The sequence below is a fragment of the Burkholderia sp. lig30 genome (assembly GCF_000687455.2).
Taxonomy (GTDB): domain Bacteria; phylum Pseudomonadota; class Gammaproteobacteria; order Burkholderiales; family Burkholderiaceae; genus Burkholderia.
In genome coordinates this window covers 1-47313 of record NZ_JGVW01000129.1, presented here as the reverse complement: position 1 = coordinate 47313, position 47313 = coordinate 1, and the positions used below count along the sequence as shown (strand labels likewise).

General features: G+C 67.6%; 38 protein-coding genes and 1 pseudogene. 16 read left to right on the top strand and 23 right to left on the bottom strand.

Annotated elements, in window-relative coordinates:
- Window positions 1-160: 160 nt before the first annotated feature.
- Genes LIG30_RS23355 through LIG30_RS23345 form a run of 3 tightly spaced genes read left to right on the top strand, consistent with a single transcriptional unit; the run spans window position 161 to window position 3561 of the window.
- Window positions 161-1210, top strand: a complete 1050-nt coding sequence (locus LIG30_RS23355) for a Fe(3+) ABC transporter substrate-binding protein (RefSeq protein WP_038715933.1) — start codon at window positions 161-163, stop codon at window positions 1208-1210.
- Window positions 1131-2783, top strand: a complete 1653-nt coding sequence (locus tag LIG30_RS23350) for an ABC transporter permease (protein ID WP_038715931.1) — start codon at window positions 1131-1133, stop codon at window positions 2781-2783. Before LIG30_RS23355 ends, LIG30_RS23350 begins: the two co-directional genes overlap by 80 nt.
- A gap of 4 nt (window positions 2784-2787) precedes the next feature.
- Window positions 2788-3561, top strand: coding sequence for an ABC transporter ATP-binding protein (locus LIG30_RS23345; protein ID WP_038715929.1), 774 nt, complete (start codon window positions 2788-2790; stop codon window positions 3559-3561).
- Window positions 3562-3623: 62 nt separating this feature from the next.
- Here the strand turns inward: LIG30_RS23345 and LIG30_RS23340 are convergent, their stop codons facing one another.
- Window positions 3624-4094 (bottom strand): Lrp/AsnC family transcriptional regulator, encoded by a 471-nt coding sequence (locus LIG30_RS23340; RefSeq protein WP_038715928.1) that lies wholly within the window; start codon window positions 4092-4094, stop codon window positions 3624-3626.
- 158 nt (window positions 4095-4252) lie between these two features.
- Here LIG30_RS23340 and LIG30_RS23335 point away from each other — a divergent pair, with 158 nt between their 5' ends.
- Window positions 4253-4912 carry a cysteine dioxygenase family protein gene (locus LIG30_RS23335; RefSeq protein ID WP_152986213.1) on the top strand — a complete coding sequence of 220 codons (660 nt, stop codon included), beginning with the start codon at window positions 4253-4255 and terminating at the stop codon, window positions 4910-4912.
- A 125-nt stretch (window positions 4913-5037) separates the two neighbouring features.
- Here LIG30_RS23335 and LIG30_RS23330 read toward each other — a convergent pair whose 3' ends face one another.
- From LIG30_RS23330 to LIG30_RS23315, 4 genes are all read right to left on the bottom strand, one after another.
- A complete protein-coding gene (locus tag LIG30_RS23330) occupies window positions 5038-7356 on the bottom strand; it encodes a mechanosensitive ion channel family protein (RefSeq protein WP_442856881.1) in 2319 nt (772 codons plus the stop codon).
- Window positions 7357-7571: 215 nt separating this feature from the next.
- Entirely contained in the window at window positions 7572-8213 is a 642-nt protein-coding gene (locus tag LIG30_RS23325; protein WP_038715927.1) for an NAD(P)-dependent oxidoreductase, read from the bottom strand.
- A gap of 129 nt (window positions 8214-8342) precedes the next feature.
- Window positions 8343-8798: an Rrf2 family transcriptional regulator gene (locus tag LIG30_RS23320; protein ID WP_038715926.1), complete on the bottom strand. Its 456-nt coding sequence runs from the start codon at window positions 8796-8798 to the stop codon at window positions 8343-8345.
- Between the two features lie 93 nt (window positions 8799-8891).
- Window positions 8892-9326, bottom strand: a complete 435-nt coding sequence (locus LIG30_RS23315; protein WP_038715937.1) for a hypothetical protein — start codon at window positions 9324-9326, stop codon at window positions 8892-8894.
- 79 nt (window positions 9327-9405) lie between these two features.
- Here LIG30_RS23315 and LIG30_RS23310 point away from each other — a divergent pair, with 79 nt between their 5' ends.
- The 6 genes from LIG30_RS23310 (at window position 9406) to LIG30_RS23285 (ending at window position 20999) form a co-directional block, all read left to right on the top strand.
- Window positions 9406-9885 carry a hypothetical protein gene (locus LIG30_RS23310; protein WP_235510379.1) on the top strand — a complete coding sequence of 160 codons (480 nt, stop codon included), beginning with the start codon at window positions 9406-9408 and terminating at the stop codon, window positions 9883-9885.
- A gap of 240 nt (window positions 9886-10125) precedes the next feature.
- The gene (locus tag LIG30_RS23305; RefSeq protein WP_038715922.1) at window positions 10126-11319 is read left to right on the top strand and encodes an ammonium transporter; all 1194 of its coding nucleotides are present in this window, start codon (window positions 10126-10128) and stop codon (window positions 11317-11319) included.
- An 834-nt stretch (window positions 11320-12153) separates the two neighbouring features.
- The gene (locus LIG30_RS23300; RefSeq protein ID WP_038715921.1) at window positions 12154-12978 is read left to right on the top strand and encodes an IclR family transcriptional regulator; all 825 of its coding nucleotides are present in this window, start codon (window positions 12154-12156) and stop codon (window positions 12976-12978) included.
- A gap of 224 nt (window positions 12979-13202) precedes the next feature.
- Window positions 13203-14573, top strand: coding sequence for an MdtA/MuxA family multidrug efflux RND transporter periplasmic adaptor subunit (locus LIG30_RS23295; protein ID WP_038715919.1), 1371 nt, complete (start codon window positions 13203-13205; stop codon window positions 14571-14573).
- A gap of 15 nt (window positions 14574-14588) precedes the next feature.
- Window positions 14589-17702: an MdtB/MuxB family multidrug efflux RND transporter permease subunit gene (locus LIG30_RS23290; protein ID WP_038715916.1), complete on the top strand. Its 3114-nt coding sequence runs from the start codon at window positions 14589-14591 to the stop codon at window positions 17700-17702.
- Window positions 17703-20999 carry an efflux RND transporter permease subunit gene (locus LIG30_RS23285; RefSeq protein ID WP_038715914.1) on the top strand — a complete coding sequence of 1099 codons (3297 nt, stop codon included), beginning with the start codon at window positions 17703-17705 and terminating at the stop codon, window positions 20997-20999.
- A 168-nt stretch (window positions 21000-21167) separates the two neighbouring features.
- Here LIG30_RS23285 and LIG30_RS23280 read toward each other — a convergent pair whose 3' ends face one another.
- On the bottom strand, window positions 21168-22475 hold the full coding sequence (locus LIG30_RS23280) for an NYN domain-containing protein (protein WP_083494156.1): 1308 nt from the start codon (window positions 22473-22475) through the stop codon (window positions 21168-21170).
- 178 nt (window positions 22476-22653) lie between these two features.
- Between LIG30_RS23280 and LIG30_RS23275 the strand changes: the two genes are divergently transcribed.
- The gene (locus tag LIG30_RS23275) at window positions 22654-23283 is read left to right on the top strand and encodes an SDR family oxidoreductase (RefSeq protein ID WP_038715911.1); all 630 of its coding nucleotides are present in this window, start codon (window positions 22654-22656) and stop codon (window positions 23281-23283) included.
- Window positions 23284-23315: 32 nt separating this feature from the next.
- Here the strand turns inward: LIG30_RS23275 and LIG30_RS23270 are convergent, their stop codons facing one another.
- On the bottom strand, window positions 23316-23861 hold the full coding sequence (locus LIG30_RS23270; RefSeq protein ID WP_038715910.1) for a peroxiredoxin: 546 nt from the start codon (window positions 23859-23861) through the stop codon (window positions 23316-23318).
- A 170-nt stretch (window positions 23862-24031) separates the two neighbouring features.
- Between LIG30_RS23270 and cdpA the strand changes: the two genes are divergently transcribed.
- Both cdpA and LIG30_RS23260 read left to right on the top strand, forming a co-directional pair.
- On the top strand, window positions 24032-25870 hold the full coding sequence (cdpA, locus tag LIG30_RS23265; protein WP_038715909.1) for a cyclic di-GMP phosphodiesterase CdpA: 1839 nt from the start codon (window positions 24032-24034) through the stop codon (window positions 25868-25870).
- A 32-nt stretch (window positions 25871-25902) separates the two neighbouring features.
- Window positions 25903-27399, top strand: coding sequence for an HDOD domain-containing protein (locus LIG30_RS23260; RefSeq protein ID WP_038715907.1), 1497 nt, complete (start codon window positions 25903-25905; stop codon window positions 27397-27399).
- Window positions 27400-27553: 154 nt separating this feature from the next.
- On the opposite strand, the gene LIG30_RS23255 is transcribed toward LIG30_RS23260, so the two are convergent.
- The 7 genes from LIG30_RS23255 to LIG30_RS23225 form a co-directional block, all read right to left on the bottom strand.
- A complete protein-coding gene (locus tag LIG30_RS23255) occupies window positions 27554-28348 on the bottom strand; it encodes an ABC transporter substrate-binding protein (protein ID WP_038715905.1) in 795 nt (264 codons plus the stop codon).
- Window positions 28349-28546: 198 nt separating this feature from the next.
- Window positions 28547-29575, bottom strand: a complete 1029-nt coding sequence (astE, locus tag LIG30_RS23250; protein WP_200929733.1) for a succinylglutamate desuccinylase — start codon at window positions 29573-29575, stop codon at window positions 28547-28549.
- A gap of 7 nt (window positions 29576-29582) precedes the next feature.
- Window positions 29583-30923: an N-succinylarginine dihydrolase gene (gene astB, locus LIG30_RS23245; RefSeq protein ID WP_038715899.1), complete on the bottom strand. Its 1341-nt coding sequence runs from the start codon at window positions 30921-30923 to the stop codon at window positions 29583-29585.
- Window positions 30924-30938: 15 nt separating this feature from the next.
- A complete protein-coding gene (astD, locus tag LIG30_RS23240) occupies window positions 30939-32402 on the bottom strand; it encodes a succinylglutamate-semialdehyde dehydrogenase (RefSeq protein WP_038715897.1) in 1464 nt (487 codons plus the stop codon).
- A 6-nt stretch (window positions 32403-32408) separates the two neighbouring features.
- The gene (astA, locus tag LIG30_RS23235) at window positions 32409-33455 is read right to left on the bottom strand and encodes an arginine N-succinyltransferase (RefSeq protein ID WP_038715896.1); all 1047 of its coding nucleotides are present in this window, start codon (window positions 33453-33455) and stop codon (window positions 32409-32411) included.
- Window positions 33452-34504: an arginine/ornithine succinyltransferase subunit alpha gene (aruF, locus tag LIG30_RS23230; protein WP_038715894.1), complete on the bottom strand. Its 1053-nt coding sequence runs from the start codon at window positions 34502-34504 to the stop codon at window positions 33452-33454. Before aruF ends, astA begins: the two co-directional genes overlap by 4 nt.
- Before the next feature lie 30 nt (window positions 34505-34534).
- Window positions 34535-35767 carry an aspartate aminotransferase family protein gene (locus tag LIG30_RS23225; RefSeq protein ID WP_038715892.1) on the bottom strand — a complete coding sequence of 411 codons (1233 nt, stop codon included), beginning with the start codon at window positions 35765-35767 and terminating at the stop codon, window positions 34535-34537.
- Window positions 35768-36893: 1126 nt separating this feature from the next.
- Between LIG30_RS23225 and LIG30_RS23220 the strand changes: the two genes are divergently transcribed.
- Complete coding sequence (locus LIG30_RS23220) at window positions 36894-38096, top strand: DUF6402 family protein (protein WP_152986211.1); 1203 nt, start codon at window positions 36894-36896, stop codon at window positions 38094-38096.
- 609 nt (window positions 38097-38705) lie between these two features.
- Here LIG30_RS23220 and LIG30_RS23215 read toward each other — a convergent pair.
- From LIG30_RS23215 to LIG30_RS23200, 4 genes are read right to left on the bottom strand one after another with little or no spacing between them, the layout of a single operon-like run.
- A complete protein-coding gene (locus LIG30_RS23215) occupies window positions 38706-39746 on the bottom strand; it encodes a GlxA family transcriptional regulator (protein ID WP_038715890.1) in 1041 nt (346 codons plus the stop codon).
- Window positions 39747-39765: 19 nt separating this feature from the next.
- Window positions 39766-40560: an ABC transporter ATP-binding protein gene (locus LIG30_RS23210; protein ID WP_038715889.1), complete on the bottom strand. Its 795-nt coding sequence runs from the start codon at window positions 40558-40560 to the stop codon at window positions 39766-39768.
- A gap of 21 nt (window positions 40561-40581) precedes the next feature.
- Complete coding sequence (locus LIG30_RS23205; protein ID WP_038715887.1) at window positions 40582-41295, bottom strand: ABC transporter permease; 714 nt, start codon at window positions 41293-41295, stop codon at window positions 40582-40584.
- Window positions 41292-41981, bottom strand: a complete 690-nt coding sequence (locus LIG30_RS23200) for an ABC transporter permease (protein ID WP_038715885.1) — start codon at window positions 41979-41981, stop codon at window positions 41292-41294. Before LIG30_RS23200 ends, LIG30_RS23205 begins: the two co-directional genes overlap by 4 nt.
- 320 nt (window positions 41982-42301) lie before the next feature.
- On the opposite strand from LIG30_RS23200, the gene LIG30_RS23195 reads away from it, so the two are divergent.
- Both LIG30_RS23195 and LIG30_RS23190 read left to right on the top strand, forming a co-directional pair.
- Window positions 42302-42682 carry a BrnT family toxin gene (locus tag LIG30_RS23195; RefSeq protein WP_235510378.1) on the top strand — a complete coding sequence of 127 codons (381 nt, stop codon included), beginning with the start codon at window positions 42302-42304 and terminating at the stop codon, window positions 42680-42682.
- Window positions 42666-42962 (top strand): BrnA antitoxin family protein, encoded by a 297-nt coding sequence (locus LIG30_RS23190; protein WP_038715883.1) that lies wholly within the window; start codon window positions 42666-42668, stop codon window positions 42960-42962. Before LIG30_RS23195 ends, LIG30_RS23190 begins: the two co-directional genes overlap by 17 nt.
- A gap of 15 nt (window positions 42963-42977) precedes the next feature.
- Here the strand turns inward: LIG30_RS23190 and bamE are convergent, their stop codons facing one another.
- The 5 genes and pseudogenes from bamE to LIG30_RS23165 form a co-directional block, all read right to left on the bottom strand.
- Entirely contained in the window at window positions 42978-43535 is a 558-nt protein-coding gene (gene bamE, locus LIG30_RS23185; RefSeq protein ID WP_038715881.1) for an outer membrane protein assembly factor BamE domain-containing protein, read from the bottom strand.
- 89 nt (window positions 43536-43624) lie between these two features.
- The gene (locus LIG30_RS23180) at window positions 43625-44659 is read right to left on the bottom strand and encodes a lysylphosphatidylglycerol synthase domain-containing protein (RefSeq protein ID WP_038715879.1); all 1035 of its coding nucleotides are present in this window, start codon (window positions 44657-44659) and stop codon (window positions 43625-43627) included.
- Window positions 44656-45534 (bottom strand): hopanoid biosynthesis-associated protein HpnK, encoded by an 879-nt coding sequence (hpnK, locus tag LIG30_RS23175; RefSeq protein WP_038715878.1) that lies wholly within the window; start codon window positions 45532-45534, stop codon window positions 44656-44658. Before hpnK ends, LIG30_RS23180 begins: the two co-directional genes overlap by 4 nt.
- A gap of 18 nt (window positions 45535-45552) precedes the next feature.
- Complete coding sequence (gene hpnJ, locus LIG30_RS23170; protein ID WP_326973059.1) at window positions 45553-46995, bottom strand: hopanoid biosynthesis associated radical SAM protein HpnJ; 1443 nt, start codon at window positions 46993-46995, stop codon at window positions 45553-45555.
- Between the two features lie 85 nt (window positions 46996-47080).
- A pseudogene (locus LIG30_RS23165) lies at window positions 47081-47313 on the bottom strand (bacteriohopanetetrol glucosamine biosynthesis glycosyltransferase HpnI); the annotation flags it as partial.

The window sequence follows — 47313 nt, the reverse complement described above, 5'->3', positions numbered from 1 at the left end:
GCCACGCCCCTTTCCCACGCCCCCGCCAACCTTTCATTTGATAATCATTCCCATTTCGAATTAGAATCCAGATTCTTTCATTTCGTAATGTCTCCGGCGTTTCGCGCGGCAAGCGCGGCCCGGAACATCCCCGTCACCTCCCTGTCCAACCGGAGCCTTCATGTCGCACTCGCGCATTCGCCTGCTTCCGCTCGTCCGCACCCTCGCCCTCGCCGCCACCGCGCTCGGCGCCGCGCCGCTCGCGCAGGCTGCCGACGAAGTCAGCCTGTACACAACTCGCGAGCCGAAGCTGATCCAGCCGCTGATCGACGCGTTCACGAAACAAAGCGGCGTGAAGGTCAACACCGTGTTCGTGAAGGACGGGCTGCTCGAGCGCGTGAAGGCGGAAGGCGCGCAGTCGCCGGCCGACGTGCTGATGACAGTCGACATCGGCAACCTGCTCGATCTCGTCGACGGCGGGCTCACGCAGCCGGTGCGCTCGAAGGCGCTCGACGACGCGATTCCCGCCAACCTGCGCGGCGCGCAGGGCGACTGGTACGCGCTGTCGCTGCGCGACCGCGTGCTGTACGTCGAGAAGGACCTGAAGGTCGACGCGTTCCGCTACGAAGACCTGGCCGATCCGAAGTGGAAGGGCAAGGTGTGCATCCGTTCAGGCCAGCATCCGTACAACACCGCGCTCGTCGCCGCGATGATCGCGCACGACGGCGAGGCCGCGACCGAGCAATGGCTGCGCGGCGTGAAGGCGAACCTCGCGCGCAAGGCGACCGGCGGCGATCGCGACGTCGCGCGCGACATCCTCGGCGGCATCTGCGACATCGGCCTCGCGAACGCGTACTACGTCGGCCACATGAAGCATGCCGAGCCCGGCACCGACGCACGCAAGTGGGGCGACGCGATCAAGGTCGTGCGCCCGACCTTCGCGAACGCGAAAAGCGGCGGCACGCACGTCAACGTCAGCGGCGCGGCGGTCGCGAGGCACGCGCCGCACAGGGCCAACGCGGTCAGGTTGCTCGAATACCTGGTGTCGCCGGACGCGCAGACGCTGTACGCGCAGGCGAACTATGAATACCCGGTGCGCGCGAACGTGAAGCTCGACCCGGTCATCGCGGGATTCGGGCCGCTGACGGTCGATCCGCTCCCGCTCGCCGAGATCGCGAAGCACCGCAAGCAGGCAAGCCGGCTGGTCGACAAGGTCGGCTTTGACAACTGACGCTCCGCTCGCCGCGCTCGTCGGCGCCGCGCTGCAGTCGGATTTCGCGCACTGGCGCCACCTCGCCGCGTTCGTGCTGCCGCAGGCGCTCGCCAATACGCTGCTGCTGCTCGCGGGCGTCGGCGCGATCGTCGCGATCGTCGGCACCGGCGCCGCGTGGCTCGTGACCGCATACGATTTCCCGGGCCGGCGCGTGCTCGCGTGGGCGCTGCTGCTGCCGCTCGCGGTGCCCACCTACATCGTCGCGTTCGCCTATCTCGACCTGCTGCACCCGATCGGCCCGGTGCAGGGCGCGATCCGCGGGCTGCTCGGCTTCGACAGCCCGCGCCAGTTCCGCCTGCCCGATCTGCGGTCGCTGCCCGGCGCGATCTTCGTGCTCGGCTTCGTGCTGTATCCCTATGTGTACCTGAGCACGCGCGCGATGTTCGTCACACAGTCCGCGAGCCTGCTCGAAGCGGCGCGCACGCTCGGCGCGGGCCGCTTCGCGACGTTCTGGCGCGTCGTCGTGCCGCTCGCGCGCCCGGCGATCGCGGTCGGCGTGAGCCTCGCGCTGCTCGAAACGCTGAACGACATCGGCGCGTCCGAGTTTCTCGGCGTGCAGACCCTCACGGTGGCCGTCTACACGACCTGGATCACGCGCTCCGATCTCGCCGGCGCCGCGCAGATCGCGCTCGCGATGCTCTCGATCGTGGCCGGCATGATCCTGCTCGAACGCGTCGGGCGCCGCCGCCAGCGCTACGCGCACGGACGGCGGATGCGGCCGATCGCGCCGCGCCGCCTGACGGGCGCGGGCGCCTGGAGCGCCGCGGCGCTCGGCTGGCTGCCGGTGCTGCTCGGCTTCGGCGCGCCGGCCGCGTACCTCGCGGTGGAAACGGGCAAGCGGCTGCATCTCTTCGGCGGCGTGTCCGCGCAGTTGCTGACGGGACTCGTCAACACGCTGACGGTCGCCGCCGCGGCCACCGCGGCGACGCTCGCCGGCGGGCTGATCGTCGCGTGGGCCGCGCGCGCGCAGCGCGACAGCGCGGGCGCACGGCCGGGCCGCGTCTGCGCGCAAATCGCCAGCCTCGGCTATGCGGTGCCGGGCACCGTGCTCGCGATCGGCCTGCTGATGCCGCTGTCCGCCGCCGACCGGCTGGCCGGCGCCGCGCTCGGACGCGACGGCCTGATCCTGATGGGCTCGGCCGCCGCACTGGTGCTCGCGTACACGGTGCGCTTCCTGGCGATCTCGACGGGCAGCGTCGAAGCCGGTCTCGCGCGCATTCCGCCGTCGCTCGAACAGGCGGCCCGCTCGCTCGGCGAGACGGCGGGCGGCACGTTGCGGCGCGTGCATCTGCCGCTGCTGCGGCCCGCGCTGACGACGAGCGCGCTGCTCGTGTTCGTCGACGCCATGAAGGAACTGCCCGCGACGCTGCTGCTGCGCCCGCTCAACTTCGACACGCTTGCGACCTGGCTGTACGCGGAAGCGGCGCGCGGCACCTACGAGGAAGGCGCGGTCGCCGCGCTCGCGATCGTGCTCGCCGGGCTCGTGCCCGTGATCCTGCTCGCGCGCACCTCGCACAAGATCGGACATTGACAACGTGAACCTGCTCGAACTCGACGCCATTACCCTCGCCTACGATACCCCGCACGGCCGCCGCGCGGTGGTCGACGGGCTGAGCCTCGCGCTCGCGCGCGGCGACATCGGCTGCCTGCTCGGCGCGTCCGGTTGCGGCAAGACGACCGCGCTGCGCGCGATCGCGGGCTTCGAGCCGGTGCGCGCGGGCGCCATCCGGCTCGACGGCGCGACGATCGCGTCGCCCGCCGTCGACGTGCCGCCGGAACGGCGGCGCGTCGGCATGATGTTTCAGGACTACGCGCTGTTTCCGCATCTGTCCGTCGCGGACAACGTCGGCTTCGGGCTGCGCCGCGCGTCGAAGGGCGAGCGGCGCGCACGCGTGGCGGACATGCTCGCGCTCGTCGGGCTGGCCGATGCGGCCGGCGCATTTCCGCACGAACTGTCCGGCGGCCAGCAGCAGCGCGTCGCGCTCGCCCGTGCGCTCGCGCCATCGCCGGAACTGCTGCTGCTCGACGAGCCGTTCTCGAATCTGGACGTCGACACCCGCGAGCGGCTCGCGTTCGAAGTACGCGACATCCTGAAGCGCACCGGTCATACGGCGATCCTCGTCACGCATAACCAGGCGGAAGCGTTCGCGATCGCCGACCGCATCGGCGTGATGCAGCACGGCCGGCTCGCCCAATGGGACACGCCGCATGCGCTCCATCACCATCCGGCAAGCGCGTCCGTCGCGGAATTCGTGCGTTGCGACACGCTGGCCGAGCAGCGCGAACGCGCGCTTGCGCGCGGGGGGTAGATCGTCGCCCCCGCCCGCGTGCGGCGGCCCGGTGCGGGGCCGGCGCGCGCAGGCAGCCCGGTTCAGGCCGGTTCGGCCGGGTCGCGCACCGGCAGCGCGGTCGAATACTTGATCTGCTCCATCGCGAACGACGAGCTGACGTCGAATAGCGGCACCGCGCGGATCAATTGCTTGTAGACGCGATCGTAATCGTCGATGCCGGCCACGACGACGCGCAACAGGTAATCGGTCTCGCCACTCATCCGGTAGACCTCGACGACCTCCGGCATGTCGCGCACTGCCTGCGTGAATCGCTGCGCCCACTCTTCGGTATGCTGATTGGTGCGCACGGCAACGAACACCGTCGTGCCGACACCCAGCTTGCCCGGATCGCACAGCGCCACCTGTGCGCGGATGACGCCCGTTTCCTTCATACGCTGCACCCGCTTCCAGCATGGCGTCTGCGACAGGTTCACGCGTTGCGCCAGCTCCGCGACGGGCAGCGTGGCATCCGCCTGCAGCAACTCGAGCAGCTTGCGATCGATGGCATCCATTTCCCCGGCCTCCGTCGGATAGAAATTTGTTCTATTAATACACGATATCGAGGAACAATATGGAATCCGTTTCTCTGTGTCGACAGGTATAAATACGCATCGGGCCCGCACCTGCCGTGCATGCGCTCCGCCCCGACGACAACGACAAAGAGAACGCCATGCCATCGTCAGCCCCGCTTTCCGCATACGCCGCTCCCGCATCGCGCACCGCGCCGGGGTTGACGCGCCACGCGCCCGCCGGCGCCGCGGCGACGGTGCCGGCCGAACGGCCGGCGCTCGCGCGCCTGTGCCGTCAGATCGACGATGCATTCGATGTCGTCGCGGCGTGGCCCGATCCGTCTCAGCATGCCGAATTCGCGCGCCGCGTGCGCGCGGCCCTCGCCGACGCAGGCGCGGCCGACGCGTGGCTGACGGACGCGGAACGCGCGTGCGATCCGCAGCGCTACTGCCGGCACCTGCTCGCGGCCGATCCGCTCGGGCGCTACGCGATCGTGTCGCTGGTCTGGCGTCCCGGCCAGTGGAGTCCCGTGCACGGCCACCGGACGTGGTGCGGCTATACGGTACTCGACGGCACCCTCGTCGAAACGCTGTATGACTGGGATGCGGCCGCCGGGCATGCGACCGAGGCACGCCGGCATCCGCGCGAGACCGGCGCGGTGTCGTTCGTGCGACCGGGCGCGCACGGCATCCACCGGCTCGGGCACGGCGGCGACGGCAGTGCGCCGGCAGTCTCGCTGCACGTGTATGGCGTGCCGGGCGAGCGGATCGCGACGCACGTCAACGATCTGGTAACGGTCGCCACGTCCGTTCGCACATAGCGCCTCGCCGCCCGGTGCCAGCGGCAGGCCGCACGCGCCGCCGCAATCCACGCATCACGGCATCACGGCATCACCACACCACCGCATCGCCGCGCAGCAAGCCATGCGCTGCGGGCGCGACCGAGTCAGGCCGCACTGCTGTCGCGCGTGCCGTCGCGCACGCGATCGTGCGCGTCGACGGCCGCCTCGACCGGCACCTCTCGCGCCGGCGGCACGACCTGCATTTGCGGCACGGGAATCTCGATGCCCGCCGCCTCCATCCGCGCCTTCACGCGCGCGTTGAACGCGCGCATCACGGCGGACTGCTGCAGCGGCTGCGTGCGGATCTGGCCCTTGACGATCAGCCAGTTCGGCTCGAAGCGGTCGAGCCCCCACACTTCTACACCGCCGAGCATCAGGCGCCGCGCCGCGGCATCGTCCCACATGTCGGCCCCGGCATCGCGAATGATCTGCGTGACCTCGTCGACGTCCACGGACAACGGCGCGCGCACCTCGAACACCGCGCAGCCGAAGTCGCGCGACAGGTTCTTGACGATCTTGATCTGCGAGAACGGAATCGAGTGCAGTGCACCCTGCCCGTCGCGCAGCCTGACGGTGCGGATCGTCAGGTGCTCGACGGTGCCGGCATGCCCGCCGTCGATGTCGATCCAGTCGCCGACCGAGATCGTGTCCTCGATGATGATGAAAAGCCCGGTGATCAGGTCGGTGACGAGCGACTGCGCGCCGAAGCCGACCGCGAGGCCGATCACGCCCGCGCCGGCGAGCAGCGGCGTCACGTTGATGCCGAGGTTCGCCGCCGTGACGATCGCAGCGGCGGTGATGATCGTGACGAACACCACATTGCGGACGAGCGGCAGCATCGTGCGGGCCCGCACGCCCGGATTGCGGCCCCTGCCGCGCGTGGTCGCCGAATTGAGCGCCTCGAGGATCGCGGTGTCGGCGATGATCCACGCGAGCCACGACACGAACAGCGTGATCACGATCGCGACTGCCGCTTGCGCGATGCCGCGCGCCGCCACGCTGTGCTCGACGATGCGCGCAATCGAGATGCCCCACAGGCGCGAAGTCAGCTCGACGTAGCCGAGCCAGATGAACAGCGTCGCGAGCGAACCGGCGAAGCGCACGAGGCGCGTCACGTAGGCCGAGCGGTTGCGCCGTACGCGCTGGTGCGCCGGATTCGGGCGCGTGACGCGCAGCACGACCGCGGAAAGAAAGAACGCCAGCACGAGAAGCAGCGCGGTAACGACCGAGGTCTGCAGCAGATTCGACGACGAGCGGCTGCCCGCGAGGGTGCCGGACAACGCCGCGAGTGCGAGCAGCAGCACCGGCACCGGCCAGAACGCCGCGGCGAAATCGGCCATCTCGGTCGCCGCCCGGTGGCCGGTGCGCTGCGCGTAGCTGCGGTTGCGGATCAGGTGCGCGACGGGCCGCCGGAACGCGAGCGCGAAGTACGCGCAGAGCGCGGCGGCCACCATGTTGGCGACGGTCGCGATCAGGCCGGCGAGGTTGGCGCCGAGCTGATTCGCGACGTCGTAGTTGAGGGCGGCATCGCCGAGCGCGCCGAACGCGCCGATCACGCGCAGCAGCGGCCACGCGCGCTCGATCAGCACGCGCCCCGCCGTGCGCCGGTGCCCGGCGCTGAACAGCGCGAACATGATCAGGCACAGCGCGGCGAACACGGAGCCCGACACGATCGCATACGCGATCACGAGCGCGACAGTCCGCCCGAGCGATTCGGGCAGGTTGCGGGAGACGAACAGCACGACCGCGAACGCGGCGATCCACGGGCCGACGCGGCGCAGCGCGAACATCAGCATCTCGCGCGCGCCGGGATTCGGATTCAACCGGATGACGGCGCCCGCGCGCGCGGCGAGCCGGCGCTGCAATCCGATCAGCACGGCCGCGCACAGCCCCCAGCCGGCCAGCAGCGCGACGCAATCGAGCAGGATCGCGCCGGGCGACTCCGGCCCGTGCCCGCTCGCCAGCGTATACAGCTCGTTGCCCGCCGCGTTGAAGCGGCCGGCCCAATAGCGCAGCGGCGAATCGGCCTGCCGCATGTTCGCCTCGACGGACGCCATGCCGGACGCGATCGCGCCCCACAGGCCGGCGTTCGCTGCGGCCGACGCGGCCGATGCGGCGGACGCCGCCTGCGCGGTCTGCGCGACGTCGCGCAGCGCCTTGAGTTGCGAGACGAGCGCGTTGCGCTGCCGGTCGTTGTCGAGGATGCGGATGACCGTGTTGAACGATTGCGCGATTTCGGCGGCGCTCGCCGGCGACGGCGCCGAGGCCGGCGCGGCGCCGGACGCGGCGACGCCCGAAGCGGCCGATGCCGCGCCGTCGGCAGCGGGCGCGATCAGCTTCTGGAAGGTGGCGAGCCCGGGCGCGGGCGCCGCGAGCGCCGGTTGCGCGAGCGCGAGGGCGAATGCTGCGGCGCACGGCGCCAGATGGGGCCGGATCTGCCGCCACGCCACGGCAAGGCCGCACCACCTGGCGGGACGGCGAGCCGTCAAGGCCCGGCCCAGAATATGCAAGACAAGCGAAAGGAACATGCGGTCCTGTCCGGGGAAACACGAACCCTCTAGTTTAGCCGCAAGTCACAGGCGGGCCGCCGGAGCGGGCCGTGCCGGCGGTGGCGGCGGGCCGCCGCCGACCGCGCCGCTCAATACGCGACGGTCGCGAGCTCGCGCACGAAGCGGTTCTGCTCCAGCGCGTCGACGAACGCGACTGCGTAGTCTTCCGCCGAGATCCGGCTGTCGCCGTTCGCGTCGGCGATCAGCGTGCCGGTGCCGGTGCGGAACGCGCCGGTGCGCTCGCCCGGCGCGATCAGCGCGGCCGGCGCAAAGAACGTCCAGTCGAGGTCGTCGACGGTTCGCAGGTAGTCGAGCGCGTCGCGATGCGCGAGCGCAATCGTCTTGTACGCTGCCGGAAAGCCCTCGGTGTCGACCAGCTGCTTGCCCGGCGCGACTTCGAGCGAGCCTGCCCCGCCCACCACGACGACGCGCCTGAGGCCCGCCTGGCGCGCGCCCGCGACGAGCGATCGCGCCGCCGCGACGACCTGCGCCGCGTCTCCCTCTTTCGGGCCGTACGCGCTCGCAACGACGTCGTGCCCCGGCAGCACGGCGGCGATGCTGGCCGCGTCGAACAGATCCGCGGCCTTCGCGGCGATGCCGTCGCCGCTCGCGCCCGGCCGGCGCGACAACGCAGTGACGCGATGCCCGCGGCGCGCGGCTTCCGCGGCGATGCGCGAGCCGATCATGCCCGTGGCGCCGAACAGCGCGATGTTCAAAGTACGTTGCGTCATGTCGATTCTCCTGAGAATTATATGTAACTATATCAATTACATATTTGACCGAAAAAAAATGGGGCGACCGCCCCGTCCCGTCTGCCGCGCTCGCGCGACAGACGGGCGTCCTGCCCTGCTTGCCGGCGCTCAACCGCCGGCGCCAGCCTCGTTACGGCGAAGCTGCTCGGAATTCAGCACGTCCGCCGTCACGTCGGCGAGCGTGCGTGCCGCGAGCGACGCTTCCATCGCGCGCTGCGCGTCGGCGATATAGCCGGTCAGCACGCCCTGGATGTGCCGCCCCACCAGACAGGCGGGATTCGGCGCCTCGCGGTGCAGCGCGAACAGCTGCGCGTCGTCGACGGCCCGGTACACGTCGAGCAGCGTGACGTCGCCCGACTCCCGCGCCAGCAGCGCGCCGCCGCCCGCGCCGAGCTGCGACGTCGTCAGCCCGGCAGCCGCCAGCATCGACAGCAGCCGCCGGATCAGCGCCGGATTGGTGTTCACGCTGCCGGCGATGATGTCGGACGACAGCGGCACGCCCTCCTGCAGCGACAGCAAGGCGAGCACGTGAACGGCAAACGCGAACCGGCTGCTGGTATTCATTTCTGACTCACTCGGCGGCGCCGGCCCGAACCGGCATCCGGCGACAATGTGTAACCATAATAATTACACTTAACGGATCGTGCAAGCGCCATGTCAGCGACTGCTCGCCGGAACCGCGGCCGCGGCGGCGCCCGACGCGCCCTGCCCGCGGCTCCACTGCTGCAGCGTGCGGCCCGCCGCCTCGAGATGCGCGCCGGCTTCGGAGGCGGCCTGACCGAGCACCGCGGAAGCCGCCGCGTTCAGTTGCGCGTGCGCGGCGGCAGTGACGCCGCTCGCGGTGAGCGGCGGCACCGCCGATGCTGCCGATGCGATGCCGGACTTCGCCGCGCCAACCTGCTGATTGACGAAACCCGCCACCTGGTCGAGCTTTTGTGTCGCCTGCCGGGCGACATCGGCGGCCGCGCTGGCGGCCGTGTCGGGCCGCGCGGCCGGCGCGGCGGATTTCTCGCAACCGGCCAGCAGGGCAACCGCACACGCGGCCGCAACCAGCGCGGGCGCGCGTCGCAGTGTCTTCATCACGTTCGTCATTTGCTCTCTCGTGCCGCACGGGCGTGCGGCTGTCCAGTGAACCGACGACGATGATACGCCGATGCGGCCCGGATTCCGCATGTCGCGGCCCGCACCGGTTCGTGCCAGGAACAGGCTCGCGCTGCCTGCCCGCGCCATTTTTCAGACCAGTCTCATATCACGGTACCGGCCGTCGCTCTATAGTGATCTGGCCAAGATTCACGTCGCCGTCCACACGAAGCCCATGAGTTTTCTCGTCAACTGGCTCATCGTCCTGGTGAGCACACTGTCCATCGTCCTCTATCTGAGCCTGCGCACGCCGCACACCAGCCGCGCGGCGCTGGTCGGGCACGAACGCCGCATCGCATCGGCGCGGCTCTTCGCGCAAGCGACACTCGGATTCTGGACCGCTGCGCTCATCGTGGTGCGCGGCATCCTCACGTCCGACGGCACCGAAGCGGCGCATCCGGCATTTACGTCGCTCGCGTTCGCGGCGCTCGGGCTCGCGTCCGTGTCCACGTACTGGTCGGTGTGCGCGCTGCGGCTGCGGCGGCGCCGCCTGACGTTCACGCGCCGCTGACGGCGCACCCGCGCACATCGCCGCGCACCACGCTGCGGCCGACGCGCACCAGATCAGGTCGCGCCGCACCATGCACGTGCGGCACACCTTTACAACGCGCTTTCGCCTACACGCCGCCCGCGCGCGGCGCGCGGCGCAATCCTCGCGGCGACAAGGCCCGCACCAAACCCAGGCAGGCATTCACCGACTTGGCTCGAATTTTGCATTCTATGCCCGTTTTTTGAGCAAGGAAGCATCGGAATGGATGGTCTGAAATCCGGCGTGGATACGCTGTTCCTGTTGATCGGCGCCGTCATGGTGCTCGCGATGCACGCGGGCTTCGCGTTTCTCGAGCTGGGCACCGTTCGCAAGAAGAACCAGGTCAATGCGCTCGTGAAGATCCTGGTCGACTTCTCGGTGTCGACCATCGCGTACTTCTTCATCGGCTACACGATCGCGTACGGCGTCGAGTTCTTCGACGACATCGGCACGTTGTCGCAACACAGCGGCTATGCGCTGGTGCGCTTCTTCTTCCTGCTGACGTTCGCCGCCGCGATTCCCGCCATCATCTCGGGCGGCATCGCCGAGCGCGCGAAATTCAACCCGCAGCTCGTCGCGACGCTGATCATCGTCGGCTTCATCTACCCGTTCGTCGAAGGTGTCGCGTGGAACAACCGGTTCGGCGTCCAGGCGTGGCTCACGCACGCGTTCGGCGCGCCGTTCCACGACTTCGCGGGCTCGGTCGTCGTGCACGCGTTCGGCGGCTGGGTTGCGCTGCCGGCCGTGATGCTGCTCGGCGCGCGCCACGGCCGCTACGGCAACGACGGCCGCATCGCCGCGCATCCGCCGTCGAACATCCCGTTCCTCGCGCTGGGCGCATGGGTGCTCGCGGTCGGCTGGTTCGGCTTCAATGTGATGAGCGCGCAGACGCTCGACAAGGTCAGCGGCCTCGTCGCCGTCAATTCGCTGATGGCGATGGTCGGCGGCACGCTCGCCGCCTGGCTCGCCGGCCGCAACGACCCGGGCTTCACGTACAACGGCCCGCTCGCCGGCCTCGTCGCGGTCTGCGCGGGTTCCGACGTGATGCACCCGATCGGTGCGCTCGTCACCGGCGCGATCGCCGGCGCGCTGTTCGTCGCGATGTTTACCTGCGTGCAGAACAAGTGGCGCATCGACGACGTGCTCGGCGTGTGGCCGCTGCACGGCATGTGCGGCGCGCTCGGCGGCATCGCGGCCGGCGTGTTCGGCCAGCCTACGTTCGGCGGCCTCGGCGGGGTCGCGTTCATGTCGCAGCTCCTCGGCACGCTCGGCGGCATCGCGGTCGCGCTCGCGGGCGGCACGGCCGTCTATGGCGCACTGAAGGCGACCGTCGGCCTGCGGCTCGACCGCGAAGCGGAATTCGACGGCGCGGACCTGTCGATCCACCGCATTTCGGCGACGCCCGACCGCGACTGAGCACGGACGGGGCGCCCTTCAATCCATACGGACACAGATCCGGGTCGCAGGAATCTGCTTTCGGCGCCCCGGCATCTTCGCCAGGTCTTCGATTTGCCTTCGCCTCACCGGCCAGCCGGCGGCGCGAGGGCGAATCTTCCATCGCCCGGAAACGCGCCTCCGACGCGAACAGTGTCGAATGCTTTGGGTCGCCGGCCACGGAAGATTCTCGCCGGTGCGCCGCCCCTGCTCCTCTCCTGCCTCGCGCCGCCCGTCCTGGTAAACGACGGCTGCCGCGACGACAACCACAACGACACCTCGACACCGGCCGCCGCTGCGCTCGCCGCGGCACGAGCGTCGGCTGCCTGACGGCCGGACCGGCAGCATCGCGCTCGCGAAGGCCCAAACCCGCCTCATCTCGCTTCATTCGCGACCTCGCGCCGTCTCTTGCGCGACACCTCGTCGGGGGCACCGCGCTTTTTCCTCTGACACGCCCGCCAACGCACGCGCAAAAAAAAAGCGCCACGGAGACCGTGGCGCTAAAAAAGTTCTAGCCATTCCGAGGGCCGTGCTAGAACCTGAGAGACTGCGCGAAACAGCGTTGCGGGTTAAACTCCGAAACGATGTTTCGAAAACATGAGATATTTTTTCCGTTTCCGAAGGACAAGTCAAGCGGAAATTGCACGGAGCGCACGGTTTCACCTCCCTGAAAAACTCAGCATTTCCCTAACAAACCAAGGGTGAGCCCGAAAATTCGCATCTCGTGAATGGTTTGGTCTGATAGTATGCATATTCCGGCAATCATCTTACGATTCCAACAAAATTGAAATCGAGTTTCGGAAAAGAGAGTTATCCGTGTCGACACAAGTGAATGCCTCCCCGTCCCGCGAACGCGAATCGTCGCCGGACGAAATCACTGCCCTTGCGCGTGGCCTCTCGGTGCTGCGCCGTATCGCGGCCGCCGACGCACCGGTCAGCAACCGCGAGCTGGCCGAACTCACCGGCATTCCCAAGCCGACCGTGTCGCGCATCACCGCCACGCTCGTCAGCGCCGGCTTTCTGTTTCAGTTGCCGGACAGCGAGCGCTTCGTGCTCACCGCGTCGGTGCTCGAGCTGAGCCACGGCTTCCTGCGCAACTTCGACATCCGCGCCCGCACGCGGCCGTTCCTGATCGAGCTGGCCGAACGCACGTCGCTGTCGGTGCACCTCGCGGTGCGCGACCGGCTCGACATGGTGGCGATCGACGTGATCCGGCCGCGCTCGGCGGTGCTCGTCACGCGCCTCGAAATCGGCTCGCGGATGGACATCGCGCGCACCGCGGTGGGACGCGCGTATCTCGCCGCGCTCGAGGACGACGAGCGCAACGAGCTGATCCGCGCGCTGCAGGCGGCCTCCGGCGACGACTGGCCGCACATCGTCGAGCGGCTGAATCCGGCGCTCGACGAGGCGATGCGCACCGGGTACTCGATCGCGCTCGGCGAATGGCGCGAAGGCCTGAACGCGATCGCCGCGGGCTTCGTCGGCCCGTCGGGCCAGCGCTATTCGGTCAATTGCGGCGGCTCGGCGCATCAGTGCACGCCGGAGTGGCTCGCCGCGCACGCGATGCCGGCGCTGCACGACTGCATCGCGAAGATCACCCGCGAGATCGGCGGCTCGCCCGCCCGCCGGCGCGACGCCTGACCTGACGCACGCATGCGATCTGTAACGATCGTAATCCGTTGAAAGATGGATCGCTGGACTGTAACGGGGCCGGGACGTAGGATCATGCCGATCATCGCGCCGCTTCGAGCGGTGCGCGCCGCTCTTTTCCCGCGTGAGCCGGGGCCGGGCCGGCCCGCCTGCACGCCGCATGCACACGCGCAGCCCGCCTTGCGGCGCGCTGCGCCGTCATCCAGACCGAATCGATGGACAATCAACACAAGCCCTCGTCTCCCGCGCAGGAACCTGCGCCTCCCTACGCCGGCGCGCCACGCCCGCGCCGCAAGCTGCTCGCCGGCGTGCTCGCGCTCGCGGCGGCGGGCGGGCTGCTGTGGTGGCATCCGTGGAACGCGTCGCCGGCCAGCACACCGGCCGGCAAGTCCGGCGCGGGCGGCGGCCGCGGCGGCCCCGCCGCGATGGCCAACCTGCCGCAGCCGGTGCAGGTCGCGACCGCGAGCCGCGGCGAGATGCCGATCGTGATCTCGGCGCTCGGCACCGTCACGCCGCTCGCGAACGTCACCGTGCGGACCCAGCTCTCCGGCTACCTGCAAGCGGTCGCGTTCCAGGAAGGCCAACTGGTGAAGAAAGGCGACGTGCTCGCGCAGATCGACCCGCGCCCGTATCAGAACACGCTCGCGAACGCCGAAGGCACGCTCGCGCGCGACTCCGCTCTTCTCGCGACCGCGCGGCTCGACCTGAAGCGCTATCAGGCGCTGCTCGCGCAGGATTCGATCGCATCGCAAACGGTCGATACGCAGGCGTCGCTCGTCAAGCAGTACGAAGGCACGGTGAAGACCGACGCGGCGGCGATCGCGTCGGCGAAGCTCAACCTCGACTACGCGCGCATCACCGCGCCGGTGTCGGGCCGCGTGGGCCTGCGCCAGGTCGACGCGGGCAACTACGTGACGCCGTCCGACACGAACGGCATCGTGGTGCTCGCGCAGGTGCAGCCGATCAGCGTGATCTTCACGACCTCCGAGGACAACCTGCCGGCGATCCTCAAGCAGGTCAACGCCGGGCAGAAGCTGCCGGTCACGGCCTACAACCGCAACAACACGGTGCCGCTCGAAGCCGGCGCGCTCGAGACGCTCGACAACCAGATCGACACGGCCACCGGCACGATCAAGCTGCGCGCGACCTTCGCGAACCGCGACGGGCTGCTGTTCCCGAATCAGTTCGTCAATGCGCGGCTGCTCGTCGACACGATCCGCGACGCGACGATCGTGCCGACCGCCGCGGTGCTGAACGGCTCGATCGGGCAGTTCGTCTACGTCGTCAAGCCGGACAGCACGGTGACGGTGCGCAAGGTCAAGACCGGCCCGGTCGACGGCGAGCGCACCAGCATCGTCGACGGCCTCGCCGTCGGCGAGCGGGTCGTCACGGACGGTTCGGACCGCCTGCGCGAAGGCGCGAAGATCACGATTCCGGCCGACAAGCCGAAGCGCGCGGCCGGCGCATCGGGCGCGAAAGGCGCACCGGGTGCGTCGGGCACGAAAGGCGCACCGGGTGCGTCGGGCACGAAAGGCGGCCAGCATGGCCAGCACCGCGCGGGCGCGTCGCAGACGCCCGCCCCCTGACGCGCGGGCCGCCCGATGAATCCGTCCCGCATCTTCATTCTCCGGCCGGTCGGCACCGCGCTCCTGATGGCCGCGATCATGCTCGCCGGCTTCGTCGCGCTGCGCTTCCTGCCGCTCGCCGCGCTGCCCCAGGTCGACTACCCGACCATCCAGGTGCAGACCTTCTACCCCGGCGCGAGCCCCGAGGTGATGACGTCGTCGGTCACGGCGCCGCTCGAACGGCAGTTCGGGCAGATGCCGTCGCTGAACCAGATGTCGTCGCAAAGCTCGGCGGGCGCGTCGGTGATCACGCTGCAGTTCAGCCTCGACCTGCCGCTCGACATCGCCGAGCAGGAAGTGCAGGCCGCGATCAACGCGGCCGGCAACCTGCTGCCGTCCGACCTGCCCGCGCCGCCGATCTACGCGAAGGTCAACCCGGCCGACGCGCCGGTGCTGACGCTCGCCGTCTCGTCGAAGACGCTGCCGCTCACGCAGGTGCAGGATCTCGCCGATACGCGGCTCGCGATGAAGATCTCGCAGGTCGCGGGCGTCGGCCTCGTCAGCCTGTCGGGCGGCAACCGCCCGGCCGTGCGGATCCAGGCGAACCCGACCGCGCTCGCGCAGTACGGCCTGAACCTCGACGACCTGCGCACGACGATCTCGAACCTGAACGTCAACACGCCGAAGGGCAACTTCGACGGCCCGACGCGCGCCTACACGATCAACGCGAACGACCAGCTGACGAGCGCCGACCAGTACCAGAGCGCCGTGGTCGCGTACAAGAGCGGCCGGCCGGTGATGCTCACCGACGTCGCGAGGATCGTCGACGGCTCGGAGAACACCAAGCTCGGCGCGTGGGTCGACTCGGAGCAGGCGATCATCCTCAACGTGCAGCGCCAGCCGGGCGCGAACGTGATCCAGACCGTCGACAGCATCAAGGCGCTGTTGCCGAAGCTGCAGGAAACGCTGCCTGCCTCGCTCGACGTGCGCGTCGTCACCGACCGCACGACGATGATCCGCGCGGCGGTGCGCGACGTGCAGTTCGAGCTGATGGTCGCAGTCGCGCTGGTCGTGCTGGTGATGTACCTGTTCCTCGCGAACGTCTACGCGACGATCATCCCGAGCCTGTCGGTGCCGCTGTCGCTGATCGGCACGCTCGCGGTGATGTACCTCGCCGGCTTCTCGCTGAACAACCTGTCGCTGATGGCGCTGACGATCGCGACCGGCTTCGTCGTCGATGACGCGATCGTGATGATCGAGAACATCGCGCGCTACGTCGAGGAAGGCGACACGCCGCTCGAAGCGGCGCTGAAGGGCTCGAAGCAGATCGGCTTCACGATCATCTCGCTGACGGTCTCGCTGATCGCGGTGCTGATCCCGCTGCTCTTCATGGGCGACGTGGTCGGCCGGCTGTTCCACGAATTCGCGATCACGCTCGCGGTGACGATCGTGATTTCCGCGATCGTGTCGCTGACGCTCGTGCCGATGATGTGCGCGAAGCTGCTGCGCCACACGCCGCCGGTCGAGAACCACCGCTTTGAGACGAAGGTGCACCATGCGATCGACCGCATGATCGCCCGCTACGCGGTCGCGCTCGAATGGGTGCTGAACCGCCGCCGCTCGACGCTGGTGGTCGCGGTGCTGACGCTCGTGCTGACGGGCGTCCTGTACGTCGCGATTCCGAAGGGCTTTTTCCCCGCGCAGGACACCGGCGCGATCCAGGGGATCACGCAGGCGCCGCAGTCGATCTCGTACGGCGCGATGGCCGAGCGCCAGCAGCAGCTCGCCGCCGAGATCCTGAAGGACCCGAACGTCGAGAGCCTGACGTCGTTCATCGGCGTCGACGGCACCAACATCACGCTCAACAGCGGCCGGATGCTGATCAACCTGAAGCAGCGCGACGAACGCAAGGAAACGGCGGCCGAGATCATCCGCGACCTGCAGCAGCGCGTATCGCACGTGCCGGGCATCTCGCTCTACATGCAGCCGGTGCAGGATCTGACGATCGACTCGACGGTCAGCCCGACGCAGTACCAGTTCATGCTGACGAGCCCGAACATCGACGAGTTCGCGACCTGGGTGCCGAAGCTCGTGTCGCGGCTGAAGCAGGAGCCGTCGCTCGCCGACGTCGCGACCGACCTGCAGAACGGCGGCCAGTCGGTCTACGTGGAAATCGACCGCGCGAGCGCCGCGCGCTTCGGCATCACGCCCGCGACCGTCGACAACGCGCTGTACGACGCGTTCGGCCAGCGCATCGTGTCGACGATCTTCACGCAGTCGAACCAGTACCGCGTGATCCTCGAATCCGAGCCGCAGATGCAGCACTACACGCGGTCGCTGAACGACATCTACCTGCCGTCGGCCGGCGGCGGCCAGGTGCCGCTCGCGTCGATCGCGACGTTCCACGAGCGGCCGTCGCCGCTGCTGGTGTCGCACCTGTCGCAGTTCCCGTCGACGACGGTGTCGTTCAACCTCGCGCCGGGCGCGTCGCTCGGCGAGGCGGTGAAGGCGATCGACGCGGCGGAGAAGGACATCGGGCTGCCGGCGTCGTTCCAGACCCGCTTCCAGGGCGCGGCGCTGGCGTTCCAGGCGTCGCTGTCGAACCAGCTGTTCCTGATCCTCGCGGCGGTCATCACGATGTACATCGTGCTCGGCGTGCTGTACGAGAGCTACATCCACCCGGTCACGATCCTGTCGACGCTGCCGTCGGCCGGCGTCGGCGCGCTGCTCGCGCTGATGCTGACCGGCCATGACCTCGACATCATCGGCATCATCGGCATCGTGCTCCTGATCGGCATCGTGAAGAAGAACGCGATCATGATGATCGACTTCGCGCTCGAGGCCGAGCGCGTGGAAGGCAAGCCGCCGCGCGAGGCGATCTACCAGGCGTGCCTGCTGCGCTTCCGCCCGATCCTGATGACGACGCTCGCCGCGCTGCTCGGCGCGGTGCCGCTGATCGTCGGTTCCGGCGCGGGCTCCGAGCTGCGCCAGCCGCTCGGCATCGCGATCGCGGGCGGCCTGATCGTGTCGCAGGTGCTGACGCTGTTCACGACCCCGGTGATCTATCTCGGCTTCGACTCGCTCGCGCGCCGCCTGCGCGCGTGGTTCGAACGCAACGGCCCCGCCGCCGGCACGCGCACGGATGCGTAAATGAACCTGTCGCGCCCCTTCATCACCCGGCCCGTCGCGACGACGCTGCTCGCGCTCGGCGTCGCGCTCGCCGGCCTGTTCGCGTTCATCCTGCTGCCGGTGTCGCCGCTGCCGCAGGTCGATTTCCCGACGATCTCGGTGCAGGCGTCGCTGCCCGGCGCGAGCCCGGAGACGGTCGCGACCAGCGTGACGAGCCCGCTCGAGCGGCACCTCGGCTCAATCGCCGACGTGAGCGAGATGACGTCGTCGAGCACCGTCGGCAACGCGCGGATCACGCTGCAGTTCGGCCTGAGCCGCGACATCGACGGCGCCGCGCGCGACGTGCAGGCCGCGATCAACGCCGCGCGCGCCGACCTGCCCGCGAGCCTCAAGAGCAACCCGACCTACCGCAAGGTCAACCCGGCGGATTCGCCGATCATGATCGTGTCGCTGACGTCGAAGACCTCGCCGCCGGCGAAGCTGTACGACGCGGCGTCGACGGTGCTGCAGCAATCGCTGTCGCAGATCGACGGCATCGGCCAGGTGGCGGTCAGCGGCTCGGCAAACCCGGCGGTGCGCGTCGAGCTGGAACCGCATGCGCTGTTCCACTACGGGATCGGGCTCGAGGACGTGCGCGCCGCGCTCGCGTCGGCGAACGCGAACAGCCCGAAGGGCGCGATCGAGTTCGGCCCGCAGCGCTTCCAGCTCTATACGAACGACCAGGCGTCGGAAGCGTCGCAATACCGCGACCTCGTGGTCGCGTACCGCGACCACGCGGCGGTGCGCCTGTCGGATGTGTCGGACGTCGTCGATTCCGTCGAGGACCTGCGCAACCTCGGCCTCGCGAACGGCGAGCGCGCGGTGCTCGTGATCCTGTATCGCGCGCCCGGCGCGAACATCATCGAGACCATCGACCGCGTGCGCGCCGCGCTGCCGCAGCTCACCGCCGCACTGCCCGCGGACATCGAGGTGACGCCGGTGCTCGACCGCTCGACAACGATCCGCGCGTCGCTGAAGGACACCGAGCACACGCTGCTGATCGCGGTCGGCCTCGTCGTGATGGTCGTGTTCCTGTTCCTGCGCAACTGGCGCGCGACGCTGATCCCGAGCGTCGCGGTGCCGATCTCGATCGTCGGCACGTTCGGCGCGATGTACCTGCTCGGCTTCTCGATCGACAACCTGTCGCTGATGGCGCTGATCGTCGCGACCGGCTTCGTCGTCGACGACGCGATCGTCGTGCTGGAAAACATCGCGCGCCACATCGAGAACGGCACGCCCCGGCTGCAGGCCGCGTTCGACGGCGCGCGCGAGGTCGGCTTCACGGTGCTGTCGATGAGCCTGTCGCTCGTCGCGGTGTTCATCCCGATCCTGCTGATGGGCGGCATCGTCGGACGCCTGTTCCGCGAGTTCGCGCTGACGCTGTCGCTCGCGATCGCGGTGTCGCTCGCGGTGTCGCTGACCGTCACGCCGATGATGTGCGCACGCCTGCTGCCCGACGTGCACAACCCGGGCGACCAGGGGCCGCTCGCGCGCTGGCTCGAGCGCGGCTTCGCGCGGCTGCAGCGCGGCTACGAACGCTCGCTGTCGTGGGCGCTGCGCCATCCGTTCGCGATCCTGCTGGTGCTGCTCGCGACGATCGGGCTGAACGTCTATCTGTACGTCGTCGTGCCGAAGGGCTTTTTCCCGCAGCAGGACACGGGGCTGATGATCGGCGGCATCCAGGCCGACCAGAGCACGTCGTTCCAGGCGATGAAGCTCAAGTTCGGCGAAATGATGCGGATCGTGCAGGCCAACCCGAACGTGAAGAGCGTCGCCGGCTTCACCGGCGGCGCGCAGACCAACTCCGGCTTCATGTTCGTCACGCTGAAGGACCGCACCGAGCGCAAGCTGTCCGCCGACCAGGTGATCCAGCAGCTGCGCCGGCCGCTCGGCGACGTCGCCGGCGCGCGCACGTTCCTGCAGGCCGCGCAGGACATCCGCGTCGGCGGCCGCCAGAGCAATGCGCAGTACCAGTTCACGCTGCTCGGCGACTCCAGCGCCGATCTGTACAAGTGGGGGCCGCGCCTGACCGACGCGCTGCAAAAGCGCGCCGAGCTGACCGACGTGAACTCCGACCAGCAGCAGGGCGGGCTCGAGGCGATGGTGACGATCGACCGCGAGACGGCCTCGCGACTCGGCATCAAGCCTTCGCAGATCGACAACACGCTGTACGACGCGTTCGGCCAGCGCCAGGTCTCGACGATCTACAACCCGCTGAACCAGTACCACGTCGTGATGGAGGTCGCGCCGAAATACTGGCAGAGCCCGGAAATGCTCGACCAGGTGTGGATCAGCACGACGGGGGCGAGCGCGAACGGCTCGCAGACCACCAATGCGCCGGCCGGCACCTACGCCGCGGGGGCGGGAACGGCTGGAACCACCGTGCAGAGCGCCGCGTCGGTCGCGTCCGATTCGGCACGCAACCAGGCGCTCAACTCGATCGCGTCGAGCGGCAAGTCGAGCGCGTCGGCCGGCGCGGCCGTGTCGACGTCGAAATCGACGATGGTGCCGCTGTCGACGATCGCGACCTTCGGGCCGAGCACCACGCCGCTCGCGGTCAATCACCAGGGCCTGTTCGTCGCGACGACGATCTCGTTCAACCTGCCGCCGGGCGTGTCGCTGTCGACCGCGACGCGGGCGATCTACGCGACGATGGCGGAAATCGGCATGCCGCCGACGATCCACGGCAGCTTCCAGGGCACCGCGCAGGCGTTCCAGCAATCGCTGAGCGACCAGCCGCTGCTGATCCTCGCGGCGCTCGCGGCCGTCTACATCGTGCTCGGCATCCTCTACGAGAGCTACATCCACCCGGTCACGATCCTGTCGACGCTGCCGTCGGCCGGCGTCGGCGCGCTGCTCGGCCTGCTGCTGTTCAGGACCGAGTTCAGCATCATCGCGCTGATCGGCGTGATCCTGCTGATCGGCATCGTGAAGAAGAACGCGATCATGATGGTCGATTTCGCGATCGACGCGTCGCGGCGCGGCCGGTCGTCGCTCGACGCGATCCACGAGGCGTGCCGGCTGCGTTTCCGGCCGATCATGATGACCACGATGGCGGCGCTGCTCGGCGCGCTGCCGCTCGCGTTCGGCAGCGGCGACGGCGCCGAGCTGCGCGCGCCGCTCGGCATCGCGATCGCGGGCGGCCTGATCGTGTCGCAGATGCTGACGCTCTATACGACGCCTGTCGTGTATCTGTACATGGACCGGCTGCGGGTATGGGTCGATCGGCGCAGGCAGCGCGGCACGCCGGCGGGCGGGCCGGCCGCCGCCGGAGACTGATGCGGCCGGTGTAGCCGGTGTAGCCGGTGTAGCCGGTGTGGCCGGTGTGGCCGGTGTGGCCGGTGTGGCCAATACAATCGATGCGGCCGGCGCTACCGGTACAACCGGCGCAACCGGCGCGGCACGCGCGTCATCCGGCGCGCGTGCGCGGCGTCCCCGCCGCTGACGTCACTCCGCCGTCGTGGCGGTCTTGCGCGGCCGGCGCGCGCGCGTGGCCGCCTTGCGCGCGGGCTTGGCGGATTCCGTCTCGGCCGGCGCGTCGCCGGACGGCGCGGCCGCCGGGGGTTCCTCGGCCCGGACGACCTCCGGCGTGACCTGCTGCGCGGGCGGCTCGGCGGCCGCCCCGGCCTTCGCCTTCTTCCCGCCGGCCTTCTTCGCCGCGCCCTTGCGAGCGCGCTTGCGCGCCGCCCCCTGCTCTTCGTGCGCGCCTTCCGTCTCGACGGGTTCGGCCACGCTCGCCACGCCCCCCACTTCCTCGACCTCGCCCTCGGCCGCCCCGGCCGTCTCGACCACGGCCGGCTGCACCGGCTCGGCCGCATGCTTGCCGCGATGCCGCCCCTTGCGGTGCGCCCCGCCCGCCGCCTTGTCCGGCGTGCCGGTCTCGTCGGCCGCGACCGGCACTTCGCCGTGCACGGCCGTCTCCATCACCACCGGCTGCCGTGGCCGAAAAACGAACGCACCGGACTTGTCGTCCCGGCCGACGCCAAGCAGGCCGCGCGCCTGCGCCTCGTCGAGCAGGTTGCCGAACGCGCGAAAGCCGTAGTAGGACTCGTTGAAATCCGGCCGGCGGCGCTTGATCGCGCTCTTGAGCACCGACGCCCAGATCTTGCCGACCTCGTCCCGCTCCGACGCCAGCGCGTCGAAGGTTTCCACCGCGATCGCGATCGCCTCGGACTTGCGTCCGTCGAGATCCGGCTTGCGTGCCCGGTCGTCGTCGCCGGATCGCTTCCCGCCGCCGCTGCCCGTGCGCGCCTCGCGTTTCGCGAGCGCGCGCTGCTGTTCGCGCACGAGATCGTCGTAGAAGATGAATTCGTCGCAGTTGGCGACCAGCAGGTCCGACGTCGATTGCTTCACACCCACGCCGATGACCTTCTTCGCGTTCTCGCGCAGCTTCGACACCAGCGGCGAAAAATCCGAATCGCCGCTGATGATGACGAAGGTGTCGACGTGCGATTTCGTATAGCAGAGATCCAGCGCGTCGACGACGAGGCGGATGTCCGCCGAATTCTTGCCGGACTGGCGCACGTGCGGGATTTCGATCAGCTCGAAGCTGGCCTCGTGCATGGCCGCCTTGAATCCCTTGTAGCGATCCCAGTCGCAATAGGCCTTCTTGACCACGATGCTGCCCTTGAGCAGCAGCCGCTCGAGCACCGGCTTGATGTCGAATTTCTCGAACTTCGCATCGCGCACGCCGAGCGCGACGTTCTCGAAGTCGCAGAACAGCGCCATGCTGACGTTATCTGAGGGTGATGCCATGAATACTCCAACCGATTGGCCGCCAACGCGGCGAATGATGCGTCGCGCACATGATAGCCGGTTGCCCGCGACTGCCCCTATTTCGTCAAGCGCCGTCGCGCCGATTCGACATACACTTGAGTATCGTGTCGTCCGTCCCCATTCTGGATGAACGACCTATCGAGCAAGGAGTGGTTTCATGACGACGAAGGTACTACTGATTGGGGCGACCGGCCGCACCGGCCGCGCGCTCGTGGATCTGCTGCTCGAGCAGCCGGAGTTCGAAGTGACGGCGCTCGTCCGCCGGCCCGGCTACACGCTGCCGGGCGCGAAGGTGATCGAGGCCGATCTGACGGGCGACTTCTCGGCCGCGTTCCAGGGCGTCACGCATGCGATCTACGCCGCCGGCTCGGCGGAATCGGAAGGCCGGACGGAGGAAGAGCAGATCGACCGCGACGCGGTGGCGCGCGCGGCCGAGTACGCGCTCAGGCACAACGTGCAGAAGCTCGTCGTGATCAGCTCGCTGACCGCCTACTGGCCGGAGCGCAGCCCCGAGTTCCTGCGCCACTATTCGCAGATGAAGCGCGAAGGCGACGATCGCGTGGTCGCGTCGGGCGTCGACTACGTGATCCTGCGCCCCGGCCCGCTGTCAGACGGCCCCGGCGTCGGCAAGATCGCGCTGACCGAGGAGCGCCTCGACAACACGCCGCCCGTCGCACGCCAGGACGTCGCATGGGCGGCGATCGAGGCGATCAAGCTCGGCATCTCGAAGAAGACGATCGGCTTCGTCGGCGGCAGCGTGCCCATCGAGCAGGCGCTGCGCGCGTGACGCGACGCGGCCGACGCGCAGGCCGGGCCGGATTACCGCCGGTGCGACGCGGCCCAGGCCTTGACGGCCTCGAGCGTATTCTCGACGTGCCTGGCCGGCGACAGGCTCGTGTACTCGTACAGGATCTTCCCGTCCGGCGAAATCACGTAGGAAACCCGGTTCGCGCGATCCAGCGCGGGCAGCTTCGCGTCGTATGCGCGGATGATCCGCGCGCCGGGGTCGGACGCAACCGGAAACTTGCTGCGGCACTCGCTGACGGAAAACTTCGTCAGCGTGTCGATGTCGTCGGCCGACACCCCGATCACCGTCGCGCCATAGGCCCGGTAGCGGTCGATCGCGTCCGCGAACGCGTGCGCCTCGATGGTGCAGCCCCGGGTAAACGCGGCCGGATAGAAATACAGAACGACCGGGCCTTTCTTCAGCGCGTCGGCGAGCGAATACGCGTAGGTCTTGCCGCCCAGCGACGCCTGGGTCGCAAAATCCGGGGCCGGATCACCCGGCTTCAGTTCCGCCTGCGCGGTCAGCGCATAGCCCGCAATCAGCGCCGCAACCGCGCCCACCTTCAGTTTTCGCTTCATATGCATCCTCATTTCTTATACAGTCAGCGTCGATGCGCGCCGGACCGGCTCGGCAGCCGGACACCGGCGCGGGCCCCGGCCCTGCGCAGGCTGCCGGGCTAAAGAATTCGCGCGATTTGCCGTTATTGCGTCCGGACCACCAGTTCCAGCCCTTCACGCCAGCGACACACATGGAAGCCAACAGGAAACAGACGCCGCCACGCAAGGGCTCCTGGCGCAGTGCCCTACATACGCTGCGCCGCCTTGCCTGGTCGGGCGGTGCGCAGACGCCCGCTCGCGACGGCGTGCCGCGCCAGGACGACACCGCTCGTGACTGGCTGGAACAGACCGTCGGCGCGGTCGACTTCCTCGCCCATGTGGACCGCGAACTGCGCTTCCTGTATGTCTCCGACGCGAGCCTGCGCTTCATCGGCTATCACCGCGACTACCTGCATACGCTGACGCTGCGCGACCTGATCGCGGAACAGGATACCGCGGCGCTCGAAGGCTTGCTCGCGCGCGCGGCCCAGACCGGCCAGAACGAAAAGGCGACGATGTGCATCGTCAAGTCGCTGACCTACCCGCTCGACGTCGAGGTGCGCGCGATCAAGAGCCGCCATCAGGGTGTCGACGGCTTCGCGATCGCGGCGTTCGACGTGTCGTCGTGGCGCTCGCTCGAGGCGCGCCTGACCTACGAGATGCACCACGACCCGATGACCGGGCTCGACAACCTGTCCGCGCTCGTGCCGGCGCTGATGCGCGCCCAGCAGATCGCCGACGAAACAAACACCTGCGCCGCGCTGCTGCTGCTCGACCTCGACGACTACCAGCGCATCAACCGCGCGCTCGGCTACGACGCCGGCGATGCGTTGCTGCGCCAGACCGCCCAGCGGCTGCAAGGCCTGATCGCGCCCAACGAGCGGCTCGCGCGCGTCGCGAGCGACAAGTTCGCGGTGGTGTTCAACGCGCCGACGCGCGCGCAGGCGTCGGACGCGGCCGGCGCACTCGGCCGCCGGCTGCAGACCGCCGTGCGCCAGCCCTACAGCTACAACGGGCAGGCAGTGCACCTGTCGGCGAGCATCGGCATCGCGCTGTATCCGGACGACCGCCCGATATCGAAGCCCGCGCAGCACCATAGCCCGCTGCTGCGCCGCGCCGACCATGCGCTCGAGCAGGCCAAGACCGCAGGCGGCAACGCGCTCGCATTCCACACGCCGGTGAGCGACCCGGCCGACGCCGAGCGCCTGAAGCTCGAGGCCGACCTGTACGACGGCGTGCGCAACGGCGAATTCTCGCTGCATTTCCAGCCGATCTCGAACAGCCAGACGAGCGCCGTGGTCGGCGTCGAGGCGCTGATCCGCTGGCGCCACCCGGTTCACGGGCTGGTGCCGCCGGCGACCTTCATCCCGCTCGCCGAATCGATCGGGCTGATCAACTATCTCGGCAACTGGGTGCTCAAGGCCGCGTGCATGCAGCTCGTCGCATGGGACCTGCAAGGGTTCCCGCTGCAGTACGTCGCGGTCAACGTGTCGCCGCAGCAGTTCCGCGACCCGCGCTTCACGCAGAGCGTGCGCGACGGGATCGCGCTGACCGGCATCGACCCGCGCCGCATCGTGCTGGAGATCACCGAGAGCCTGCTGATGCAGGATCCCGCGTATGCGAAGACGCTGCTCGAGGAGCTGACCGAGCTCGGCATCCGCTTCGCCGTCGACGATTTCGGCACCGGCTATTCGAGCCTCGCGTACCTGCAGCGCTTCCCGCTCGCGAAGCTGAAGATCGACCGCAGCTTCGTCGAGAACCTGCTGACCTCGCGCAACGATCGCGCGATCGTATCGGCCGTCGTCGGCCTCGCGCAGACCCTCGAACTCGAACTCGTCGCCGAGGGCGTCGAAACCGAGGCGCAACGCGAGCTGCTCACCGAGATGGGCTGCGACCACATTCAGGGCTGGCTCGTCTGCAAGGCGCTGCCTTCAGAGGAACTGGCGCAACGCTTCGAGGCACGGCAGTTGCGCCTGCATGCGGCGGCCTGACACATGGCCCGCCGCGTAACACATTGATGCATATGTCAATCACCGAACACCTGCCCAGAACGGCGCTGCTCGACAAGCTGTGGGCCCGGATGAGCGAACGGGGCGATTTCCCGCTGCTGTCGGAATCGCTGCGCACGACGATGGCCGCCATGAAGCACGACGATCTCGACATCACCGCGCTCGTGCGCGTCGTGCTGTCGGATTTCGCGCTGACGCAAAAGGTGCTGCGGCTCGCCAATTCCGCGATGTACATGGCGTTCGGCGGCAACATCACGACCGTGACCCGCGCGCTGATGGTGCTCGGCATGGACGCCGTCGGCCATCTCGTCGTGGGCCTCCAGCTCGTCGACCATTTCCAGCAGAGCGCGCCGCGCCGCATCGACGCGAAGCTCGAGCTGAACCGCGCGCTCCTGTCGGGTTGCGTCGCGCGCAAGCTGACCGAGGACGTCGTCGACCTGAGCGTCGGCGAAGAAGCCGTCGTCTGCACGCTGATGCGCCAGGTCGGCAAGCTGCTGGTCGTCTGCTATCTCGACAACGAGTGGGACCGAATCCGCCGCCGCGCGCTCGACCTGCACGACGACAACGACGACGCGGCCTGTCTCGAGGTACTCGGCGTGAGCTTCGAGGAACTCGGACAGGAAGCCGCCGTACGCTGGCGGCTGCCCGAGGTGATCCGCGCCGGGATGGCCGACGACGATCTGCGCATGGCCGACGACGACGAGCAGGCGGACGACGAAGACAACGCGAAAGTCCAGACCGAGTCGGACGAGCTCATTCGCAGGCTGCGCGCGGTGAGCCGCTGCTCGACCGACGTCGCGAGCGCGCTCGCCGCGGCGCCCGGCGCGCAGCGCGACGCGCGCATCGCGTCGCTCGCGCAGCACTACAGCGCGGCGCTCGACACCGACCCCGGCGCGCTCGTGCAGATCGCCGAGGTGCTGGCACGCGAAGAGGCCAGCGACACCGTGATGCGTGAAATCGTCGAGCTGCGCGCCAACGCCGACGCGATCGCGCGTGCGCAGGCGACGCCCCAGGCGTGTCTCGAGGCAGGTCTGGCCGACCTGCGCGCGCTGCCGTCCGAGCACGTGCTCGGCCCCGTGCTCGCGCTGGTGTCCGAAAGCGTACTCGCGGGCCTCGCGTTTACGCGCACCGTGATGTTCGTGCGCCACGACGACGGCACCTTCGCCGCCCGCCTCGGCTTCGGCCCGGACGTCGACGCGCTGCTCGGGCAGTTGCACTTTCACGAGCGCTTCGAGCCGGACGTGTTTCATCTCGCGATCACCAATTCGGTCGGCATCTTCATCGAGCAGGCGCGCGAGCCGAAGATGCTCAAGCGCCTGCCGGCGTGGTATCTCAATGCGTTCGACGACGCGCAGGCGTTCGTGCTGCTGCCCGTGCGCGTCGGCGCGTCGACGACCGCGCTGCTGTACGGCGACTGGGCTGGCGCGCAGCCGGCCCGCAAGATCACGCAGCAGGAAATGGGCGTGCTCAACGAGCTGGCGCGCGAACTGAGCCGGTTCTTCGACAAGTGAGAGGCTGACGCGCTGGCGGCGGCCCGGCATCCGCCGCTCCCCGCGCGCGGACGGGGCACACGTCGTCGCACGCCGCGCGAACGAAAGCGCCGCCCCAACGCAAACCGGCCGCATGCGCGGCCGGTTTGCTGTTGCGCGGGATCGAACCGCGTGCTTACTTCACCGTCACCGGCACGCTGAAATACTTCTTCGCGAGGGCATCGATCGTGCCGTCCGCCTTCAGCGCCTTCAGCGCCTGGTTCATCGCGCCCTTCAGCTGCGCGTCGTTCTTGCGCAACCCGAAGCCGACGCCCGAGCCGAGGATCTCCGCATCGCTGACCGTACCGCCCGCGAACGCGAAGCCCGCGCCCTGCGGCTTCGACAGGAAGCCCTTCGAACCGGCCTCCGAGTCCTGGAAGGTCGCGTCGAGACGGCCCGACTTCAGGTCCGCATACGCGAGATCCTGCGTCTGGTACGGCACGACGTCGACACCAAGCGGCGCCCACTTCTTCTTCGCGTACGTTTCCTGGATCGTGCCCTGCAGCACGCCGACGCGCTTGCCCTTCAGCGACTGCGGCGTCGGCGCGAGGCCGCTGCCCTGCTTCGCGATCAGCTGGTTCGGGATCGTGTAGATCGGATCGGTGAAATCGATCGCGTGCTTGCGCTGGTCGGTGATCGTCATGTCCGAATTGATCGCGTCGAACTTGCGCGCCTGCAGCGCCGGGATCAGGCCGTCGAAGTCATTCTCGACCCACACGCACTTCGCTTTCAGCTTCGCGCACACGGCGTTGCCGACGTCGATGTCGAAGCCGGTCAGCTTGCCGTCCGGCGTCTTGTATTCGAACGGCACATACGACGCCTCGACGCCGAAACGGATCTCCTTCAGATCCGCGGCAAACGCGCTGCCTGCCGCCACCGCCAACGCCGTCACCACGGCCTGCGCGGCCACCTTTCGCCAGTCCAGCTTCATCAGGGGATTCTCCTCGATACGAATGGGTATTTCGAAACAACAAGTGCACATGCATCGTTGCACCGCCAGCATGTGCGTGCCGGCACGACGTGTCATCGTGGGGCGCCGCAACGCCGGAAGGCCGCGATTGTACCAACCCGCGCGCGCCGCCACGGCGACGCGCGGGCACCGCGGCAACGCCCGCCCTTGCGACTCGCGTCAGACCAGCGCGGCGAGCGTCTCGCGCGTCGTGTCGACGACCAGCAGGCCCGCCCGCAGGCCAGGCTTCACGGAGCGGTTCGGAAACACGATCCGCTCCTCGTCGTGCCGCACCGTGTAGCGATACGCGCCGTCCCGCGCGAGCAGCGTGCCGCGCGCGAACGGCGTGAAGTTCGCGACGTCGTCTGCGACGAACAGCTCCAGCGCATCGCTGTGCTTCGTGATCTGGTCGATCACGGTAAACACGCGCGGCGTCGGCGCGCCCGCCTCGTGCGGCTCGCCCGCGACGAGCCGGCGCACCGCGCGATCGGCGGCGGCGAAGCGCGTCAGGTCGTTCTCGCCGAACGGCCGCACCTTGCCCAGCTCCAGCGTGCACGCGAGCGCGCCGCAGTGCTCGGCCGTGTAGTGCGAGAACGTGTGCCCCTTCGCCGTATGCAGCAGCACCGCCGCGATGCGCGCGTCGCCGAGCCAGTCGAACATCGTGCGCGCCGGCGGCGCGCCCGTGTGCGGCAACAGCGCGAACTGCTCGAACACCGACGCGCGGATCGCCGTGTGCATGTCGACATGCCAGCGCACGCCGGCGCCCGGCTCCGCGTCGGCGAAGAACGCTGCGGCGGCCGCTTCGAGCTGCGCGGCGCGCGGCGCTTCGCGGCTGCCGGCCGCGTGTGCGTGACGGCCGCTGAACAGACGGTTCAGGTCGTCGTCCAGATAGCGCTCGCCCGCGCGCATCGCGCCCGGATTGCCGAGCACGACGAGCATCCGGCACGCGAGCGGCAGCGTGCCCGCCGCGACGTCGCGCACCAGCATCGACAGCAGCTCGATCGGCGCGGTCTCGTCGCCGTGCACGCCGGCCGACACGAGCACGCTGTCGCGCGTCGCGTCCGCCGCGTGCGGCGCGAGCGAGAGCAAGCCGTCGCCGTACCACTGCCATCGCACCGCGCCGCCCGCGCAGACGCCGTTGCGCACCGCCGGCGCACCGCACGCGAGCGTGAATGCGAGAAAGTCGTCGAGCCACGCGGCGCCGTGCATCCCGGCCTCAGCGCTGGAAGTCATACAGCGAACCGACGCGCAGGATCTGCGTGAGCGCGTCGAGCGCGGTGCGCGACTCGTCGAGCAGCGCCGGATCGGCGAGGTCTTCCGGCGCGAGGCGGTCGCGATAGTGCCGGTCGATCCAGTCGTCGAGCGACGCGAACAGCGTGTCGTCGATCCATACGTTCGGCGCGACGGCCGCGCGTTCGGCGTCGGTCAGCACCACGCGCAGGCGCAGGCAGGCCGGGCCGCCGCCGTTCTTCATGCTCTCGCGCAGGTCGAACACCAGCACGTCGCTGATCGGGCCGGTGCCGGCCGCGAGCCGGTCGAGATAGGCGGCGACGTTGGCGTTCTCGCGGCACTCCTGCGGCACGACCAGCACCTGGGTGCCGTCGGCGCGGGTCAGCAGCTGGCTGTTGAACAGATACGAGCCGACCGCATCGGCGACGCTCACCGCCGCATCCGGCACCTCGATCACCTTCAGGTGCGCGCCGAGCGTGTCGAGCGATGCCGTCAGCGCGTCGTAGACCGCCTGCCTGTTGACGAACGCACGCTCGTGGCAGAACAGCGTGTCGCGGTTGCCGACCGCGATCACGTCGTTGTGGAACACGCCCGCGTCGATCACGTCCGGGCTTTGCTGCGCGTAGATCGTCGCCTCCTCGCGCAGGCCGTGGCGCTGCGCGACCGCGCGGCTCGCCTCGAAAGTCTGGCGCGCCGGGAAGCGCACCGGTTCCGGCCCGCGCCGGTATTCGGAGCGGCCGTAGACGAAGAACTCGACGCCCGGCCGCCCGTATTCGGCGCAAAAGCGCGTATGGTTCGCCGCGCCCTCGTCGCCGAGCGCCGGCGTGCCGGGCAGCGCCTCGTGCACGGCGAAGCGCGACTCGTCGGCGAAGATCGTCGACAGCGTGCGGCGCGTCGCATTGTGCTCGATCGCGCGATGCAGCTTGCTGCACAGGTTCGCGGGCGTGAAGTGCACGCGGCCGTCGCTCGTGTCGGCCGACGGGCTGACCGTCGCCGCATTCGCGGTCCACATCGCGGACGCCGAGCTCGCCGCGGCGAGCAGCTCGGGCGCCTGTTGCGCCGCCTTCGCGATCACGTCGGCATCCTTGCCCGAAAAACCCAGCTCGCGCAGCAGGCGCAGCGACGGCCGCTCCTGCGGCGGCAGCACGCCCTGCACGAAGCCGAGATCGGCGAGCTGCTTCATCTTGCGCAGACCCTGCTTCGCGGCGGCCTTCGGATTCGCGGCCGATTTCTCGTTGTTCAGCGACGCCACGTTGCCGAACGACAGCCCGGCGTAGTTGTGGGTCGGGCCGACGAGTCCGTCGAAATTGGCTTCTGTTGCGTTCATCGTCGCTCCTCCGGATCAGAAGTGAAGGCCCGGCGACAGGCTCGCGGGCAAGGTCAGTTCGGCGCTCTCGACGGAGGCCATCGGATACGCGCAGTAGTCGGCGGCGTAATACGCGCTGGGCCGGTGGTTGCCGGAGCGCCCGGTGCCGCCGAACGGCGCGGCCGACGACGCGCCGTTGGTCGGCCGGTTCCAGTTGACGATCCCGGCGCGAATCGTGCGCTGGAAGTGCTCCCATGCGCGCGGGTCGTCCGCGAGCAGGCCGGCGGACAGGCCGAACGCCGTGTCGTTCGCGCGCGCGATCGCGTCGTCGAAGGTCGCGTAGCGGATCACCTGCGCGAGCGGGCCGAAGTGTTCCTCGTCGGGCAGCGCGGCGACGCCGGTCACGTCGAGGATCGCCGCGTTGACGAAGCCGAGGCGCGCCTCGCGCTGGGTCATCTCGATGATCGGGCGCGCGCCTTGCTCGACGAGGCGCGACTGCGCGTCGACGAGCTTCGCGGCCGCGCGCGCCGAAATCACCGCGCCCATGAACGGCTGCGGATCGGCGTCGTAGACGTCGGCGCGGATCGTCGACGTGACGTCGGCGAAACGCGCGAGGAAGCGGTCGCCCTGTGCGCCCTGCGGCACGAAGATGCGGCGCGCGCAGGTGCAGCGCTGCCCCGCCGACAGGAACGCCGACTGGATCGTGTGATGCACGGCCGCGTCGATGTCCTCGACCTCGCCGATCACGAGCGGATTGTTGCCGCCCATCTCGAGCGCGAGCACGATTTCCGGGCGACCGCCGAACTGGCGGTGCAACAGCGTGCCGGTGTCCGAGCTGCCGGTGAAGAACAGCCCGTCGATCTGGCGATGGTTCGCGAGCGCGATACCCGTGTCCTTCTCGCCCTGCACGAGATTCAGCACGCCGTCGGGCAGGCCCGCGTCCTTCCACACCTCGACGGTCGCGCGCGCGACGCCCGGCGCAAGCTCGGACGGCTTGAACACCACCGTGTTGCCCGCGATCAGCGCGGGAACGATGTGGCCGTTCGGCAAGTGGCCCGGGAAGTTGTACGGGCCGAACACCGCGACGACGCCGTGCGGGCGATGGCGCAGCACCGCGACGCCGTCGGCCATCGGCTGGCGCTTCTCGCCGGTGCGCTCCTGATAGGCCTGAATCGAGATCGCGACCTTCGCGGCCATCGACGCGACCTCGGTGCGCGCCTCCCACAGCGGCTTGCCGGTTTCGCGGCCGATCGCCGCGGCGATCGCTTCCTTGCGTTCGGTCAGCAGCTCGGCGAAGCGCTTGACGATCGCGCAGCGCGCGTCGAACGCGAGCGCCGACCAGCCGGCGAATGCGCGGCGCGCGCTCGCGACCGCGCGATCGACGTCGGCGGCCGACGCGCTGGCGCCCTGCCATGCGATCTCGTCGGTGCCCGGATTGCGCGACGCGAAGACGTGGCCCGTGCCTGCGGCCCAGGCGCCGTCGATGAAGAGTTCCGTCATGATTCGTTATCCCTGTTTGACTTGGAGCGGCAGCACGCGCACCGGGTCGCCCGCCTTCACGTCCAGCGCGGCGGCATCGTCGGCCGACAGCACGAACGTGCCGTGTTCGACAACGCCGGGCGCGACGCCGACGCGGAAATCGCCGAGCGACGTATTCGACACCAGCGATTTCGCCGGATGGCCGCCCTGCGCATCGTCGTGTACGCCGGGCTCGCCGATCGACACCGGCACGACGACGCTTTCGCGCACCGTGCGCAGGTCGTTGATGTGGCATTCGAGCACCGGGCCCGCGTCGAAGATGTCGACGTGGTTCTGGTAGCGCAGCCCTTCCGTCTCGAGCATCTTGCGTGCCGGCAGCGTGTCGCGGTGCGTGAGGCCGACGCAATCCTGCGCGTCCTTCGGCAGCAGGTCGACATACACCGGGAAGCGCGGCATCAGCTCCGCGAGGAACGACTTGCGGCCGTGCGAGCTGAGATAGTCGGCGGCGTTGAAATCGATCTGGTAGAAGTGCGAACCGACCGCATGCCAGAACGGCGACGTGCCGTCGTCGTCGAAGTGGCCGCGCAGCTCCGCGCAAATGCGCTCGGGGAAGCGGTCGCGGAACTGCGCGATGAACATGAAGCGCGAGCGCGACAGCAGGCCGCCGACGCCGCCCGTGCGGTAGCGCGGGCTCAGGAACAGCGAGCAGACTTCCGCGTAGCCCGTCAGGTCGTGCGAGATGTTCAGCAGCGACATCCTGGTCCACACGCCGAGCTCCTGGCTCGCGTGCACGACCGTGCTCACGCGGTAGTTGTAGAACGGCTGCTCGAGGCCGACCTGCGACTCGATCCCGCACACGCCGGCGATGTCGCCCGTCTGCGAGTCTTCCATCACGAAGAAGTAGCCGGCCTCGGCCGGCGCGGCGCAGCCTTCGAGCGTGCGGCGGGTGCGTTCGATACGCGCGGCGAGCGCGTCGCGGTCGGGCTTGAACGTGGTCAGGCCCGGACCCGTTTCCATGGCGAGCGACACGAGCGCATCGACGTCGCCCGTTTGTACGACCCGAACGACGATCATGCGGCGTCTCCCTTCAAATCGGCGGCGGGCTGGTGCAGCGGCACGCAGCGCACGATGTCGCCTTCCTTCACGTTGAGCGCCGCGCGCACGTCGCCGGAAAGCGGCGCGTCGTCCGCGGGCTCGCCCGGCAGATCCGCGAGCACGCAGCGGAATGCGTCGCCGCTGCCGCTCGACACCAGATACGCGACGTCGCCCTGCTGGCGCGCGACTTCGCGCACCGTGCGCTCCGCGCCCTTCGTCACGCACGCGGTGCGGTCGACCTGCGCGGTCAGCACCGGGCCCGCGTCGAAGATGTCGACGTAGCGGTCCGGCTCGAAGCCTTCCTCGAGGTGGATGTCGTACGCGAGCAGCGTGGTCGCGTTCGGCTCGCCGAGCACGCGTTGCGCGGCTTCCGGCAGCAGCGGCACGTAGAGCGGATAGCCCGGCATCACCTCGGCGATGAACGTGCGGCTGCGGCCGCCGGACGCGATGTCGACGTCGGCGAAGTCGCGGCCGAAGAACTTGCGGCCCACCGCTTCCCAGAACGGCGATGCGCCGTTCTCGTCGGTCACGCCGAGCAGCAGCGTGAACACCTCGGGCGTGAAGCGGCGGCGGTTGGCGGCGATGTACATCATCCGCGCGCGCGAGATCAGGTGCGCGGCGGCGTCGCCGCGCAACGACGGATCGACGAAGAAGCCCGCGAGCCGGCTCTTGCCGGTCAGCTCGTGCGACATCGTCAGCGCGTGGATCTTGCGGTTCACGTGCAGCTCGCGCGATGCGTGGATCAGCGCATCGTTGCGAAACGCGTAGAACGGCTCCGAGTAGCCGGCCGCCGCCACGATGCTGGCGGTGCCGAGCAGCTTGCCGGTCGCGCTGTCCTCGAGCACGAACAGATAGAATTCCTCACCGGGAAAATCGACGTCCGCGCGAAACGAATCCTCCGAGAGCGCGACGCGCGCCTCGAGTGCCGCGCGGTCGTGCGGCAGCGAATGGAGGACCGGCTGCGCGGTGCGCGCCATCTGCGCGAGCGCATCGAGATCCGAGAGTTTGCCGGGGCGAACAAATAGCATCGTCGTTCCTGTCTCCGATGGGTGCGCGGCTCAGCGCGCGGTGGCTTCCTGTGCGTCGAGCACCTGCTCGACCGCCTTCTCGAAGCGGGCGAGGCCTTCGTCGAGCACGTCGAACGGGATCACGAGCGACGGAACGAAGCGCAGCACGTTCGGGCCGGCGATCAGCATGATCACGCCGTGCTCGGCGGCGGCGTTGACGAAATCCTTCGCGCGGCCGTCGAACGCGTCGACGAGTTCCGCACCGAGCAGGAGGCCCTTGCCGCGGATTTCCTTGAAGAGGCCGAAGCGCGCGTTGATGCGTTCGAGCGCGCCGGTGATGCGCACGCTGCGTTCGTGCACGCCCTGCAGCAGCTCGGGGTCGCTGATCAGCTCGACGACCTTGTCGGCGACCGCCGACGCGAGCGGATTGCCGCCGTAGGTCGTGCCGTGGACGCCGACCTTGAAGTGCGCGGCCAGTTCTTTCGTCGTCAGCATCGCGCCGATCGGGAAGCCGTTGCCGAGCGCCTTGGCGGTCGTCAGGATGTCGGGCGTCACGCCGGTGTCCATGTACGCGTAGAAGTGGCCGGTGCGGCCGACGCCGGTCTGGACTTCGTCGAAGATCAGCAGTGCGCCGTGCGCGTCGCAGGCTTCGCGGAGCGCGCGCAGGAAGGCCGGATCGGCCGGGATCACGCCGCCCTCGCCCTGGATCGGCTCGACGATCACCGCGCAGGTTTGCGGGCCGATCGCGGCCTTCGCGGCGGCGATGTCGTTGTACGGCAGGTGCTTGATGCCGGCCGGGACCGGGCCGAAGCCGTCCGAGTATTTCGGCTGGCCGCCGACACTTACCGTGAAGAACGTGCGGCCGTGGAACGACTGCACGAACGAGACGATTTCGTATTTGTCGGCGCCGTGGCGTTCGAACGCGACGCGGCGCGCGAGCTTGAGCGCGGCTTCGTTGGCTTCGGCGCCCGAGTTGGCGAAGAATGCGCGGTCGGCGAACGTCAGCGATTCCAGGCGCTTCGCGAGGCGCAGCACCGGCTCGTTGGTGTAGCCGTTGCCGATGTGCCAGAGCTTGCGGGCTTGCTCGTCCAGTGCTTTCAGCAGCTCGGGGTGGCCGTGGCCGAGCGCCGTCACGGCGATGCCGCCGGCGAAATCCACGTAGTCACGGCCCTCCGTGTCCCATACGCGCGAGCCCTCGCCACGATCCGGCACGAACGGCGCGGGGGAAAACACCGGCACCATCACTTCGTCGAAAGTCTGGCGGGTCACGGTCAGGTTCGTCATGGCGGTTCCTTTCGGGTTCGTAAGAGGTAACGGGTTCAAGTTTAGGTAATCGGGCGGCAAGCGTCTTGCGGAATTGCGACGGGTTTTATCGGGTTGGGTCTCGGTCGCTTTTTTTTCGCCTCCGGCGGGGGGCTTCGTTGGTGCTCTTCGGTTTGTTCAGCTTTTTTCTCTTCTGGGTTTCTGGTTTTTCGCTGGGTCCCGTTTTTTTTGCGGTCTATTAGGGTCGCCCCTGCGCGGGGCAGCGGTCACTTTTCTTTGTCTTGCCAAAGAAAAGTAACCAAAAGAAAGGCGCTTCGATATCACCTCACTTCCCGTGCCGTAGCCCACACCGTGGCCCGCACAAAAGTGTCCGCGCCAGTCTCGACAACAAAGTGGTTCGAGCAATGGATCTGACTCCCCGCACCACCCAACAGAGCGGTATACCGCTCATCAGCTCCATCCTCGCTACGCTCGGCTGCAAGGCACATCACCCCGCCCACACCTCACACACATCGCCCATCCCACACACCCAAATCCTCGGATCCCGAATCCCTGACTCCGAATTCCGAACTACAGACTCCAGACTGCGGTCTGCGGTCTGGGCTCTGGGCTCTGGGCTCTGGACTCTGGACTCTGGGCTCTGGGCTCTGGGGTCTGGGGTCTGGGGAACTGTCACGCCCGCCACGTATTCATGTCAATCACATTGGTCAATGCGTCCGCACCGTTGCGCTTGTTTTTTTGCGATGTCGACGAGACGGCGGATTTACGAAACTTTCGCCCTGCCGCCGCGATTGCCGCGATCGAGCGATCGCCTCTTTTGTGGGGGTGCACCTGTCGGCCGAGTGGACTGACCTGAACGACCGACTTGCTGATCCGCTGCAACTGCGTACGCGTCTTCAGCAACCGCGAAACCAGCACAGCCGAACACGCGCAGGGACCGCCACTGCAACGTTCGATTCGTGACAATTTTTGATGGTTTTCAGCCGCTCGAAACACGCTGCCGAACGGTATGGACCTTCATTTCATTGAGTTCAGGCTCATATGCAAGCCAACAGTGCCAGTTGTTTTCATCAGGTCACGTTTACTCGTCAAGTAAGGTTGCCTAATTTTCACACTCGATACCAGTCAACCGCGGGACCACGAAGACATGCCAACGACGAAATCAAAAAAACTTCCTTACTTCACGGCCAACAAGATTCTGTGGGGATGCACGATCCATGACGGCGCGGATGGCTGCGAAATCGTTCGTCAAGCATCACTATCGATGGATAAGGATCCGCCACCGCTGCCAGCGCCAAAATCTGCCAAACCGCCAGCCAGAAGACTCACCCGTGAAGAGCGCGCGGACAAGACGCTTGAATCCCTGCTATCTGCGATAGAGAGCATCTCGCGCTTCAAGGCGTGGCTGAACGAGCCGCCTTCGCCGACGCCCCCGAAACAGGCTTCCCAGCCAAAAGCGAAGCAGGTGCCCCCCTTCGACATTCGGGAAATCCCCGACGCGATGCGCAAGGAACGCATGCCCGTTGCCGCAAAGCTGATGAATCGATGGTTTTCCGGCGAATTGAACTACTCCCCCACGAGCGATGACCAGAGAGCTGAAATTAATCAAAACGGTCATGCCTATCCGGAGTCGATGATCGATCGCACGACCATCAAAATGGACTGGGTGCTCAAACATTCGCGAGCCAGAAAGCAATACGAGAACCTCGTCAGCACCGCAATATACAGCCCTAATGCATATCATGCGCTGCAAGCCATTCTTGCGCCTTATCGACGCGGCGCGATGGATCTGTCGCCGTGGTCGAAGTGCGGATACGACATCAGAACCCTTCATAGGATATTTCAGTTCCAGCGAACGTTTGTCGATGCTACGTTCGAACAGAAAGCTGCACAGTTCGTTCGTCGCGTACCGCATGCGACCGTTCCCGACGACCTCACCGCAGCGCTGGGAGCATTCAATTTCTACGCGGCAATCGCAGGCGTTCATTTCGACCCGCGTGGCACGAGTGCTACGGTGACGCATATCGTCGTCTATGTACGCGACGGCTACTCGTTCGAAGGGCCGATGGATTCGACATCCCAATACCTCGGACATTGGAGCAAGAATGGCGTGATCGTTGTCCCGGAGGTCACGGCCGCCAACCTCGCAAACGTGCCGTGGCTCGACTATCCGGTCGTAACAGGGGATCTTGCGGAAAACCTCGTTCGGCGGGGCAAGGTTTACTACCCTGTCAGAAACCGTTCTTTCAGGAAATGGCAACGAAAACATCATCGCGGCGGCGATTTCATCATTTATTCCGACTACAAACCATTTTTACTTGAAAAACCGATCACGGTGTACTTCTCATGAACGGACTCGCAGTCGGTATGCAGGCGACTGGTATCGGCATCCTTGTATTACTGACCATGACGGGAGTAGCAATAAGCCTGCTGCTCTCGTCTATTTACGTCCTTCACCGGAAAGCAGGCCGCTTTGCTCGTCTTAAAACTGCGACGAAACGCATAGGCATTGGGCTGGGCGTCGCGCTTCTGGTGGGGGCCGGCTGGTCCTATCACCGCGCCGCGGATACACGGAATCCAGCGACCAGATTCCACTCAGTTCGGTCCGTTGAAGACGGCGGCCTCTACACGGCCAGCTATGCTTACCTGACTGGTGATCGAATCCTGCTGAGGGTTTATCGAACGTCTGACATGGCATTACTGGCAGAGCGTACATATTGGAACCCTGACGCAGCGAAGTTGATCTGGACACGGGAATCCCTCATCTACGATACCGCTGCATCCGATGGAGACGGGCTCGTGCCTCTCCCACCTTCATTGATTGACCGCCTGTCAGCGAGACTGCCGTAGACATCGCCACTTCGTGCGGAGACGGCACTCATAGTGCGGAACACGTCACAGGTGCACCACACTTGACGCAATCCGCCTCAAGTACCTGAAAGAAGTACAGAAAGGGAGTTCAATCCCTCCCTCGCTCAACAAGCGCGCCCGCCCGCGGCTCGCCGCTTCCACCCGTCTGCTTTTCAAGCCACGCACGACGATCCTCACGCGGCGTCACGCCAAATCGCTCACGGTACGCATTGGAAAAGTGCGCCGCGGAAGAAAATCCGCACGCAAGGCTCACCTGCACCACCGACTTGCTGGTCCGCTGCAACTGCGTACGCGCCTTCAGCAACCGCAAATTCAGGTAATACTTGGACGGCATCGCGCCGAGATACTGGCGAAACAGCCTCTCGAGCTGTCGCCGCGACACGCCGACCAACTCGGCGATCTCATCCGTCGCGAGCGGATCCTCGATATTCGCTTCCATCAACAGCAGCGCGTCATTCAATCGAGGATGCCGCTCTCCCGGCGCCGTCACGAACGGAATCCGCTGACGCACCTCGCCGCTCCGCAACGTCCCCGCACCCAGCGCATCCGCAATCCGCTCCGCCAGATCCGGCCCATGCTCGCGCCCTATCATCGCCAGCATGAAATCAACCGTCGCCTGACCGCCCGCGCACGTCGCACGGTCCCGATCGATCTCGAATATCTGCTGGGTCACGATCGAACGCTCGAACTGCTCGGCAAACTGCTGGTACGTCTCCCAGTTCACGCTCACCCGGTAGCCCGACAACTGCCCCGCCATCGCCAGCCACCACACGCCATGATGAATGCCCGTCACGAGCGGCGTGCGCTGCCCGACGCGCGCCAGGCTCGCCAGGAACAACCGATAGTCGGCGAACTGCTGGAATCGTTCGCTGATGACGATCAGCCAATCACAGGCGATCGCGTCGTTGAACGCAGCATCGGCATGCCATTGCGCGCCGCCCGCAAGCGGCACGGGCCGGCCGTCCCACGAGCAGACCTGCCAGCGGTACAGCAGCCGGCCCTCGATCTCGTTCGCAAGATTGAGCGCATCGACGATCGGCCCGACACCGGACATCGACACGGGCGGCAACGCAACGATCGCCACCTGTGTCGTGCGGGCTGCCCCCGCCGGACGTGTCACCGGTATCACGCGCGCAACCCTTCCACCGTTACTTCAAACTGCCGGACAGGAACTGCCGCAGGCGATCGCTCTTCGGACGCGCCAGCACCTCGGACGGATGCCCCTCTTCCTCGGTTCGCCCCTGGTGCAGGAACATCACGTGGTTCGACACGTTGCGCGCGAAGCCCATCTCGTGCGTGACGACGACCATCGTCCGGCCTTCCTCCGCCAGCTTCTGCATCACCTTCAGCACTTCGCCCACCAGCTCCGGGTCGAGCGCCGACGTCGGCTCGTCGAACAGCATCACGTCCGGATGCATCGCCAGCGCCCGCGCGATCGCCACGCGCTGCTGCTGCCCGCCCGACAGGTGCGACGGATACTGCTTCTCCACGCGCGGCGCGAGCCCGACCTTCTCCAGGTATTCGCGCGCACGCTCCTCCGCCTCACGCTTCGGAATCCCGAGCACGTGCACCGGCGCTTCCATCACGTTCTCGAGCACGTTCATGTGCGCCCACAGGTTGAAGTGCTGGAACACCATCGCGAGCTTCGTGCGAATCCGCTGCAGCTGCTTGTGGTCGGCCACCTCGAGACTGCCGCCCTTGTCAGCCTTGGTGCGCACGGTCTCGCCGTCGACGATGATCTGCCCCGCGTTCGGCCGCTCGAGAAAATTGATGCAGCGCAGGAACGTGCTCTTGCCCGAGCCGCTCGCGCCGATGATGCTGATGACGTCGCCGGCCTTCGCGTTCAGCGAAACGCCCTTGAGCACTTCGTTGTCCCCATAGCGCTTGTGAATGTCGAGCGCCGCAAGCTTGCAGGCGGGGCTCGTTTGCGTAGTCTCTGCCAACTGGCTCTCCTCGGAGTGAAATCAATGACGGGCGGCCGCGAGGTACGCGAGCCAGTGGCGCTCCGCCCGGCGAAACGCCGCGACGAGTGCGAACGATACCGCAAGATAGATCAGCGCGGCGATCCCGAACGACTGGAACGCCATGTACGTCGCCGAGTTCGCGTCCCGCGCGACCTTCAGGATGTCCGGCACGGTCGCCGTGAATGCCACCGTGGTCGCATGCAGCATCAGGATCACCTCGTTGCTGTACAGCGGCAGTGCGCGACGCAGCGCCGACGGCAATATCACGCGGCGGTACATGGTGAACGCCCCCATCCCGTATGCCCGCGCCGCCTCGACCTCGCCGTGCGGAATCGCACGGATCGCGCCCGCGAAGATCTCGGTCGTGTACGCGCAGGTGTTCAACGCGAACGCCAGGATCGCGCAGTTGAAGCCACTGCGGAAAAACGCATCGAGCAGCGAATGCGAACGCACGAACTCCAGGCTATACATGCCGGTATAGATCAGCAGCAGCTGCACGTAAAGCGGTGTGCCGCGAAACACATACGTGTAGAGCCGCACGGGCATCGACACCCAGCGCTTCTTGGACACGCGCGCGACCGCAAGCGGCACCGCGCAGACGAAGCCGAACGAGATCGACGCGACCAGCAGCCACAGCGTCACTGCCAGGCCCGACATGCGCTGGCCGTCCCAATAGAGAAAGGCCTTTCCGAATTCCTGAAGAATCTCGATCATAGTTCTGCGTGGCGCACGCCCATTGAATAGCGCTTCTCGAGCTGCATCAGCACGAGGTTGGAAACGGTCGTGATCGCGAGATAGATCAGCGCCGCGACGAGGATGAAGAAGAACATGTTGAACGTGCTCTTGCCCGCGTCCTGCGCCGCCTTCACGACGTCCGCGAGGCCGATGATCGATACGAGCGCGGTTGCCTTCACGAGCACCTGCCAGTTGTTGCCGATGCCCGGCAGCGCGAAGCGCATCATCTGCGGAAACATGATCCGCACGAACACGCGCATCCCGCTCATCCCGTACGCGGCGCCCGCCTCGAGCTGCCCGCGCGGCACCGAGAGGAACGCGCCGCGGAAGGTCTCGGTGAAGTACGCGCCGTAGATGAAGCCGAGCGTCAGCACGCCCGCGACGAACGGATCAATGTCGATCTGATCCCAGTTCAAAAGATCGGTCAGCTGATTGAGCCAGATCTGGATGCTGTAGAACAGCAGCAGCATCAGGACGAGATCGGGCACCGAGCGGATCAGCGTCGTATAGCCGGTCGCAAGCGAACGCAACACCCGGTTATGCGACAGCTTCGCCACCGCGCCGATCAGCCCCAACGCCACCGCCGCGGCGAGCGACAGCACCGACAGCTCAATCGTCTGCAGGGTGCCCGCCCAGATGACGGAACCAAAGCCGTAAAGAAACACGCGCGTCTCCGAGATTGGGATGGTGGCCGGCACGCGAATCCACTTCCGCCGCCGGGCTGACGCGGATAGTCGCAAGCGAATATTCCCGGCTCAAATCACCGCCCGTCCGGTTGCTGCGCCGCAGCAATTCATCCCGGCAAATAAAATGCCGCGCTATGCAGTTGTTTTAAAAGAAAAAACCCGGACTCCGCATTCATCGCCGGTGCGCCTGGATGCGGACTTTTTGCAATTTTCCAGTCGCTTTTTCGATATAGCGTCGGATTGGCCGTCCGGCCGAATGGGCTCGGCCTGGCCCGCGCCGCACAATCGTTCGCTGTTCCGTGTGCGTGGTCGGCACGGCGACGGCATCGCCGAAGGAAACGCACACGCTCTTTTTTGCAACCACAAAAAATGCTTGCCCGCCCATGTTTTTGCATCCACAATTAATCCCTGCCCCCTTCGTCTTCGACGCGGCGAAGGATCTGGCGAACCAGCTCAAGCACGGCATCTCGCTGCGGCTGGCGGAATTCGCCGACTGGAATGATGCACGCGCGTGGCCCGACGAGCGGCGTGACTATGGCGAGCCGCGCTGGATCTGCGTGGTGCCGATCGACGCCCGCCTGCATGTTGCGGTGGTCGTCCCGCGCGATGGTGCGCTGCGCGTCGTCAGCCTGCGAAAGGCCAACAACCGAGAGATTGATCGTTATGACCAGGATCGCTAAATTGAAGCGCAACACGCCTGCGGAGGAAGCGGCGATCGCACGCGGCATCGCCGCCGACCCGGACACGCTCGAACTGACCGACGAGCATTTCGCCGCGATGGCGCCGTTGCCGGAGCTCGTCGCGAAGAAACTCGGGCGTCCGAAGCTCGAGAACCCGAAGGAACAGGTCAGCATCCGCTACGACGCCGACATCCTCGCTGCATTCCGCGCGAGCGGCCCGGGCTGGCAGACGCGCATGAACGACGCGCTGCGCGAATGGCTGAATACGCACCGCCCGTGAGCGGCACGGCGCGCGTCAGCGGCCTTTCAGGAGGTCGGAGCGCGAGGTCGTGTAGACAAGCCCGTCCGGGCCGAAATGCACGTTGAAGAACGCGTCCTGACTGACGCCGTCCTCGAGCCAGCGCCAGCTCCATACCGTCTCCGGCTTGAGCGGATAGCGCGCGGTCTCGGTCGGCTTGCCGAGCAGACGGCGCACCTCGTCCTCCGTCATGCCCGGGTGCACCTTGGCGAACGCGTCGGCGGTCAGCACCTGGGTCGCGCCGACGTAGCGCCCGTTGCTGTCGAGGTCGACGAACCAGGTCTGGTTGCCCATCGGGCCGCGCGGGTATTCGAGTCGTTTCGAGCCGTCGGTGAACACGCGCTCGGTTTCCGGCTTGCCCATCTGGCTGCGGATCTCTGCCTCGGTCGACTCGCCCGGCTTCAGGCCCTTCAGCAGCAAGGGCGCGGGCTTGATCGCATTGAAGAAGTCCTTCAGACGTTGCACGTTATGCTCGCTTTGCTGATCGTCGCATGCGGACAACGCCAGCGCGGCACTCAGCACGGCGACGGTCAGCAGCCGGAAACGGAAATTCATGTGGGGAAAAGGCGCGTCGTTGAAAACACGCGGGAAGGATACCCGCGTGCCGGAAAAAGCGCGAGACGGGCGCGCGGCGCCCGCTTCGCTCAATGCAGCGGCTCGGTCTCGCGTGCGGGCTGTGCCGCTTGCGCGACGGAATGCGCCGCGTGCAGCCTGATCCGGCGGCGCGTGCGCGCCAGCTCGACGAGCTGCCACGAGCCGAGCGCGAGGCAGCCGAACACTATTTCGCGGCCGCGCTTGACGAGCGCGAGTGACAGCGCAGCTTCGCGATCGACGCCGAAAATCTGCGCGAGCAGCACGACGGTCGCCTCCTGCACGCCGAGCCCGCCCGGCACCATGAACGCGGCGTGGCGCGCCGCCTGGGTCATCGCCTCGATCGCGAGCGCACCGCCCACCGACACCGGGTGGCCGAGCAGTTCAAGCGCCCAGTAGATCTCGAGCGCGCCGAGCATATAGCCGGCGAGCTGCCAGAAGAACGCGCGAAACAGGAGGCCCGCGCGCGACATCAGCGCGTCGATGTCGGCATCGAGGCGTCGGCCGTCGACACCCTGCAGCAGCCGGTGCGAATCGCCAAGCAGGCGGCCCGCAAAGCGCTCGATCGCATGGAATATGCCGCCCCGCCGCACCAGCACGAACGCCAGCACGGGCAGCGGCAGCGACAGCAGCAGCGCGAGGCCGATCGTCTTGCCGTCGACGTCGTGCGTCATCGCCAGCACGAGCACGACGCCGAGCGCCGCGAACGCATACTGGACGACGACGGTGACGAGTACCTCGACGATGACCGACGCGGTGACGCGGCTCGCATCGGGAATCCGCCAGCGCGCCATCCGGATGCCGACGATCTCGCCGCCGATCCCCACCACCGGCAGCAGCCGGTTGACGGCTTCGCGCACGGTCGCGATCCACCACAGGAACCACAGCGATCCGCGCTTGCCGAGCAACAGGTGCCACGCATGGGCGTCGAGCAGCAGCGGCAGCGCGTGGAACGGCACCAGCCAGAGCAGCGCGAAGCCTGCGCGGCCGATCACGTGCGCGACGTCGCCGACGCCGTCATGCAGCACCAGCGCAAGCAGGATCGCGATGCCGACCGGCCAGCCGAGCCACTTGAACCATTTGCTCACGATGGCTGCGCTCCGGGTTGACGCGCCACGCGCGGCGGCACCGCGGCATGGCCGAACACGGCGGCGAAGCCGCCGCTCGCGGCGCCCGACGCCTTCAACGCCGCGGCGACGCGCGGCGACAGCAGCGCCTGCATCTCATCGACCGGACGGTAGTCGCGCATGCTCGGCGTAATCGGGCCATCGCCCGCCTCCGCCGGATGGCAGTAGATCTCGCCGACGCCGGGCGGCAAGTTCGCGAGCGCCGCGAGCAGCACCGACTCGTCCATGCCGCCGGTATGCTCGATGCCGACAACGTAGTCGTTATGCGACAGCCCCGCGCGGCCGAGCCGCGCGCGCACGAGCCCGATCCACGGCTTGAGCCAGACGGGCGCGGTCGGCTCGTACGGCAGCCGCACCGCCCGCAGGCCGTACTCGCGGCCGATCTCGATGATCATCGACAGAACGGTCGGATGCAGGTGGAAGTGCTTGTGCGCGTTGACATGATCGAGCGGCAAGCCGCTCGCCGCGAACGCGTCGAACTGCGCGCGGATCTCCCGGCGCAGCTGCGCGCGCACATGCGGCAGGAAGAAGAACCGGCAGCCATCCTTCGCCATCGCATCGCCGAAACGGCCGTCCGGGCCGACGAGCGCGGGAATCTCGTGCGCGGGCAGCGTGGCCGGCCCGTCCGCGAGGACGAGGTGCAGGCCGACCGCGAGCGACGGCAGCCGCCGCGCGCGCGCGATCGCGTCCTGCGCGGCGGGCGCGCCGACCATCAGGCTCGCGGCGTTCAGCACGCCGTCGCGATGCGCGCGCTCGACCGCCGCGTTCACGCGAGGATGCAGCCCGAAATCGTCCGCGGTGAAGATGAGCGCCCGCGCCGCGCGCTGCGAACTCATTGGGCCATGAACCACGAATTACGCCTCGTGCGCGCGCAGGAAGCGGAAGAACTCGACACCCTCGCGCAGGCGGCGCTTCATCATGTCCCAGCTCGTCAGCATCTCGCGGAGGATTTCCCAGATCTTCGACGGACGGAAATAGAACTCGCGATAGAACTGCTCGAGGTGGTGATAGATCTCGTCGCGCGACAGATGCGAATAGCCGATCGCCGCGAGCTGCACGCCTTCCTTGCTCACCAGGTTGATGGTCTTGTTCTCTTCCATCCAGCCGTTTTCGACGGCCTGCTTGTAGAGCGTCGTGCCCGGATACGGCGCGGCGAGCGAGACCTGGATCGTGTGCGGATTGATTTCCTTTGCGTACTCGATCGTCTTCTTGATGGTTTCCTGCGTCTCGCCCGGCAGGCCGAGAATGAAGGTGCCGTGGATCTTGATGCCGAGCTTCTTGCAGTCTGCGCTGAAGCGGCGCGCGAAGTCCGTGCGCACGCCCTTCTTGATGTTCACGAGGATCTGGTCGTCGCCGGATTCGAAGCCGACCAGCAGCAGGCGCAGGCCGTTTTCCTTCATGACCTTCAGCGTCTTGTACGGCACGTTCGCCTTCGCGTTGCACGACCACGTCATGCCGAGCTTGCCCAGGCCGATGGCGATGGCTTCAGCGCGCGGCAGGTCGTCGGTGAAGGTGTCGTCGTCGAACATCAGTTCCTTCACTTCCGGCATGTTGTCGCGGATCCACTTCGCTTCCGCGAGCACGTTCTCGACCGAGCGCGTGCGGTAGCGATGGCCGCTGACCGTCTGCGGCCACAGGCAGAAGGTGCAGCGCGACTTGCAGCCGCGGCCCGTGTAGATCGATACGTACGGATAGTTCAGGTAGCCGATGAAGTAGTTCTCGATCTTCAGGTCGCGCTTGTAGACGGGCGCGACGAACGGCAGTTCGTCCATGTTCTCGAGGATCGGACGCGCTTCGTTGTGCTCGATCGAGCCGTCCTTCGCACGCCAGCTCAAGCCCTTGATCTCTGAGAACGGCTTGCCCTCGGCGATTTCCTTGCAGGTGTAGTCGAATTCCTCGCGGCACACGAAGTCGATTGCCTCGCTCGCCGTAAGCGAGTTGTGCGGATCGACCATCACCTTCGCACCCACCATGCCGACCAGCAGCGACGGCTTCATCTTCTTCAGGTCCTGCGCGAACATCGCGTCGGTCGGGAACGACGGCGTGCTCGTGTGGATGATCACGAGGTCGTAGTCCCTCGCGAGCTTCAGCGTTTCCTCGACAGACAGGCCATCGGCCGGCGCGTCGACGACGCGGCTGCCCGGCACGAGCGCGGCCGGCTGCGCGAGCCACGTCGGATACCAGAACGAGCGGATTTCCCGCTTCGCCTGGTAGCGAGAGCCTGCGCCGCCGTCGAAGCCGTCATACGACGGGGCCTGCAAGAACAGCGTTTTCATGTAGGTTCCGGTAGCCTGCATAGTTCGAGTCTTCTTGAATCCAATAAATTGATAACCGCGCGGGCCGCCAGCCGGCGCCCGCCTCTCAGTCAGTGTGCGTTGCCGCTCAGCGGCCGTCGCCGCCTTCCACGGCCGTCGCGCGCTCGCCGCCGACGACCGTCATCCGTGCGCCGCGCCAGACGACCTGCGTGCCGAACACCGCGGCCAGCCATTCGAGCGCGAGCAGCGTGTCGCGCACCGCGACGAGCGGCAGGTCGCGCACGAACGCGCGCCAGCCTTCCTCGCCGCGCGCGTGCAGCACGAGCCGTCCGAACAAGCCCGCCGCCGCCCCCGCCGCCG

Coding starts and splice junctions, on each gene's coding strand:
- LIG30_RS23290 (WP_038715916.1), top strand. CDS start 14,589: ATGAATCCGTCCCGCATCTTCATTCTCCGGCCGGTCGGCACCGCGCTC.
- LIG30_RS23260 (WP_038715907.1), top strand. CDS start 25,903: ATGTCAATCACCGAACACCTGCCCAGAACGGCGCTGCTCGACAAGCTG.
- aruF (WP_038715894.1), bottom strand. CDS start 34,504: ATGCTATTTGTTCGCCCCGGCAAACTCTCGGATCTCGATGCGCTCGCG.
- LIG30_RS23275 (WP_038715911.1), top strand. CDS start 22,654: ATGACGACGAAGGTACTACTGATTGGGGCGACCGGCCGCACCGGCCGC.
- LIG30_RS23270 (WP_038715910.1), bottom strand. CDS start 23,861: ATGAAGCGAAAACTGAAGGTGGGCGCGGTTGCGGCGCTGATTGCGGGC.
- astA (WP_038715896.1), bottom strand. CDS start 33,455: ATGATCGTCGTTCGGGTCGTACAAACGGGCGACGTCGATGCGCTCGTG.
- hpnJ (WP_326973059.1), bottom strand. CDS start 46,995: ATGCAGGCTACCGGAACCTACATGAAAACGCTGTTCTTGCAGGCCCCG.
- LIG30_RS23280 (WP_083494156.1), bottom strand. CDS start 22,475: ATGGCATCACCCTCAGATAACGTCAGCATGGCGCTGTTCTGCGACTTC.
- LIG30_RS23220 (WP_152986211.1), top strand. CDS start 36,894: ATGCCAACGACGAAATCAAAAAAACTTCCTTACTTCACGGCCAACAAG.
- LIG30_RS23340 (WP_038715928.1), bottom strand. CDS start 4,094: ATGGATGCCATCGATCGCAAGCTGCTCGAGTTGCTGCAGGCGGATGCC.
- astD (WP_038715897.1), bottom strand. CDS start 32,402: ATGACGGAACTCTTCATCGACGGCGCCTGGGCCGCAGGCACGGGCCAC.
- LIG30_RS23285 (WP_038715914.1), top strand. CDS start 17,703: ATGAACCTGTCGCGCCCCTTCATCACCCGGCCCGTCGCGACGACGCTG.
- LIG30_RS23325 (WP_038715927.1), bottom strand. CDS start 8,213: ATGACGCAACGTACTTTGAACATCGCGCTGTTCGGCGCCACGGGCATG.
- LIG30_RS23205 (WP_038715887.1), bottom strand. CDS start 41,295: ATGATCGAGATTCTTCAGGAATTCGGAAAGGCCTTTCTCTATTGGGAC.
- LIG30_RS23310 (WP_235510379.1), top strand. CDS start 9,406: ATGTCGCGGCCCGCACCGGTTCGTGCCAGGAACAGGCTCGCGCTGCCT.
- astE (WP_200929733.1), bottom strand. CDS start 29,575: ATGCACGGCGCCGCGTGGCTCGACGACTTTCTCGCATTCACGCTCGCG.
- LIG30_RS23305 (WP_038715922.1), top strand. CDS start 10,126: ATGGATGGTCTGAAATCCGGCGTGGATACGCTGTTCCTGTTGATCGGC.
- LIG30_RS23295 (WP_038715919.1), top strand. CDS start 13,203: ATGGACAATCAACACAAGCCCTCGTCTCCCGCGCAGGAACCTGCGCCT.
- bamE (WP_038715881.1), bottom strand. CDS start 43,535: ATGAATTTCCGTTTCCGGCTGCTGACCGTCGCCGTGCTGAGTGCCGCG.
- LIG30_RS23320 (WP_038715926.1), bottom strand. CDS start 8,798: ATGAATACCAGCAGCCGGTTCGCGTTTGCCGTTCACGTGCTCGCCTTG.
- hpnK (WP_038715878.1), bottom strand. CDS start 45,534: ATGAGTTCGCAGCGCGCGGCGCGGGCGCTCATCTTCACCGCGGACGAT.
- LIG30_RS23190 (WP_038715883.1), top strand. CDS start 42,666: ATGACCAGGATCGCTAAATTGAAGCGCAACACGCCTGCGGAGGAAGCG.
- LIG30_RS23225 (WP_038715892.1), bottom strand. CDS start 35,767: ATGACGAACCTGACCGTGACCCGCCAGACTTTCGACGAAGTGATGGTG.
- LIG30_RS23355 (WP_038715933.1), top strand. CDS start 161: ATGTCGCACTCGCGCATTCGCCTGCTTCCGCTCGTCCGCACCCTCGCC.
- cdpA (WP_038715909.1), top strand. CDS start 24,032: ATGGAAGCCAACAGGAAACAGACGCCGCCACGCAAGGGCTCCTGGCGC.
- LIG30_RS23315 (WP_038715937.1), bottom strand. CDS start 9,326: ATGACGAACGTGATGAAGACACTGCGACGCGCGCCCGCGCTGGTTGCG.
- LIG30_RS23255 (WP_038715905.1), bottom strand. CDS start 28,348: ATGAAGCTGGACTGGCGAAAGGTGGCCGCGCAGGCCGTGGTGACGGCG.
- LIG30_RS23335 (WP_152986213.1), top strand. CDS start 4,253: ATGCCATCGTCAGCCCCGCTTTCCGCATACGCCGCTCCCGCATCGCGC.
- astB (WP_038715899.1), bottom strand. CDS start 30,923: ATGAACGCAACAGAAGCCAATTTCGACGGACTCGTCGGCCCGACCCAC.